This window comes from Streptomyces sp. 1-11 (genome assembly GCF_007176755.1).
In the GTDB taxonomy this organism is placed as follows: domain Bacteria; phylum Actinomycetota; class Actinomycetes; order Streptomycetales; family Streptomycetaceae; genus Streptomyces.
The window spans coordinates 1-56,790 of record NZ_BJTV01000014.1; the positions used below are offsets into that span (position 1 = coordinate 1).

General features: G+C 71.9%; 53 protein-coding genes and 1 pseudogene (1 of these 54 only partly in view). 11 read left to right on the forward strand and 43 right to left on the reverse strand.

The genetic code is table 11. From position 1 onward, the window contains the following. The 3 genes from TNCT1_RS26490 to TNCT1_RS26500 form a co-directional block, all read right to left on the reverse strand. Positions 1-2,705: phosphopantetheine-binding protein (locus TNCT1_RS26490; protein WP_174266464.1), on the reverse strand; the 2,705-nt coding region annotated here is incomplete at its 3' end. 183 nt (positions 2,706-2,888) lie between these two features. Continuing rightward, positions 2,889-3,515 (reverse strand): 4'-phosphopantetheinyl transferase, encoded by a 627-nt coding sequence (locus TNCT1_RS26495; protein ID WP_235902905.1) that lies wholly within the window; start codon positions 3,513-3,515, stop codon positions 2,889-2,891. Positions 3,516-3,594: 79 nt separating this feature from the next. Further along, positions 3,595-4,467, reverse strand: a complete 873-nt coding sequence (locus tag TNCT1_RS26500) for an aspartyl/asparaginyl beta-hydroxylase domain-containing protein (protein ID WP_143636611.1) — start codon at positions 4,465-4,467, stop codon at positions 3,595-3,597. Between the two features lie 644 nt (positions 4,468-5,111). Here TNCT1_RS26500 and TNCT1_RS37000 point away from each other — a divergent pair. Together TNCT1_RS37000 and TNCT1_RS26510 are read left to right on the forward strand one after the other, a co-directional pair. Next, positions 5,112-5,291 (forward strand): hypothetical protein, encoded by a 180-nt coding sequence (locus TNCT1_RS37000; RefSeq protein ID WP_235902907.1) that lies wholly within the window; start codon positions 5,112-5,114, stop codon positions 5,289-5,291. A 219-nt stretch (positions 5,292-5,510) separates the two neighbouring features. After that, a complete protein-coding gene (locus tag TNCT1_RS26510; protein ID WP_143636615.1) occupies positions 5,511-6,011 on the forward strand; it encodes a MarR family winged helix-turn-helix transcriptional regulator in 501 nt (166 codons plus the stop codon). A 2-nt stretch (positions 6,012-6,013) separates the two neighbouring features. Here TNCT1_RS26510 and TNCT1_RS26515 read toward each other — a convergent pair whose 3' ends face one another. The 7 genes from TNCT1_RS26515 to TNCT1_RS26545 form a co-directional block, all read right to left on the reverse strand. After that, on the reverse strand, positions 6,014-7,213 hold the full coding sequence (locus tag TNCT1_RS26515) for a PP2C family protein-serine/threonine phosphatase (protein WP_143636617.1): 1,200 nt from the start codon (positions 7,211-7,213) through the stop codon (positions 6,014-6,016). Between the two features lie 64 nt (positions 7,214-7,277). Beyond that, positions 7,278-8,690: a PP2C family protein-serine/threonine phosphatase gene (locus TNCT1_RS26520; RefSeq protein ID WP_235902909.1), complete on the reverse strand. Its 1,413-nt coding sequence runs from the start codon at positions 8,688-8,690 to the stop codon at positions 7,278-7,280. Beyond that, complete coding sequence (locus TNCT1_RS36430; RefSeq protein WP_143636619.1) at positions 8,687-9,052, reverse strand: anti-sigma regulatory factor; 366 nt, start codon at positions 9,050-9,052, stop codon at positions 8,687-8,689. The genes TNCT1_RS26520 and TNCT1_RS36430 overlap by 4 nt, the downstream gene beginning before the upstream one ends. Beyond that, the gene (locus TNCT1_RS26530) at positions 9,049-9,504 is read right to left on the reverse strand and encodes an ATP-binding protein (protein WP_373920506.1); all 456 of its coding nucleotides are present in this window, start codon (positions 9,502-9,504) and stop codon (positions 9,049-9,051) included. Before TNCT1_RS26530 ends, TNCT1_RS36430 begins: the two co-directional genes overlap by 4 nt. Then, entirely contained in the window at positions 9,495-9,914 is a 420-nt protein-coding gene (locus TNCT1_RS26535; protein WP_143636623.1) for an STAS domain-containing protein, read from the reverse strand. The genes TNCT1_RS26530 and TNCT1_RS26535 overlap by 10 nt, the downstream gene beginning before the upstream one ends. After that, on the reverse strand, positions 9,911-10,804 hold the full coding sequence (locus TNCT1_RS26540; RefSeq protein WP_143636625.1) for an STAS domain-containing protein: 894 nt from the start codon (positions 10,802-10,804) through the stop codon (positions 9,911-9,913). Before TNCT1_RS26540 ends, TNCT1_RS26535 begins: the two co-directional genes overlap by 4 nt. A 205-nt stretch (positions 10,805-11,009) precedes the next feature. Continuing rightward, positions 11,010-12,188 (reverse strand): PP2C family protein-serine/threonine phosphatase, encoded by a 1,179-nt coding sequence (locus tag TNCT1_RS26545; protein ID WP_143636627.1) that lies wholly within the window; start codon positions 12,186-12,188, stop codon positions 11,010-11,012. 167 nt (positions 12,189-12,355) lie between these two features. Between TNCT1_RS26545 and TNCT1_RS26550 the strand changes: the two genes are divergently transcribed. Then, positions 12,356-12,790 carry a MarR family winged helix-turn-helix transcriptional regulator gene (locus TNCT1_RS26550; protein ID WP_143636629.1) on the forward strand — a complete coding sequence of 145 codons (435 nt, stop codon included), beginning with the start codon at positions 12,356-12,358 and terminating at the stop codon, positions 12,788-12,790. 289 nt (positions 12,791-13,079) lie between these two features. On the opposite strand, the gene TNCT1_RS26555 is transcribed toward TNCT1_RS26550, so the two are convergent. The 5 genes from TNCT1_RS26555 to TNCT1_RS26575 form a co-directional block, all read right to left on the reverse strand. Further along, a complete protein-coding gene (locus TNCT1_RS26555) occupies positions 13,080-13,922 on the reverse strand; it encodes an RNA polymerase sigma factor SigF (RefSeq protein WP_143636631.1) in 843 nt (280 codons plus the stop codon). Positions 13,923-14,108: 186 nt separating this feature from the next. Beyond that, entirely contained in the window at positions 14,109-15,185 is a 1,077-nt protein-coding gene (locus TNCT1_RS26560; protein WP_143636633.1) for a MerR family transcriptional regulator, read from the reverse strand. Further along, entirely contained in the window at positions 15,179-15,907 is a 729-nt protein-coding gene (locus tag TNCT1_RS26565) for a HEAT repeat domain-containing protein (RefSeq protein ID WP_373920507.1), read from the reverse strand. Before TNCT1_RS26565 ends, TNCT1_RS26560 begins: the two co-directional genes overlap by 7 nt. A gap of 43 nt (positions 15,908-15,950) precedes the next feature. Further along, positions 15,951-16,967, reverse strand: coding sequence for a zinc-dependent alcohol dehydrogenase family protein (locus tag TNCT1_RS26570; RefSeq protein ID WP_143636635.1), 1,017 nt, complete (start codon positions 16,965-16,967; stop codon positions 15,951-15,953). A 358-nt stretch (positions 16,968-17,325) separates the two neighbouring features. After that, complete coding sequence (locus TNCT1_RS26575) at positions 17,326-18,753, reverse strand: non-reducing end alpha-L-arabinofuranosidase family hydrolase (RefSeq protein WP_143636637.1); 1,428 nt, start codon at positions 18,751-18,753, stop codon at positions 17,326-17,328. A gap of 588 nt (positions 18,754-19,341) precedes the next feature. Between TNCT1_RS26575 and TNCT1_RS26580 the strand changes: the two genes are divergently transcribed. Continuing rightward, complete coding sequence (locus TNCT1_RS26580) at positions 19,342-20,778, forward strand: endo-1,4-beta-xylanase (RefSeq protein ID WP_143636639.1); 1,437 nt, start codon at positions 19,342-19,344, stop codon at positions 20,776-20,778. Positions 20,779-20,866: 88 nt separating this feature from the next. Here the strand turns inward: TNCT1_RS26580 and TNCT1_RS26585 are convergent, their stop codons facing one another. The 10 genes and pseudogenes from TNCT1_RS26585 to TNCT1_RS26630 form a co-directional block, all read right to left on the reverse strand. Next, positions 20,867-21,613: a hypothetical protein gene (locus TNCT1_RS26585; RefSeq protein WP_143636641.1), complete on the reverse strand. Its 747-nt coding sequence runs from the start codon at positions 21,611-21,613 to the stop codon at positions 20,867-20,869. 89 nt (positions 21,614-21,702) lie between these two features. Continuing rightward, positions 21,703-22,461: a hypothetical protein gene (locus tag TNCT1_RS26590; RefSeq protein WP_235902911.1), complete on the reverse strand. Its 759-nt coding sequence runs from the start codon at positions 22,459-22,461 to the stop codon at positions 21,703-21,705. A gap of 1 nt (position 22,462) precedes the next feature. After that, the gene (locus TNCT1_RS26595) at positions 22,463-23,215 is read right to left on the reverse strand and encodes a hypothetical protein (RefSeq protein WP_143637075.1); all 753 of its coding nucleotides are present in this window, start codon (positions 23,213-23,215) and stop codon (positions 22,463-22,465) included. Positions 23,216-23,228: 13 nt separating this feature from the next. Beyond that, positions 23,229-27,991, reverse strand: a pseudogene (locus tag TNCT1_RS26600) (putative T7SS-secreted protein). 2 nt (positions 27,992-27,993) lie between these two features. Continuing rightward, positions 27,994-28,647 (reverse strand): hypothetical protein, encoded by a 654-nt coding sequence (locus TNCT1_RS26605; RefSeq protein WP_143636643.1) that lies wholly within the window; start codon positions 28,645-28,647, stop codon positions 27,994-27,996. Beyond that, positions 28,644-29,057: a hypothetical protein gene (locus TNCT1_RS26610; protein ID WP_174266465.1), complete on the reverse strand. Its 414-nt coding sequence runs from the start codon at positions 29,055-29,057 to the stop codon at positions 28,644-28,646. Before TNCT1_RS26610 ends, TNCT1_RS26605 begins: the two co-directional genes overlap by 4 nt. 255 nt (positions 29,058-29,312) lie before the next feature. Beyond that, on the reverse strand, positions 29,313-30,647 hold the full coding sequence (locus TNCT1_RS26615) for a M64 family metallopeptidase (RefSeq protein WP_143636645.1): 1,335 nt from the start codon (positions 30,645-30,647) through the stop codon (positions 29,313-29,315). Between the two features lie 791 nt (positions 30,648-31,438). Next, a complete protein-coding gene (locus TNCT1_RS26620) occupies positions 31,439-32,068 on the reverse strand; it encodes a TetR/AcrR family transcriptional regulator (protein WP_143636647.1) in 630 nt (209 codons plus the stop codon). Between the two features lie 142 nt (positions 32,069-32,210). After that, on the reverse strand, positions 32,211-33,602 hold the full coding sequence (locus tag TNCT1_RS26625; RefSeq protein ID WP_143636650.1) for an amidase: 1,392 nt from the start codon (positions 33,600-33,602) through the stop codon (positions 32,211-32,213). Next, the gene (locus tag TNCT1_RS26630; protein ID WP_143636652.1) at positions 33,589-33,795 is read right to left on the reverse strand and encodes a hypothetical protein; all 207 of its coding nucleotides are present in this window, start codon (positions 33,793-33,795) and stop codon (positions 33,589-33,591) included. The genes TNCT1_RS26625 and TNCT1_RS26630 overlap by 14 nt, the downstream gene beginning before the upstream one ends. Positions 33,796-33,946: 151 nt before the next feature. On the opposite strand from TNCT1_RS26630, the gene TNCT1_RS26635 reads away from it, so the two are divergent. Beyond that, the gene (locus TNCT1_RS26635) at positions 33,947-35,272 is read left to right on the forward strand and encodes an MFS transporter (RefSeq protein WP_143636654.1); all 1,326 of its coding nucleotides are present in this window, start codon (positions 33,947-33,949) and stop codon (positions 35,270-35,272) included. Positions 35,273-35,283: 11 nt separating this feature from the next. Continuing rightward, entirely contained in the window at positions 35,284-36,219 is a 936-nt protein-coding gene (locus TNCT1_RS26640; protein WP_235902913.1) for an MBL fold metallo-hydrolase, read from the forward strand. 469 nt (positions 36,220-36,688) lie between these two features. Here the strand turns inward: TNCT1_RS26640 and TNCT1_RS26645 are convergent, their stop codons facing one another. The 4 genes from TNCT1_RS26645 to TNCT1_RS26660 form a co-directional block, all read right to left on the reverse strand. Beyond that, positions 36,689-37,081: a type II toxin-antitoxin system death-on-curing family toxin gene (locus TNCT1_RS26645; RefSeq protein WP_143636656.1), complete on the reverse strand. Its 393-nt coding sequence runs from the start codon at positions 37,079-37,081 to the stop codon at positions 36,689-36,691. Beyond that, on the reverse strand, positions 37,078-37,272 hold the full coding sequence (locus tag TNCT1_RS26650; RefSeq protein ID WP_037672007.1) for a ribbon-helix-helix protein, CopG family: 195 nt from the start codon (positions 37,270-37,272) through the stop codon (positions 37,078-37,080). The genes TNCT1_RS26645 and TNCT1_RS26650 overlap by 4 nt, the downstream gene beginning before the upstream one ends. Before the next feature lie 277 nt (positions 37,273-37,549). Continuing rightward, positions 37,550-38,878: a class I SAM-dependent RNA methyltransferase gene (locus TNCT1_RS26655; RefSeq protein WP_143636658.1), complete on the reverse strand. Its 1,329-nt coding sequence runs from the start codon at positions 38,876-38,878 to the stop codon at positions 37,550-37,552. A 96-nt stretch (positions 38,879-38,974) separates the two neighbouring features. Next, positions 38,975-41,023 (reverse strand): APC family permease, encoded by a 2,049-nt coding sequence (locus TNCT1_RS26660; RefSeq protein ID WP_143636660.1) that lies wholly within the window; start codon positions 41,021-41,023, stop codon positions 38,975-38,977. Between the two features lie 161 nt (positions 41,024-41,184). On the opposite strand from TNCT1_RS26660, the gene TNCT1_RS36720 reads away from it, so the two are divergent. The 3 genes from TNCT1_RS36720 (at position 41,185) to TNCT1_RS26670 (ending at position 42,775) form a co-directional block, all read left to right on the forward strand. Beyond that, positions 41,185-41,307 carry a hypothetical protein gene (locus TNCT1_RS36720; protein WP_268894184.1) on the forward strand — a complete coding sequence of 41 codons (123 nt, stop codon included), beginning with the start codon at positions 41,185-41,187 and terminating at the stop codon, positions 41,305-41,307. A gap of 128 nt (positions 41,308-41,435) precedes the next feature. Beyond that, positions 41,436-42,107 (forward strand): TrkA family potassium uptake protein, encoded by a 672-nt coding sequence (locus TNCT1_RS26665; protein ID WP_143637084.1) that lies wholly within the window; start codon positions 41,436-41,438, stop codon positions 42,105-42,107. Then, positions 42,107-42,775 (forward strand): TrkA family potassium uptake protein, encoded by a 669-nt coding sequence (locus TNCT1_RS26670; protein WP_143636662.1) that lies wholly within the window; start codon positions 42,107-42,109, stop codon positions 42,773-42,775. Before TNCT1_RS26665 ends, TNCT1_RS26670 begins: the two co-directional genes overlap by 1 nt. 101 nt (positions 42,776-42,876) lie before the next feature. On the opposite strand, the gene TNCT1_RS26675 is transcribed toward TNCT1_RS26670, so the two are convergent. The 9 genes from TNCT1_RS26675 to TNCT1_RS26715 form a co-directional block, all read right to left on the reverse strand. Further along, a complete protein-coding gene (locus tag TNCT1_RS26675; RefSeq protein ID WP_143636664.1) occupies positions 42,877-43,644 on the reverse strand; it encodes a DUF3159 domain-containing protein in 768 nt (255 codons plus the stop codon). A gap of 3 nt (positions 43,645-43,647) precedes the next feature. Continuing rightward, positions 43,648-44,046 carry an OB-fold nucleic acid binding domain-containing protein gene (locus TNCT1_RS26680; protein WP_143636666.1) on the reverse strand — a complete coding sequence of 133 codons (399 nt, stop codon included), beginning with the start codon at positions 44,044-44,046 and terminating at the stop codon, positions 43,648-43,650. Between the two features lie 43 nt (positions 44,047-44,089). Next, positions 44,090-44,779 carry a response regulator gene (locus TNCT1_RS26685; RefSeq protein WP_143636668.1) on the reverse strand — a complete coding sequence of 230 codons (690 nt, stop codon included), beginning with the start codon at positions 44,777-44,779 and terminating at the stop codon, positions 44,090-44,092. Next, the gene (locus tag TNCT1_RS26690) at positions 44,776-47,322 is read right to left on the reverse strand and encodes a sensor histidine kinase KdpD (protein WP_143636670.1); all 2,547 of its coding nucleotides are present in this window, start codon (positions 47,320-47,322) and stop codon (positions 44,776-44,778) included. The genes TNCT1_RS26685 and TNCT1_RS26690 overlap by 4 nt, the downstream gene beginning before the upstream one ends. 139 nt (positions 47,323-47,461) lie before the next feature. After that, on the reverse strand, positions 47,462-48,154 hold the full coding sequence (locus TNCT1_RS26695) for an ABC transporter ATP-binding protein (protein ID WP_143636672.1): 693 nt from the start codon (positions 48,152-48,154) through the stop codon (positions 47,462-47,464). Positions 48,155-48,233: 79 nt separating this feature from the next. Continuing rightward, complete coding sequence (locus tag TNCT1_RS26700; protein WP_143636674.1) at positions 48,234-49,403, reverse strand: alginate lyase family protein; 1,170 nt, start codon at positions 49,401-49,403, stop codon at positions 48,234-48,236. 154 nt (positions 49,404-49,557) lie between these two features. Then, positions 49,558-50,319 (reverse strand): DUF3710 domain-containing protein, encoded by a 762-nt coding sequence (locus tag TNCT1_RS26705; protein ID WP_143636676.1) that lies wholly within the window; start codon positions 50,317-50,319, stop codon positions 49,558-49,560. Position 50,320: 1 nt separating this feature from the next. After that, the gene (gene dut, locus TNCT1_RS26710; protein WP_235902915.1) at positions 50,321-50,872 is read right to left on the reverse strand and encodes a dUTP diphosphatase; all 552 of its coding nucleotides are present in this window, start codon (positions 50,870-50,872) and stop codon (positions 50,321-50,323) included. Further along, positions 50,869-51,453: a PaaI family thioesterase gene (locus tag TNCT1_RS26715; protein WP_143636678.1), complete on the reverse strand. Its 585-nt coding sequence runs from the start codon at positions 51,451-51,453 to the stop codon at positions 50,869-50,871. Before TNCT1_RS26715 ends, dut begins: the two co-directional genes overlap by 4 nt. A gap of 57 nt (positions 51,454-51,510) precedes the next feature. On the opposite strand from TNCT1_RS26715, the gene TNCT1_RS26720 reads away from it, so the two are divergent. Further along, positions 51,511-51,972 carry a DUF3093 domain-containing protein gene (locus tag TNCT1_RS26720; RefSeq protein ID WP_143636680.1) on the forward strand — a complete coding sequence of 154 codons (462 nt, stop codon included), beginning with the start codon at positions 51,511-51,513 and terminating at the stop codon, positions 51,970-51,972. Between the two features lie 4 nt (positions 51,973-51,976). Here TNCT1_RS26720 and TNCT1_RS26725 read toward each other — a convergent pair whose 3' ends face one another. From TNCT1_RS26725 to TNCT1_RS26740, 4 genes are all read right to left on the reverse strand, one after another. Beyond that, on the reverse strand, positions 51,977-52,900 hold the full coding sequence (locus tag TNCT1_RS26725) for a hypothetical protein (protein WP_143636682.1): 924 nt from the start codon (positions 52,898-52,900) through the stop codon (positions 51,977-51,979). A gap of 13 nt (positions 52,901-52,913) precedes the next feature. Next, positions 52,914-53,210 carry a DUF4193 domain-containing protein gene (locus TNCT1_RS26730; protein WP_005481602.1) on the reverse strand — a complete coding sequence of 99 codons (297 nt, stop codon included), beginning with the start codon at positions 53,208-53,210 and terminating at the stop codon, positions 52,914-52,916. A gap of 392 nt (positions 53,211-53,602) precedes the next feature. After that, entirely contained in the window at positions 53,603-54,847 is a 1,245-nt protein-coding gene (locus TNCT1_RS26735; RefSeq protein WP_143636685.1) for a HAMP domain-containing sensor histidine kinase, read from the reverse strand. A gap of 6 nt (positions 54,848-54,853) precedes the next feature. Next, positions 54,854-55,507: a response regulator transcription factor gene (locus TNCT1_RS26740; protein ID WP_003993508.1), complete on the reverse strand. Its 654-nt coding sequence runs from the start codon at positions 55,505-55,507 to the stop codon at positions 54,854-54,856. Positions 55,508-55,926: 419 nt separating this feature from the next. On the opposite strand from TNCT1_RS26740, the gene TNCT1_RS35915 reads away from it, so the two are divergent. Next, complete coding sequence (locus TNCT1_RS35915) at positions 55,927-56,091, forward strand: hypothetical protein (protein WP_174266466.1); 165 nt, start codon at positions 55,927-55,929, stop codon at positions 56,089-56,091. A gap of 107 nt (positions 56,092-56,198) precedes the next feature. On the opposite strand, the gene TNCT1_RS26745 is transcribed toward TNCT1_RS35915, so the two are convergent. Next, positions 56,199-56,790 carry the 3' portion of an inositol monophosphatase family protein gene (locus TNCT1_RS26745; RefSeq protein ID WP_143636687.1) on the reverse strand. Its footprint extends 224 nt past the window's final position, so only the last 592 of its 816 coding nucleotides appear in the window; its start codon lies beyond the right edge, outside the window; it ends in the stop codon at positions 56,199-56,201.

A 56,790-nucleotide genomic window follows, 5' to 3' on the forward strand; every position in this document is an offset into this window, starting at 1 on the left:
GCGACGCCGAGAGGCTCCGCCTCGGGCGGCAGGCGCAGTTCGGCCAGGACTTGGGGGCGTCCGTCGGGGTCGGTGCCGGTGCGCAGCCCGGTCACGGAACGCTGGGAGGGGCCGTAGACCATGCCCATGCGGTCGTACAGGCCGTACAGGTCCTCGGCCGGGTGGAAGGTGCCGGCGCAGTCCGCGCGCAGCCGGTCGAGGAGCGGCGTCCGCCCGGCGCCGGTGCCGTCCGGGCCGAGGGCCGCGCGACCCTGGCCGCAGAGCGTGGTCTCGCCGTGGTCGCCGACGCTCTCGATCTCGTAGGCGCAGCCGCCCGCCGCGGAGGTCCGCACGCGGACCCGCATGGTCAGGCCGCCGGGGCCGCAGACGGCGGGCCGCAGCCACACCACGTCCGTCAGCCGGACGGCGGCCGCGTCGTGCTGTCCCAGCGCGCGGGCGACCGCGACGCGCGCCATCTCCAGATGGGCGACGCCGGGCAGGATCCGGTCGCCGTGCACCCGGTGGTCCCGCAGGAACGGTTCGTCGCCGCTGAAGCGGGTCTCGTACGTCGTGGTGTCCCCGGCGTCCGCACCGACGCTGCCGTGGAGGAGCGCGTGCGGCGCCGAAGCCGCCTCGGGCGGGGTGCGGTGCTCGCCGGCCAGGTGCGCCGCGAGGGCGTTCAGGGTGCGGTGCTCGCGCAGGGCCCCCGGGGCGAGGGCCAGTCCCAGTCGCGCGCCGACCCGGTCGGCCAGGCGGGCGAGCCCGGTGACGTCCAGCCCGAACTCGGCCAGCTCGGCGTCGGCGTGCACGTCGGCGGCGTCGACGCCGAGGAGGGCGGCCACTTCGCCGGTGAGGGCGGCACGAACACCGTCGAGCGCGTCGGGGCCCGCGGCGCCGCCGGACGCCACGACACCGGTGACCGGGGCGGACGGCAGCCCGTGACCGGCCGGTGCGACCGACCGGGCGGGGGTGGGTGCCTCTGGCGCCGGGGCCGGCGCAGCGGGAGCCGCGGCGAAGGGGGTGGCCGTGCCGGGCGCCGCGAGAACGGAAGCGGCGGGGGCCGGCGCCTCAGGAATGGAAGCGGCCGTGACGGGCACCGCCGGGACGGAAGCGGCAGCCGCCGCGGGCACCGCCGGAACGGAGGCCGCCGGGGGCACGACCGGAACGGAGACCCCCGCCGGCACCGCCGGAACGGAGGCCGCCGCGGGTGCCGGCATGGCGGCCGCGGGCGTCACCGGCGCGGCCACGGCGGGCGCCGACGGCGCGGTCCAGGCGGCCGGGGCGCCCGCGGGGACCTGGGTCTCCAGCCACTGCGCCAGCTCCGCGATCGTCCGGTACTCGAACATCACCGTCGGCGACAACTCCACCGACAGCCGCTCCTCCAACTCCGCCACCAACGACAGCAGATCCGCCGAAGCCAACCCCAACTCGTAATAACCCGAACCCACATCGACCCCGTCGGCGGCCACCCCCAACCGCGCCGCCACCGCACCCCGCACCACATCAACCACACCCACACCACCACCCGGCGAGCCGACCGACGGCACGACCGGGGCCGGGACCACCGCCGATGCGGGGGCGCCCGCCGGGACCTGGGTCTCCAGCCACTGCGCCAGCTCCGCGATCGTCCGGTACTCGAACATCACCGTCGGCGACAACTCCACCGACAGCCGCTCCTCCAACTCCGCCACCAACGACAGCAGATCCGCCGAAGCCAACCCCAACTCGTAATAACCCGAACCCACATCCACCCCGTCGGCGGCCACCCCCAACCGCGCCGCCACCGCACCCCGCACCACATCAACCACACCCACACCACCACCCGGCGAGCCGGCCGACGGCACAGCCGGGGCCGGTGCCACCGCCGGGGCGGGGGCGTCCCCGCGCACGTCGAGGGAGGCCGCGGCATGGATCCGCTTGGCGACGAACCGGCCGACCTCGGCCACCTTGGCGCCGCCGGCGTCGTAGAACTCCACGACCATCCGGATCAGTTCCTCGTCCCGGCGCACCGAGTCGGCGGGGACGCGGACGTAGCAGCGGCCGCCGAGCGGTCCGGCGGCGCGGAACCGCTCGAACATCAGCGGCAGGTACAGGCCGGGGCCGTCGTTGTCGCCGTGCAGCATGCCGAGGGCGACGCCGCCGCCCAGCAGACCGGCCTCGAAGAGCGCGGGGTGGAAGAGGAACCCGGCGGCGGAACCCTGGTGCTCCGGGGCGAGTTCGACCTCGGCGACCCAGTCGCCGGTGCGGTGGTGAACCACTCCCCCGAGCTTCATCAGGCCCGAGTGGTGCAGGTCGTACTCACGGCACCAGGTGTAGATCTCGTCGAGCGTGGTGCGCCGGGTGGCGCCCTCGACGGGCAGCGCCAGCCGTTCGCCGAAGGCGACGCGGGGCCGGCGGCGCACGTTCGCGACGGCGTGCAGGACCTCGGCGGTGTCCTCCGGGCGGCGGCTGCGCACCTCGACCCGCCAGCCGCCGTTCGCCCCGGGCCGTCCCGCCACCGTGGTCAGCACCCGTTCCCCGGGCCCGGCGACCAGCGGGGCGAGGATGGCGAGATCGCGCAGCTCCACTTCCGGCATGGGGTGCCCCTGCCGGGCCAGGACCTGCAGGACCAGATCCACGTAGCCGACGCCGGGCAGCAGGCTGCGGCCGTACACGACGTGCCCGTGCAGCAGCGGGTTGTCGGCGGTGACGGTGAGGGTCTCGGTGAAGGTGGTCGTCTCGATCATCGGTGTCCGTCCAGAAGGAGCGTCAGGCCGGCGGGGCGGCCCGGCGGGGCCCCGCCGTCGCGGGGCGACCGGAGTGGGCACGAGCAGGGGTGTCCGAGTGCCGTCGCCGGCAGACCGGGGTGCGGCCGGAGGCGTGCCGGGACACGTGGTCCCGGTGCCCTCCCGGCATCCGTGCCGGTGCGCTCAGCACAGGGCGACGGCGGTCAGCAGCAGCCCGTCGCGGCGCAGCCACCGCCCCGTCACCCGGGGGACGGCCCGGCCGCCGGCCACCGGCGGGGGCACCAGGAACCGTGCGCCGAACCGGCCGCCGGCCGCGATGTCCACCCGTACCGCGTCGAATCCGAGCATGCGCCGGGCGAGCGGGGAGGAGACCTTGTACACGGCCTCCTTGCAGCTGAACAGCAACCGGTCCCAGGCCGGAGCGGACCGCCGCGCGCCGAGCCGGTCGATCATCGCCCGCTCCTCGGGCAGTCCGATCATCTCCAGAACGCCTTCCGGCAGTGGCTCGTCCCGTTCGGCGTCGATGCCCACGGAGTGCACGCGGCTGGCCCGGGCGACGGCCGCGGCGCGGTATCCGGCGCAGTGCGTCATGCTGCCCACGACTCCGGCCGGCCAGCGCGGAGCGCGCTGTGTTCCGGGCGGCAGGGGAAAAGGCGGGATGCCGAGGTCACCGAGGGCGGCGCGGGCACAGTGCCGCACCGTGGTGAATTCACGGCGCCGGGCCGGAACGGCCCCCATCACGGCCGCCCGCTCCTCATTGAAGAGGTGATTTCCCCGGTCGTCGTCCTCGAACGCTTCCGCGGAAGCCACTTCCCGCGGAAGTATCTCCTCGATCACTTTCTCCCCCAGTTTTTCTGCCCACCCGGCACATCGCGCCCGAGCCCTCACGTCACCAGGTGGTCAGCGAGAACCGCTCTCCCAGATCGCGGGCGCCGATCGCGAAATCCCTGATCCGCTCGGCCTTCTCGACCATCTTGCCGTCGCCGGCCTTCTTCGAGATGTCGATGAGCCATTCGTAAGTCTCGCTGGGGTGCACGTCGTAGGTGAAGTGAACTTTGGCGAGCAGAAAGAGAATGTCCCGGAAATTCTCCCGCTCGATGACGTCGGCGAGCGAGCGGATCCGTTCCGCGCGTTCCGCGGTGAACGGCTTGCGGTCCGGGAGTTCGGGGGTCGCGCCGGGGGCGTAGACGGAGGCGTCGGCGAACACCTCCTTCTCGTCGAAGGAGCCGTTGAAGGCGAGGTCGACGCAGAGGGCCTGCCGGCTGATGTCGGAGAAGTTGACGGCGGAGTGGACGGCCGCGGCGTCCAGGAACCAGATCTCGCCGGGCCGCATGTGGATCACGGTGTCGTCGTCCGAGTGGAAGGCCAGCGGGCTGTCCTCCAGGACCATGAAGGTGCGGAAGTACAGGTCGAGCTCCCGGTCGAGCTCGACGAAGTCGCGGTGCGGGATGACGACCGCGTTCTTCAGGTTGCGGGTGCGGGCCATCTGCACCCGCTGCTGGTCGTAGACCGTGGTGATGATCTCGTCGAGGTACGGGACCTGCTCCGCGTGCCGGGTGGGCCGGACGGCCGCGCCATCGAGGTCCCGGTAGAGCAGGTCCTCGCTGCCGCCGCTGGCGTTGTACAACGGGATGTTCTTCCAGAACCCGTTGCTGAACTCGTCGTACTCCTCCTCCACAGTGGGGACCGCGGCGAGGTAGTCGAGGTCCTTTCTCAGCCGCTCCTGATCGAGTTCGATGCGGCCGAGTATGTGGGAGCGCATGCGTCGTCCTCCGTCGTGGCAAGGTAACCGTGCGGACCGGCTCAAGCGTGCTGGGGCAGGGGAAATGACGAATCCATCCGCTTCCGATGAACGGGCAGGCGGAAGCAGACACCCTGGCTTTCCTGCTCGGCAACCAACGCCAGGTGTCAGAAGTTGAATGGTGAGTTAATACGGCGCGATGACGCGCCTCGCCTAAGTCGCTCTTGCGCCCACGAAATCCCCCGTTTGCCCCTGCCATCACGGTCGATTCACTCAGGAGAGGATCGGAACCGTGATCGAATTGAGTTCGAGCTTAGAGCAGCCGCTTCTGAGCCGTCAACCGTTCCTTGACCAGCAAAGAAGCGTCCGACCGCCCCCTCTACAACACGGAAAGAAGTCGCCGTCGAATTCACGCCATCACGCGCACGACCGGCGGCCGCACGCTCCGGCCCCCGGCGGGAGCTGGACCACCGCCCCCGGCACCCCGACGACCAGCCGGCTCGGCACCGGCGCGGTGTCCGGTACTCGACCGCCTCCACCGGCCGGACCACCGTCCACCTGCACCGGACCACCGTCCACCTGCGCCGGGCGCCCGCCGGCGGGAACCGGACCACGCCTCCGGCACCGGCACGGAACCCGCCTGCGCGGGCCGGACGGAGAGGACCATGGCCCCCGGTACCGTCACCACCTGCCAGGCGACGGTCGGCGACGGCAACGGTGTACGGGCCAACGACAATGGCGCGAATTATCAGTCGGCCAGGGGCGGTTCACGGGCCGGGGACCGCACCGTCACGGCGATCCCCCCCGACCCCTGCGCGGCCGCCGAACCCGGCACGGCCACCTGAGTGGACGGCTGCGCGCCGGTCGCGCCCGGCAAGATGGGGTACGGACGACCCTTACCTTGAGTAGCCACCGCCCCGGCGGCGCCGTGGACGCGCTGCACTGCCGGTGTCCGCCCGGCCGGGAAGGCCGGGTGAACACCGGTTGCGAAGCGGTTCCCCGGGTACAGCGATGGAATATGGGTTGTCCCCACACCACCCGTACCTTACTGAAAGTGATGTGTCGTGACTCTTCCCGGCGGCGACGGCGACCGCGTCAGGGGCTCGGGTGACGATCCGAGCGCCGACGCGCGGGGGATCGCCGATGCCGTGGAGCGTCTGGCGGAACTGTGGTCCGTCGCCGCCCAGGAGGCTGCCGTACGGCTGTCCGCGCACCAGTTGCGGGCGCTCAGAGCGCTGGAGACGGCGCCTGAGGTGAATCTCACCGGCCTGGCGGACCGGCTGGACATAGGGCTGCCCACCGCCAGCCGGCTCTGCGACCGGCTGGAGGCGGCCGGTCTGCTGGAGCGCGAACTGCACCCGCACCGGCGCCGCGAGGTGCAGCTCAGGCTCACCGTGCAGGGGCGGCGGGTGCTGTGGGAGGTGGCCCGCCGGCGCACCGAGGCCCTGGCCCGCGTACTGGCCGCCATGGCGCCCGCGGAGCGGTCGCTGCTGGTCCGCGGTATGCGGGCGTTCCTCTCCACCCGGGCCGACCGGTCCCCCGGGCCGCCGCCGCAGGGGCCGTAGCGTCAGCGGCCGGTCCGCGCCTCGCCGGCCGGGCGTCCCCGCCAGTCGAGGCAGACGACGGCGGCGTCAGCGAGCAGACCCTCGCCGCCCACGTGCTCGATCAGTCCGGCGACGACCGACCGTGCCGCCTCATGGGGCTGGGTCTGCCGGGTCGCGCCCAGGATCTGGCGCAGCACGGTCTCCCCGAACAGCTCTCCGTCGGCCGACCGGGTGCGGTGCACGCCGCTGCTGATGACGACCAGGCGGTCGCCGGGCTCGACCTGGAAGGTCTGCTCCTCGTAGTTGGTCTCCTCGAACATCCCGAGCGGGAGCTGGGCCTCCAGCTCGACGCGCTCGACGGTGGTCCCGCGCTGGCGGTAGAGCTGGGGGGACCCGGCGTCCACGGCGCGGACCGTGCCGGTGTCGAGGTCGAACCGCAGCAGCAGGGTGGAGGCGTACGACTTGCCCCCGTACTGGGAGTACAGGGCCTGGTCGGCGAGGCAGGCCTGGTCCGCGAGACCGATGCCGGCGCGGCGGGCGTTGCGCAGCGCGCCCACCGCGAGGCCGGTGAGCAGGGAGGCCTCGATGCCCTGGCCCATGCCGTCGGTGACGGTGAGCGTGAGGTGGTCGGCGCTGGTTGACCAGTCGAAGTTGTCGCCGCCGATGGCGTAGGCCGGTTCCAGGTGGGCGCCGATGACGTACTCGTCGCGGGCGCAGCCGCGGCCCGGCAGGAGCTGCCACTGCATCTCGGCGGCGAGGGTGAGCCGGCGGGTCCGGCGTGCCTGGAGGTACAGGTCGGTGTCCCGGCCCGCCGTGGCGACCTCGTGGCCGAGGCCGGTGGCGAAGTCGCAGAGCCGCAGCACCGTGCCGGGGTCGGCGCCGGAGCCGGGGACCCGGACGGAGAGCACGCCGAGGCGGTCGCCGCGCACGGTGATGGGCAGGTGGACCAGTTGCGTGGCGGGGTCGGCGGTGATCTCCACCACCGGGTTCTGGCTGGTGAAGGCGGTGCCGGCCGGGCCGTCGTGGGCGGAGACCGGTTCGCCCGTGTGCGGCAGGTGGGTGACGGGCTGAAGGACGCTCAGGCCGTAGTCGGCGAGCAGGAGCGTCATGTCGAGGGCGCCGAAGCGCTCGGCCAGCAGCCGGCCGGCGGTGGCCACCAGGGCGTGCGGCGGGGCCGCGCGCAGTAGGGCTTCCGCGGACGGGACCGGTTCGGCGGTGTTCACGGCGTCTCCATCCTCTTCCCCAGGACGTCCACGCTATCGCCCCGCGGGGCGGTACGGCCCCCGGTCAGGCGGGAGAGGTACGGCACAGCAGGATGCAGACGTCGTCGTCGCGTTCGCACTCGTGCACGAGGGGCTTGAGCAGCGACTCGGCGCACCCGTCCAGGTCCGCGAGGGCGGACTCGTCCAGTGCGGCCAGGGTCCGGCCGAGCAGTCCGATGCCCGGGTCGATGCCCCGGCCCCGCCGCTCCACCAGGCCGTCGGTGTACAGGACGAGCGTCGAGCCGGCCGGCAGCGGCGCGGTGTGGTCCTCGTACTCGAACGGTACGGGCACTCCCAGCATGACGCCGGGCCTGGCGTCCAGCACGCGCACGGCGCCGCCGGGAGCGCGGACCAGGGCCGGCGGGTGTCCCGCGGCGGCCCACACGACGTGGGGATCGCCGGGCCGGAACCGGACGACCACGGCGGTCGCGTACAGGTTCGGCTGCTGGTGGCACAGCATGCGGTGCAGGCGGGTCAGGATACGGGCGGGGCTGTCGTCCTCCAGGGCGTAGGCCCGCAGGGCGGTGCGGAGCTGGCCCATGATGACGGCGGCGCGCAGCCCGTGTCCGGTGACGTCCCCGACCACGGCCAGCAGGCTGCCGTCGGGGTGCGGGAAGGCGTCGTACCAGTCGCCGCCGATGTTCAGTCCCCGGGTGGCGGGGAGGTAGCGGGCCGCCAGCTGCAGCCCCTCGGTGGCGGGCAGTTCGGTGAGCTGGGCGCGTTGCAGGGCCTCGGCGGTGTCCCGGTGCTGTTCGTAACGGCGGGCGTTGTCCAGGGCGATGGCGGTGCGGCGGGCCAGTTCGACCAGCATCAGGCTGGTGTGCGCGTCGAAGCGGTCGCCGGGCGCGGTGAGGGTGAGCACGCCCGAGGTGTGGCGCACGGTGAGGGGGATGCTCAACAGCGGCCGGTCCGGGGACAGCGCGGAGGGCGGCAGGTCGTCGACGCCGGGCAGGCCCCCGGGGTGCGGTCCGGCGTGCTGGGGACGGTCGTGCCGGGCGGCCGCGACCGCCGCCGCGGAGTGCGCCTCGCTCCGGCCCGCCGGCTGGTCGAAGAGCCATACCTCGACCTGGCTCGCGTACTCGGGGACGAGCAGCTCGGGCAGGCACCGCAGTATGTCCTCCTGGTCCAGGGAGGCGGTCACGGCCGCGCTGGCGTCGGCGAGGAAGGTGAACAGCCGCCGTGCCTTCTCCGCCTCGTCGCGGGCGGCCCGTTCCGCGTCGAGCAGCGCCCGCTGGGTTCGCGCGGCGGCGTCCAGTTCGGCGTGCAGGGCCAGCACGCCCTGGTTGGTCTGGTGCAGTTCCTCGCGGTGCAGGCGGAGCTGGCGCTCCGTCTCGTCCAGCCGGCGCAGGGCCTCCGCGGTCCGCGCGTCCGCCGCCAGGAGGGCTTCCGTCTGCCGGCCGTCGTCCGGTTCGGCCGGCCGGGCGTCCCGCGCGGTCACGGGTGCCCGGCCGGGCGGTCGCAGGCCAGAACGGCCACGCAGGTGTCGTCGCGCACGGGGCCGGCGGCGCTGCCGGCGTCCCGCAGGACGGTCGCCGCGACGACGGCCGGGGCGTGGCCGGGGAGGGCGGGGTCCTCGGGCGGGCTCCACCGGCCGGGCCGTCCGTCGCTGTGCAGGCCGACCAGCACCGTGCCGCCGCCGGCGTGCTTGAGCGGGTTGGTCGCCGGTTCGGTGGCCACCGGGGCCGCGACGGCGGTGCGGTGGGCGTCGAGGCGGGCGCGGGCGCCGGCCTCCTCGGCCGCCACCCGGGCGTCCCGTACGCGGGTGGAGTCGTGCACCGGGACGGTCCAGAGGCGTGTCATCCGGCCACCGGCCGGGCGGCGGGCACGCCGGTGACCCAGGCGACGAGGGTGACGACGGTGCCCTCGCCGGGGGCGGTCTCGATGGTGAACTCGTCCACCAGCCGCCTGGCCCCGCCGAGGCCGAGCCCGAGGCCGCCGCCGGTGGTGTAGCCGTCGGTGGTCGCCAGTTCGACGTCGTGGATCCCGGGGCCGGAGTCGCTGAAGGACAGCCGCAGGCCGCGCGCCGAGGCGTTGGCCACCGGGGTGAGCGTCGCCTCGCCGCCGCCGCCGTGGACCAGGGTGTTGCGGGCCAGCTCGCTGGCCGCGGTGACGAGTTTGGTCTGCTGCACGAGCCCGAACCCGAGTCCGGCCGCGACCCGCCGCACCTGCTGGCGGACCCACGCGAGGTCCGCGTCCGAGCCGATCGGCAGGCTCGTGGCGGTGGCGGGGTCGGGGGCCGTTGTCACGTGCACCCCGCTCCTCCGCCCGGGACGGCCGCGAGGGCGTCCTGCCGGAGCAGCTCGAAGGCGCGCTCGACGTCGAGGGCGGTCAGCACGCCGGGCAGGGTCAGGCCGAACTCGACCAGGGTGATCGCTACGGCTGGGCCCATCCCGCACAGCACGGTGCGGCCGGCCAGCAGCCGGGTGTGGGCGGCGATCTCGGCGATGACCCGGCCGAGGAACGAGTCGACGGCGTCGACGCCGGAGACGTCGATGACCACACCGGTCGCCGCGCTGCGCGCGACCCGGTGGGCGATGTCCTGCTGGAGCTGTTCGGCCGTGCGGTCGTGCAGCTCCCCCTGGAGGGAGACCAGCAGGGTGTCCCCCAGCGCCAGGACCGGCACGGCGGCCGGGCTGCCGGCGAGGGGGGTGGGTGCGGTCATCGCTGGTTCACACCGGCCGTTCGGCCGGAGACCTCGACGCCCTGCCGGTCGAGCGCGTAGCCGAGGGCGTCGGCCAGGGAGCTGCGGGTGACGACCGTGCCCAGGTCGATGCCGAGGTGCACGATGGTCTGGGCGATGGCCGGCCGGATGCCGGAGACGACGCACTCGGCGCCCATCAGGCGGGCCGCGGCGACCGTCTTCATCAGGTGCTGGGCGACGAGCGAGTCGACCGTGGGCACCCCGGTGATGTCGAGGATCGCGTACCGGGCCCGCCGCTCCACGACGGCTTCGAGCAGCGACTCCATGACCACCTGGCTGCGGGCGCTGTCCAGGGTGCCGATCAGGGGCACCGCGACGACGCCGTCCCACAGGCTGATCACGGGCGTGGCCACTTCGAGCAGTTGCTGCCGCTGCCGGGCGATGAGCTCCTCGCCCGCGCTGATCGTCGTCTCCATGATCACCAGGCGCAGGGTGCCCATGAGGACGGTGAGGGCCAGCAGGACGTCCGGGGTACCGGGGCGGGCCGGGTCCTGGGGCTCGCCGCGCAGCACCGCGGCGGCCGCCGTGCCCAGACCGGCCGTCTCGTTCGCTGTCTGGGCGGGGCTGTGGCCGCTGCGGGCCCGCGCGGCGGCCATCCGCCCGAGCTGCTCGCGGGCCGAGCCGAAGCCGGGGGCCGCGACGTCCTCCAGCCGGCCGGCCGAGGCCACGTCCGCCAGGGCGTCCACCACGGTCTTGCAGGCCTCCACGGCCTCGTCACGGGAGACCGTGAAGACCGTCCGGAAGAACGGCTCGTCCGCCCACCGCTGCGCGATCTGCTCGCGCCGGCGCTCCAGGAACGCTCCCAGCTCCCGTGCCGCCGAACCGGCCGGCGACTGCTCCGGCACCCGCATCGTCCTCCTTCGGAACAGGCGGTCGCGCCGGGCCCGGCACAACTCAGCCAATTATTGCCACATGACAAGCATCAACGCCGCACGTGCCCCGGAAACGACACAGCATCGACACATTCCCGGCACGCGTTCCCGGGGACGCTTCCCCGCCGCGCGCGGGGCCCGGGCGCGGGGCGCGCGTCCGCGGCGGCTCGGCGACCGCGGCGGCTCAGCGTCCGCGCCAGTCCAGGCAGACGACCAGGGCGTCGTCGTCGGGGGCGGGCTGGCCCCGGTGGCCGGTCAGTTCCCGCAGGATGGCACGCGGCACCTCGGCGGCCGGCAGCAGCCGGGTGGACATGACCGCCCGGGCGAGCGCGGCGTCGCCGTACGCCTCCCCCTTCGGCGAGGCGACCGCGTAGACGCCGTCGCTGACGAAGACCAGCCGGTCGCCCGGCTCCACCTGGAACCGCTGCGCCGTGTAGTCGGTCTCCTCGAACATACCGAGCGGGAGCTGCGCCTCGAAGGTGACGCGCTCGACCACGCCGTCCCGCAGCCGCAGCAGTTGCGGGGAGCCGGCGTCCACCACCGTCGCCCGGCCGGTGGCGAGCTCGAAGTCGAACATCAGCACCGAGAGGTAGCAGCGCCCCTGGTAGTGGGCGTACACCGCCTGGTCGGCGAGCGCGGCCTGGTCGGCCAGGGCGATGCCGGCCCGCCGGGCGTTGCGCAGGGCGTTGATGGCGAGGTTCGTCAGCAGGGAGGCCTCTATGCCCTCCCCCATGCCGTTGGTGACGTACAGCATGAGGTGGTCCGCCGTGGCGGACCAGTCGAAGTTGTCCCCGTAGATGGCGTAGGCCGGCTCCAGCTGCGCGCCGAGTTCGAACTCGCGCCGGGCGCAGGAGCGGCCGGGCAGGAGCTGCCACTGCATCTCGGCGGCCAGGGTCAGCCGGTCCTTGCGCCTCGCCTGCAGGTACACGTCCGTGTCGCGTTCGGCCACGACCACCTCGTGCCCGAGCACCTCGGCGATGTCCGCGAGTTCGGCCAGCACGCCGGGCACGGCGTCCCCGTCCGGCAGCGCGACCGACAGCACGCCCAGCCGGTCGCCGCGCACGGTGACCGGCAGGTGCACGCGCGCCGCCCCGCCCGGGGCGCTCTCCACGAACGCCTCCTGGGCGCCGAAGGCACGGCCGACGGTGCTGTTGTGCAGCGACACCGGCTCCGTGGTGTACGGCAGTTCCGACACGGGCTGCAGGACGGTGAGACCGTAGTCGGCCAGGAACAGCTCGACGGACTCCGCCGCGTACTCCTCGGCCAGCACCCGGCGCACGGCGTCGAGCAACTCGTCCGGGGCCGCCGTGCGCAGCGCACGCTCGGCGGTCACAAATCTGTTCACGATCTTAGATACACCCATCCGTAGGCGGACACACACGGATCCCACCGGGGCCGGGCCGCCCCGGCCGTCCGAACCATCTGTTGCCAATTCGGGCACCTAGTACGCTGGCAACCGTCCCAGGTCCCTGCGAGAGTGTGACGGTGACTGTCTTCCGCCCCCGCCCAGAGCCTGTCGAGGTCGCCCACGTGACCTTGACGGCCGTGGAGTTGCTGGAAGTCCTGTGGGGGCGGGCCTCGACCGCGCCGGCCTCCCCGTCCCAGATGCGCGTGCTGCTGATGCTCGAGCACCAGGACGGCATCAACCTGCGCACCCTCGCCGATTCTCTCGCCTCGACGCCTCCGTCCACCAGCCGGCTATGCGACCGGCTGGTGGCCGCCGGCTTCGTCGAGCGCGCGGTCAGTCCCGCCGACCGGCGCGAGGTGCGGCTGCATCTCAGCAACCGCGGCCGCGCCTTCCTCGACGATCTGCGCGCCCGCCGGGAGAAGGAACTGCAGGCGGTGCTGGAGCGGATGCCCGCCGCCAAGCGGACCGCCCTCCTGGAAGGACTTGAGGCGTTCTGCGACGCCGCGGCGTCGCAGATACACCACGACGCCCCACGCGCCGGCGACCGGACGGCCTGAGCCCGGCACCGGTCCGCCGGTCGCTCCGGCACGACGGGGCTCGGGCGGCCGGCACACGGAGTGTTCTCCGCCCACCGGAACATGACTGAACCCCTCCCCGCGCGGTGCGACTGGGCTACTTTGTTGCCTCACGGCCATAGTTGTCAAACGGCAACTGTTGGGGAGTGCGGAGCCGTCGGCCCGTGACGGTGGTGGGGGCGTTCGCAGCGCGGCGACGGAGGGTGGTGCGCGAGCGCGCGGAGCGCGGTGACGGGACCCGCCGGCCGGGCGGCCGGCGGGTGCGGGAACGTCAGACGGTGCTGAGCATGCCTTCGCGCAGCCGGCCCAGGAGCCGGGAGATCAGCCGGGAGACGTGCATCTGGGAGACACCGAGACGCTCGCCGATCTGGGCCTGGGTGAGTTCCTCGACGAAGCGCCAGTGGATGATCTTGCGGTCGCGCTCGTCGAGCTCGGCGATGAGCGGGGCGAGGGCGTGGAAGTCCTCGATCAGACCGAGGGCGGCGTCCTCGTCGCCGATGAAGTCCGCGAGCGCGCCCTCGCCGTCCTCGCTGCCGCTGATGGTCGCGTCCAGGGAGGCCGAGGTGTAGCCGTTGGAGGCGAGCTGCGCCTCGACGACCTCGCTCTCCGGCAGGCTCATCAGCTCGGACAGCTCCTTGGTCGTCGGCGTCCGGCCCAGGCGGCTGCGCAGCTCCTCGTTGGCGCGGGCGAGCTGGACACGGGCCTCCTGGAGCCGGCGCGGGACGTGCACGGCCCAGGACGTGTCGCGGAAGAACCGCTTGATCTCGCCCACGATGTAGGGGACGGCGAAGGAGGTGAACTCGACCTCGCGGGACAGCTCGAACCGGTCGATGGCCTTGATCAGACCGATCATGCCGACCTGGACGATGTCCTCCATCTCGTCCTGCCCGCGGCTGCGGAACCGGCCGGCCGCGTAGCGGACGAGGGACATGTTCATCTCTATCAGCGTGTTGCGCGCGTACTGGTACTCGGGTGTCCCCTCCGCCAGCACCGCCAGCTGGTCGAAGAACAGCTTCGACAACTCACGCGCGTCCTTCGGTGCGACCTTGGAAGGGTCCGCGATCTCCGGAACGTCCACCGCCTGTCCAGTGGTCCGCACGGCCGTCGTCACCATCCTGCGCCCCTCCCTGTAGATCATGCTCGTGCCGAGGCCGTATGCCCCGGCAAGCAGGCGCATACCCCGGCGACCGACGGGCATTCCTCGAACTTTCCTCAATTCTCGCCCGGGTCTCCACCATTCTCACACCTCCCTTCACGCGGGCCGCACACGCCTCTCGGCCGGCGCCGTCCCGGGCGCCGGTCACCGCGCGGCACCGGGCCGGCCGCGCGACGGCTCCTCCCGGAGGGGCTCGTCCTGACGGTCCCCGGGAGTGCGCTCGTCGAGCACGGCGGCGAAGGCGGCGGCCACGCGGGCGACGGCACGGTCGTCGTCGTGGGCCAGCTCGCGCAGGACGTCGTGCGCGGCGGTACCCGGCAGCTCGACCAGCGCCTGGGTCAGGCGCAGCCGCCCCGCGGAGTCCGCCCCGGGCGCGGCCAGCTCACCGGCCAGCGCGGTCAGGACCCGGGCTCCGCACCCGTGATCCCGGGACAGGGCGCCCAGCACCTCCGCCGCTTCGACGTCGTGGACGCCCGTCACCACCATGCCGACGAGCACCGGCACGGCCGCGGTCGCCCCGCGCCTGCCCAGCGCCAGGGCGGCGTGCCCGCGCACCGCCGGGTCCGGGTCCCCGAGCGCGTCCGCGAGCACCGCGGCCGCCCCGGGGGCCCCGGGCATCCCGGCGATCGCCAGCACCGCGCGCCGCCGGACGCCGGCGTCCTGCGCCTGCGCGCCGGCGGCCAGCGCGGCCATGCCGTCGCCGCCCGACCGGGCGAGCGCCCAGCGCAGCGCGCCCGCGACATGGGGATCGGACTCGGCGAGCGCCGCCCGGGCCAGCAGCCCGGCGGGAACCGGCGTGTCCTCCGGCCGGGCCAGGACGGCCTGCTGCCGGCGCGCGGCGCTGTCCGAACCGAGCCCTTGCATGAGTTCGACGATGCGCAGGACGTCCTGCCAGCCGGTTGGCTCCGACGCGTCGACGGCGCGGAGCCGCTCCAGCAGCTCCCGTTCCCGCGCCAGCCGGTCCTCCGTCCACCGGATCAGGTCGCCGACCAGGGCGGACGGCGTGAACGCCGGGTCCTCCAGCGCGCGCCCGATCTGCTTGAGCGAGAGCCCGAGGGACCGCAGGCTCTCCACGTGGAAGATCCTGCGGACGTCCTCGGCCGAGTACTCCCGGTAGCCGCCGACGGTGCGCCCGGTGGGCCGCACCAGCCCCAGGGCGTCGTAGTGCCGGAGCATGCGGGTGCTCACCCCCGAGCGCCGGGCGACCTCGCCGATCAGCATTCCGCGGTGTCCGCGCCGCCGTCGCGGGCCCCCGTGGCGGCGGCTCGTCCGGGGCCCAGTGCGACGGCCCGCTTCGCCTCCTCGACGGCCGCGTCGAAGCCCGTCTGCGGGTCCCGCCGGAGCAGTTCGGTGGCGCGGGCGTGCGCGGCGACCTCCGGGTCGGGGTGCGCGGCGGCCTTCTCCAGGGCGGGCGCGGTCACCTCTCCCAGGTCGACGAGGGCCCGGCTCAGGCTCAGCCGCACCTCGCGGCCGCCGCGGCCGAGCAGCGTCACCAGCTCCTCGGCCAGGTCCCCGCGCTCCTCCTCGGGCACGAGGAGGACCGCGGCGCGCCACGCGGTCCGCGCGACCTCGTCGTCGGCGTCGCGCAGCAGGTCACGCGTGATCCAGGCCCACGCCCTCGTGTCACGCGTCTTGGACAGCGTGTGCAGCGCCTGGGCACGGGCCTGAGGGCGGCCGGAACCGAGTTCCCGGCGGATCCGGGGCAGGGTGACCTCCACCGGAAGGCGGGTCAGCGCCCAGGAAAGCATGTCCCGCACGAAGAAGTCGGGCTCCACGGCACACCGCTCGACGAGCGTCTCCAGCAGGCCGCCGTCCGGGTGCGTGCCGGCCGCCAGGGCCGCCTGCAGCCGGACCGACGCGTCCTCGGCGCTCAGGGCGCCGGCCACCCGGGCACTTCTCGGAATGTTGTCGGTCGCGTTGATCGGGACCACCTCCAGGGCCAAGGGGACACCTTGTCACCGTGGGAAGGTCAAGCCGATCGAGCGGTCAGGGCTTGAGGAGGGCCTTGATCGCGCGGCGCTCGTCCATGGCCCGGTAGCCCTCGGCGACCTGCTCCAGCGGCAGGGTGAGGTCGAAGACCTTGCCGGGGTCGATCCGCCCGGACAGCACGCGGCCGATCAGGTCGGGCAGGTAGCGGCGCACGGGAGCGGGGCCGCCGCGCAGCCCGACGTGCGAGAAGAACAGCTCCTGACCGTCGACGGCCACCTCGTGCGGGACGCCGACGAAGCCGACGCCGCCGCCGGGACGCGCGGAGCGCAGGGCCTGCCGCATGGCCTGGGCGGTGCCGACGCACTCCAGGACCGAGTCGGCGCCGATGCCGCCGGTCATCTCCTTGATCCGGGCGACGCCCTCGTCGCCGCGCTCGGTGACGATGTCGGTGGCGCCGAACTCCCGGGCGAGCTTCTGGCGGGGCTCGTGGCGGCTCATGGCGATGATCCGCTCGGCGCCCATCTCCTTCGCCGCGATCACCGCGCACAGGCCGACCGCGCCGTCGCCGACGACCACGGCGGTGGAACCGGGCCGCACCTCGGCGGCCTCGGCGGCCCACCAGCCGGTGCCCATCACGTCGGAGACGGCCAGCAGACCGGGCCAGAACTCCTCGCCCGGCACCTCGTCGGTGGCGACCAGGGTGCCCTGGGCGTTGGGAATGCGCACGTACTCGGCCTGGCAGGTGCTCATGAACTCGCGGTCCAGGCAGTTGGACTGGAAGCCGTTGCGGCAGTTGGCGCAGGTGTTGTCCGAGGTCGCGAACGAGCCGACGACGAACTGGCCGGGCCGCACCGCGGTGACCCCGCTGCCCACCTCCTCGACGAAGCCGACGTACTCGTGACCCATCGGGTGGGCCTCTTCGGTGGCGTCCAGGCCGCGCCAGGGCCACAGGTCGGAGCCGCACACACAGGTGACGGCCGTGCGGATGACCGCATCCGTCGGCTGCAGGATCTTCGGGTCGTCCAGAGTCTCGAAGCGCACATCGCCGGGGGCGTGAATCACTGCTCCGCGCATGGGGGGAAGTCCTTACTGACGTTCGTCGGAGGGGCGGGGCCGGGGGGTCGGCCCGTGGATGCCCGTCGGGGCGGCGGTGCCGCTCGGGCATCGCCTCTCCTCCAGGTAACCGCTCGATCCGGCGGCGGGCGAGTCACCGGTGAGAGGTGTACCGGCAGTACATCTCTCCCGCCCCCTCCCTCCCACCCCGTGCGGGCCTCGCGCCGGACCCGCACCGACGTGAGCCGGCCCTTCGAGGAGACGGCCGCCTCGCCGGACCCCGTAGGCCGCGCGGTGAGCGGGGCCCGCCACCGCTGCCGCGGGGCGGGCGGCCGCCCGGTCTCGGGGCGGCCGACCGCCGGCGGGTGCGCGGACCGGTTCAGCGTTGCAGGGTGAGGACGCCCGGCCGCCAGGGCAGCTGGTCGTAGGGGCCGCTCGCGGAGGGGGACTTGCCCTGGTAGAGGAACTGCAGGTTGCAGGGGTCGACGGTCATGGTCTGGTCGGGGTTGCTGCGGACGAGGTCACCGTGGCTGATGTCGTTGGTCCAGGTGGCACCGCTGTTGGCCTTGCCCGCGAAGGGGTTGCTCTCGGTGGTGGCCTGCGGGGTCCACGAACCGCTGAGACTGGAGGCCGTGAAGGAGCGGAAGTAGCGTCCGTTGGCGCCCATCGCCTCGACGATCATGAGGTACTGGTTCTGGCCCTGGACCTTGTAGACCTGTACCGCCTCGAACAGGTTGTTCGTCGAATCGCTCATGACCGTGGTGTACGAGGAGCCGAAGCTGCCCGGGAAGTTCCCGATCGGCATGCTCGCCCGGTAGATCTTGCCGTTGTCGCCGGCGAAGAACAGGTACATGTTCTGGCCGTCACCGATCAGGGTCTGGTCGATCGGGCCGGTGCCGGAGCCGGAGATGCTGCCGGTGAACAGCGGCTGCGGCGAGGACCAGCCGTTGGGATTGGTGGGGTCGCTCGACGTGCGGTAGACGAAGGGCCAGGCACCCCACTGGTACGCCAGCACCCAGATGTTCTTGGGCGCGAAGTAGAACAGCGTGGGCGCCACCGCGGCCTGGCTCATGCCGGTCTGGCCGGCCGACGCCATGTCCGACCAGTTCGTGAAGGGACCGAACATCATCGAGCCGTACGACGACCCCGAGACGTTCGACGCGTAGACCAGGTGCTTGCCGTTGTACACGACGTCGGTGAAGTCCTTCAGTGAGGCCCACCCGTTCGCCGGCTGCGCCAGCGCACCCGTCGAGGTCCACCGGTACGTCGACGGAAGAGAGCACGTGCCGCCCGGCGGGGCCGGGGTCCCGGACAGGCCGGTCCACTTCTGGTTGCCGCCGCCGTCGCACGTCCAGATCCGCACCGCCGTGCCGTTGGCCGTGCCGGAGCCCGCGGCCTCCAGGCACAGCCCGGACTCCACGCCGACGATCGTGCCGTCGGAGTTCACCCGCCACTGCTGGTTCGCCCCGCCGGAACAGCCCCAGATCTGCACCCGGGTACCGGCGGTGGTGGCGTGGCCCGGAACATCCAGGCACTTGTTGCCGAACACGGTGAGCTGACCGCTGTCCGTCGACGTCCACTGCTGGTTGGTCCCGCCCCAGCAGTCGTAGAGCTGCAGATACGTGCCGTCGGTCTGGCTGGCGCCCGGCACGTCGAGGCACCGGCCGGAGCCGACACCGCGCAGGGCGCCGCTGGAAGCCGCCTGAGCCGGGGCGGCGACCAGCATCGCCGCCAGCGCGGCCAGGGCCGCGGCCACGGCCGCGAGCGCCACAGACGGATGCCTGTGGCTGAGATGTCCTCTGCGCATGGATACACGTCCTCAACCTCGAGTAGCGGTTCCGGTCGGCCTCGTCGGGGACCGGCCGGACCTATTGGCAGGGCCATGACATGAGAAGCTTGACACGATGTTCGTGATGTCGAACAAGGGTCGAACGGTCGAGCAACCCGAATGATAGGGAACCGGTGAACGGCGTCAATACATCTCGCATGTATCGCCGATGACTTCGAAACATTCGGGCCGCCCATACGTCACACAAGCGCACATCGCGCCATCGCGCGACTGGCTCATAAGTGACGTCCAGAATTCCCCGCCTACCACCGGCTGCGATAGCGGGGATTGCCGTCCGCTTATCGGTGTTTCGAAACTTTCGAATTCCGATCGGAAATTTCTTCGCCGCAATGTATTGACGATGCACGGTCAGCACCTCAATCATCCGTGTCTGAGAAACCGGCTCTGCCCGACGGATCCGCGCACCACGTCACCTGCGCCACCCCGTTTCGTTCCGGTGCGGCCCGTGCCGGTGGGGATCGTCCTGTCCGGTGATGTCGAACGGGACGCACGACGCCGATCCCCTGCACTCCAGTCCATCCGTGATTCAACTTCGGAGGCACAGTCATGGGCTCGTACGCCCTTCCAGGACCCGCTATCCGCCGGAAGATCCGCGGCCTGCTACTGGCGCTGATCGTCGGCGTCCTCTGCATGGTCACCGCACTGGTCTCGCCGCCGACCGCACACGCCGCCGAGAGCACGCTCGGCGCCGCGGCGGCACAGGGCGGCCGCTACTTCGGCACCGCCATCGCCTCGGGCAAGCTGGGCGACTCGGCGTACACGTCGATCGCGAGCCGTGAGTTCAACATGGTGACGGCCGAGAACGAGATGAAGATCGACGCCACCGAGCCGCAGCGGGGCCAGTTCAACTTCACCGCCGGCGACCGCGTCTACAACTGGGCGGTGCAGAACGGCAAGCGGGTGCGCGGCCACACCCTGGCCTGGCACTCCCAGCAGCCCGGCTGGATGCAGAGCCTCAGCGGCAGCACACTGCGCCAGGCGATGATCGACCACATCAACGGTGTGATGGGCCACTACAAGGGCAAGATCGCCCAGTGGGACGTCGTGAACGAGGCCTTCTCCGACGACGGTTCGGGCGGCCGGCGGGACTCCAACCTGCAGCGCACGGGCAACGACTGGATCGAGGTCGCCTTCCGCACCGCGCGCGCCGCCGATCCCGCGGCCAAGCTCTGCTACAACGACTACAACATCGAGAACTGGACCTGGGCCAAGACCCAGGGCGTCTACAACATGGTCCGCGACTTCAAGCAGCGTGGCGTGCCGATCGACTGCGTCGGGTTCCAGTCGCACTTCAACAGCGGCAGCCCCTACAACAGCAACTTCCGCACCACCCTGCAGAGTTTCGCCGCCCTCGGGGTCGACGTGGCCATCACCGAACTCGACATCCAGGGCGCCTCGGCCTCGACCTACGCCAACGTGACCAACGACTGCCTGGCCGTCTCGCGCTGCCTCGGCATCACCGTCTGGGGTGTGCGCGACACCGACTCCTGGCGATCGGGAGACACACCGCTGCTGTTCAACGGCGACGGCAGCAAGAAGCCCGCCTACACCGCCGTCCTCAACGCGCTCAACGGCGGCTCCACCACCACCCCTCCGCCCACCGGAGGCGGACAGATCAAGGGCGTCGGCTCGGGACGCTGCCTGGACGTGCCCAACGCCTCCACCACCGACGGCACCCAGGTCCAGCTGTACGACTGCAACGGCGCCACCAACCAGCAGTGGACGCTCAGCGACGCCGGTGAACTCAAGGTCTACGGCAACAAGTGCCTGGACGCCGGCGGCACGGGCAACGGCACCAAGGTGCAGATCTACAGCTGCTGGGGCGGCGACAACCAGAAATGGCGCCTCAACTCCGACGGTTCCATCGTCGGCGTCCAGTCCGGGCTCTGCCTCGACGCCGTCGGAGCCGGCACCGCCAACGGCACCCTGATCCAGCTCTACTCCTGCTCGAACGGCAGCAACCAGCGCTGGACCCGCACCTGACGTAACCGCCGCGCCGACTGCCCCACCGGCCGCTGCCGGCACCCGGCCCAGGTGCCGGCAGCGGCCGGGTCGCCTTCGTGCTCCCAGCTCACTGGTTTCCGTAGTCCTCCATCAGCGTGCCGATGAGCGAGAGGAGGGCGTCGGCGCGGCGCCGGTCCTCGCGCTGGGCGCGCAAAGCCTCGTCGGCTGCCCGCAGCCGGGTCACGGCGGCCGGGTCGCCGTCCACCAGGTCGTCGACCACCGGCGCGGTCAGCAGGTCCAGGCACTCCGTCAGCAGCCGTCGGGTCGCGGGCGACGGCGGGTTCGGGTCGGGGTCGGCGTACGCGGTGACCAGATACCGTGCGGGATCGGTGAGGCTCCAGCCGACGACGGCGGAGTCCTGGACCAGGAGCGCCAGGTCCGGAGCGATGCCGACACAGGCCTCCACGGGCTCGTCGAGGACGTCGAGGTCGCGCAGGCAGGCCAGCACGGTGTCCCCGGGAACACGGCACAGCACCGAGCACATCTCGTGCCGGAAGTCCCGGACCTCGTCCGCCCGGAGCCCGCCCGGACGCACCGGCGGCAGGACCGGAACACGGACGGACGTCTCGCCGGAGGCGTACGGCATCCGGAACTCGGCCCCGGCCAGTCCCCGGCTGTCCGGGTCGAAGCGCAGCACGTCGGGTGCGTCCCACAAGTGGTCTTGGCTGCCGAAGGTGTTCGCGAGGAACCGCTCATGCTCCTTGACGTCCGCGTACCGCACAACGTCCACGGAGTCGCCCGTGAAACGGGGGGTGATGCGCAGCGGGTCGTCGGTGACCGTCGCGCGCCAGCCGCCGTCGAAAGACAGTTTCATCTTGGTTCGTGCCTCATCCGATCTGCTTCGCTCGCGCCAAACGTTCTTCCCCGGCCAGGAAGGCTGGGGGCACCGTCACGGTTCTTGGGTCACCGATTCGCGTAGTCCTCCACCAGGTTGCCGATGAGCGAGAGCAGGGCGTCGGCGCGGCGCCGGTCCTCGCGCTGGGCGCGCAGGGCCTCGTCGGCCGCCCGCAGGAGGGCCACGGCGGCCGGGTCCCGAGCCTGCACCTCGTCGAGCAGCGGCCGGGTGACCAGGTCCAGACACTCGGAGAACAGCGACCGGACGGCAGGGGACGGCGAGGCGGGGTCGGGAGCGGCGAATCCGGTGGTCAGGTACCGGACGGGGTCGGTGAGGCTCCAGCCGACGACGGTTTTGTGCTGGACGAGGAGCGCCACGTCCGGGGCGATGCCGATGCGGGCCTCCAGCGGCTCGTCGAGGACATCGACGTCGCGCAGGCAGGTCAGTTCGGTGTCTCCGGTCGCACGGCAGAGTTCCGTGGCCACGTCCAGCCGGAAGTCCCGGGCCTCGTCCGCGCGAAGGCCGCCCGGACGGACGGCGGGCGTGACCGGGACGCGGGCCGAGTCCTCGGCGGCAGCGCACTCATAGGGCAGCCGGAAGCCGGCGCCGACCAGTTCCCGGCCGGCCCGGTCGAACCGGAGTTCGTCGGGAGCGTCCCACAGCCACTCCTGGCTGCCGAAGGTCTCCCCGAGGAACCTCTGCCACGCCTCCACGTCGGCGTACTCCGCGATGCGCACACATTGCCCCGGGAAGTCGAAGCGCGGGATGGAGCGCAGCGGTTCGTCCGTCGTCGTCACGGTCCAGTCACCGTCGAGGGTGAGTCTCACGTCACCGGTTCCCGTAGTCCTCAACCAGGGTGCCGATGAGCGAGAGGAGGGCGTCGGCGCGGCGCCGGTCCTCGCGCTGGGCGCGCAGGGCCTCGTCGGCTGCCCGCAGGCGGGCCAAGGCGGCCGGGTCCTCGTCTTCCACGTCGTAGATCACCGGCTCAGTGACCAGATCCAGGCACTCGGTGAACAGCCGTCGGGTGGCGTCGGACGGCGCATCGGGATCGGGCATGGCGAACGAGCTGGTCAGGTAGCGCGCCGGATCAGTGAGGCTCCACCCGATGACTGCGCCGTGCTGGACGATCAGCGCCACGTCCTGGGCGATGCCGATGCGGGCCTCCAGCGGCTCGTCCAGCACGTCGAGGTCGCGCAGGCAGGTCAGCACGGTATCCCCGGGAGCGCGGCACAACACCGTGCACATCTCGTGCCGGAAGTCCCGGACCTGGTCCGCGCGGAGCCCACCTGGGCGTACTGCGGGCCTGAGAGGAAGGCGCGCGGAGTCCTCGGCAGAGGCGACCGCCTCAGGCATCCTGAACTCGGCCCCGACCAGTTGTCGGCCGGCCCGATCGAACCGGAGGACGTCGGGAGCGTCCCACAGCCAGTCCTGGCTACCGAACGTGTCCGCGAGGAATCTCTCCCGTTCCACCACGTCCGCGTACTGTGCGACACGCACGGAGGTGCCCGTCAGACGGGGGGTGATGTGCAGCGGTTCGTCCGTCACGGTCGCACACCAGTCGCCATCGAGAGTCAGTTTCATCGTCACTGCTGCCTCATCTGATCTGCACCGCTGGGGGCTGATAGCCATCCTTGGTGGGAATCCTGCCGTTCACGATGTCCTCGTGTGTCACCGGCGCACCGGGGTCGGTGGCTTTGCCGCCGAGTGCCTGCGCCCCGGATTCGCCCCTGATGCCTGATGGTCCGTAGGCCGTGATGGCCTGACCCTGGGCGTTGCCGGGCCCGTCGACCACGACGATGTCCTCGCCCTGCCGGAAGGTGAGTCTTCGGCCCGTGCCCGTCGAGTGGTACACCGCGTCCGGGTTCTTCAGGATCTCCAAAACCCGTTCGTCGCTGAAGCCGTGCCTGGTGTCCCCGTGGTAATCGAGGTACTTCTTGAACTGGCCGTTCTGCGCCCTGTCGACGACCTCATTCACGACCTTGTCGATCCGCTTCCTTGTTCGCTCCTCCTTCGTGTACTTGGGCATCAGCCCCAGCGGGTCGCATCCGCTGTACGGGTTGTCCACGTAGCCGAGGGGGCTGGGCGCGGGGGCGAGGCCCAGCGGGTCCGGGGAGGTGTAGCGGCCGGTCTCTGGGTCGTAGTGGCGGAAGAGGTTGTAGTGAAGGCCGGTCTCGGGGTCGTAGTACTGGCCGGGGAAGCGCAGCGGGGTGTAGGCGTCGCTGTCCCTGGCCCAGGCGGTGGCGCCCCAGAGGGTGCTGCGGCTGCGCCAGGCGATGGCGCCCGTGTCGTCGACGAGCTCGGTGGGGGTGCCGACCAGGTCGGTGGCGATGGCGAAGAACCGCCGGTCGATCTCCTGCTGCCGGCTGTCGGCCGTCAGGATGCGCTCGGTCTGGGCGAGGGGGACGACGTCCCGGTGGTCCCAGCTGAGGGCGACCGTGTGCGGGAGGTCCGGGCGGTGGCTGGTCTGCTCGCAGAGGGTGAGTCCGTCCCAGGTGAAGCGGACCTCCTCGGCCACGCTCTCGCCGTCGGCCGCGAGGCGCTGCTTCGCCGTGCGGCGGCCCAGCGGGTCGTAGCGGTAGCGCCACCGGGTGCCGTCCGGGGTGGTGACGGAGGTGAGGCGGTTCTCCGTGTCCCACGCGTAGCGCCAGGTGTCGGGCCGGCGGGACAGCCGGGTCTTCTGGCGCAGGGTGACGCGGCCGAGGGCGTCGTGCTCGAAGCGGACGTCTCCGGCCCGGGTGACCCGGGTGCCGTCGTACGAGCGGGGGCCGGCCGCCTCGCTGCCGGGGTGGCGGCCGGGCCAGGAGGCGGACGTCTGGTTGCCGGCCTCGTCGTACGCGTACCGCTCCGTCCAGCCCGGGGCGTGGACGGCGGTGACCCGGCCCAGCGGGTCCAGGTCGAAGGTGCGGGTCCCGGAGAGCCGGTCCGTGACGGAGAGCAGGTGACCGTCGGCGCGGTAGGCGTAGGCACGGCTGCCGACGGCGTGGGCGCCCGCGGTGATGTGCCGCGCGGCGAGCCGGCCTGCCTCGTCCCAGGCCGACGTCACGGTGAGCGCGTCACCGAAGGCGCGGGCCAGTTCGCGGCCGGCGGCGTCGTGGGTGAAGTCGACCGGGCGGCCGCCGGTGGTCAGCCGCGCGGGGAGCCCGTCGGCGTCGTAGGCGTAGGTGGTGACGTGGCCGGTGGGGGTGGTCCGGCGGATCCGCCGCCCCAGGTCGTCGTAGGAGTAGAGCATCGGGCGGCCGTCCACCAGTTCCGCTTTGACGCGCCCGTTGCGGTCGTACTGGTAGCGCAGTTCGCCGTCCGGTCCGACGGCCTCCGTCAGGCGGCCGGCCCGGTCGTACGCGTACCTCGTCACCCGGCCGTCGACGGTCTTGGCGAGCACCTGGCCGAGCTGGTCGCGCTCGAAGGAGACGGTGCCGCCGAGGGCGTCGGTCCGGGCAGTGAGGCGGCCGGCGGCGTCCACGCGGTAGGTCAGGGTGCGCCCGTCGAAGTCGGTCTCGGAGACGGTGTTGCCGACCGCGTCGTACTCGTACGTCCAGCTCAGGCCCTGCGGGCCGGTGACCCGGGTGAGGCGCAGGTCGGCGTCGTGCTCGAACTCGTACCGGGCGCCGTCGGGACGGGTCGTGGCGAGCGGGAGGTCGAAGTGGGTGTACTCGTGGCGCGTGACAGCGCCGGCGGCGTCGGTGTGGGCCGTGCGGTTGCCCTCGCCGTCGTAGGTCCATGACTCGCTCGCGCCGTCCGGTCCGGTGCGGCGGGCGAGCAGGCCGTCCGCGTTCCACTCCAGGCGGGTGACGCCGCCCACCGGGTCGGTCACCCGGACCGGGCGGCCCAGTCCGTCCCGCTCGGTGCGGGTGGTGGCGCCGGACGGGCCGGTCACCGCCACGGTCCGCCCCGCCGCGTCGCAGGTCACGTGGGTGGTGTTGCCGAGGGCGTCGGTGACCGAGGTGGGGCGGCCCGCGTCGTCGTAGGTGACGCGGGTGGTGCGGCCGGCCGGGTCGGTGTACGCCGTACGGTTGCCGCGCTCGTCGTAGGTGTACGTGGTGCGGGCGCCGTCCGGCCCGACGACCTCGGTCGGCAGTCCGAACGGGCCGCGTACGACGCGCAGTTCGGCACCGTCCGGGCGGACGGCCGAGATCAGCCGGCCCTCGTCGTCGTAGCCGAAGGCGTGCGTGGCGCCGAGCGGGTCGGTGCGCGACAGCAGGTTGCCGTGCCCGTCGTGGCGGAAGCGGGTGGTGTGGCCGAGCGCGTCCGTGGTGGCCAGGATCCGGCACCCCGGGCCGATCAGGTGCCGGGTGGCCCGGCCGTCGGCGGTGGTGAGCGTGGTGGTGCGGTGGCCGGTCCCGGGGTCGGGTCCGGTGTACGTCAGGGTGATCTGGACGTGGCCCGCCTCGCCGCCCTCGGCGACGACCCGGTCGCGGTCGTCGTAGACGTAGTCGTAGCGGCGGCCGTTGGAGTCGGTCCAGGCCGTGACGCGGTGGCGTTCGTCGTAGTCGAAGGTGGTCACGGCTCCGGACGGGCGGGTGACGGTGGTGAGGTCGCCGTTGTCGTAGCCGTAGCCCATCAGCGGCAGGTCCGCGCCGTTCTCCCCGGCGCCCGCGAGGAGGAGCGCGGTCACCCGGCCGTCGGCGGTGGCCAGGGACAGCCGGTGGCCCGCGGAGTGGACGAGGGCCAGGGGCAGTCCGTCGTCCGCCCGGTCGACGGTGACGGTGTGGCCGCCCCGTTCGCCGATGCCGGACAGCCATGCGGTGCCGTCGCCTCCCGGTTCGGCGCCCGCCGGGGCCGTGAAGCGGCGGACCACCCCCGAGTCGGGGTCGGTCAGCGTGTAGTCGCCGTCGGCGTCGCGAGCGAGCAGCACGCGCGTCGAGGCCGTGCCCGCCTGCGGCCGGGTGGGGTCGCCGGGGACCGGGTGCGGGTAGGTGACCAGGAGCCCGTCGGCGGTGACGTGGACGACTCCGACGGCGTCGATCTCCAGCCGCTCGTCCACCGTGGACGTCCACGACGGCCCGAGGAAGCGGCCGGCCGTCACACCGGACTCGGTGCGCCGGGTGAACACCAGCGGCAGGATCCCGGGGATCTCCACATCGGTCTGCGGCAGGAACATCCGGCCCGTGGCGAGGTCCACCGGGTCGGAGCCGTCGATGAGGCGTTCCCCGTCCGGGCGCCCGTGGGTGCCCTCCGGGACGTCGTCGACCAGCCTGCGCAGCCTGGCGGCCTCGGAGGCGTCCTCGGCGACGCGCACGCCCTTGACCGCGGCGCCGCCGCCGTCGGTGGCCACGGTCAGCACGATGTCGGGGATCAGCCGGCCGAAGCCCTCGGCCGGGTCCTTCATGAAGTCCTTGACCATCTGGACGCCGGTGCCGGCCGGGTCGTTGGCGGCCACGACGAGGCCGGCGGCCAGGCTGTTGAGGGACGTGGCGTACTCGGCCGGGTGGGTGAGGTTGTACGGGTCCATGGGGTCGACGCTGCGGACGAAGTTCACGATCCCGGCGGTGCCCTTGATCAGGCCCCCGGCCACGTGGTCCTGCATGATCTGCAGTTCGCCGAGGCCGTCGCGCAACTGCTCGGCGTAGGAGGGCTTGTTCGGGGCCATGTCGCGGGCGGCGCGCACCGCGGAGCGCGCGGTCTCCGCGGCCGAGTTCCGCTGTGCGCGGGCGTCGGCCAGGATGTCCTGGGCGTCCTGCATCAGCTTCCTGCCGGGGTCCTCGAACGTCTCGGCGGGAGCGAGGACGGGTCCCGCTCGTCGGCGGGCCGGGCGTTGTAGCGGTCGACGGCCTTGTTGTAGGCGTCGACCTTCGCGCGGTGGGCGTCGGCGGCGTCCTCGGAGGCCTTGACGCCCGCCTTCCATTTGTCGATCGCCGTCTGCGCCTGGCCCTGGGCCCAGGTGACCGTGTCGGCGAACGACTCCAGCGCGCCCATCGCCTTGACGCAGGCCTCACCCGCCGTGTACCACCGGTGCGGCTGCTTGCCGACGGCGGTGCGCAGCGCGTCCGCCGCCTCGCCCTTGAACCGCGAGGTGTCGAGGCCCCTAAGGCCGTCGCCGGTCTCGTTGAAGGACGACTCGAAGGCGCGGAGCTTCGCCGCTACGGCGTTGATCTTGCCGGGACTGCCGTAGATCAGCTTGGTCTTGTCCTCGGTCTGCCCGAGGTCCATCTCGTCGACCTCGGCGCCCAGCCGGTTGGCGACCGAACGGGACTGCTGGCGCACCCAGTCGGCGCCGGAGTCCCAGCCGACATCCTGCAGCCGGTCGGCGGTCCAGTTGCCCGCGTCCTCGACCCGGTCGCCCACCCACTCGACGCCGTGCTCGATCTTGTCCTCGACCGAGTCGGGCGTGATGTCACTGATGAAGTCACCGATACCCACCGTCAGTTCCCCCCGGACCCGTCCTGCTGTCGCTGCTGCGCGCGCTCCTCGGGCGACGGTCCGAAGGTGTCGTCCAGCGCCTGGTCCCACTGATCGTCGGATATGCCGAGCGCCTTGTTGAGCAGTTCCGACTGCCTCCCGCCCTGTCCTTCGGTGAGCACGGAGCGGCCGGTGTCCTTCCAGGTCTGCGCCATGTCGTCACCGGCCTTGTCGAACGACTCGGCGCTGTAGTCGGGGTGCAGGTAGTCCGGGGTGAAGATGTCGCCCCAGCCCTGCTTGGCGATCTCCTCCTCACTGGCGTGCGGGTTGCCGCCGAACAGGGAGTTGGCGCCCACCTTCAGCGAGCCCGCGACGTACTGGTCCTCCTCCCAGAGGGTGCCGGCCGCCAGGCCGAGCCGGTTCGCGATCTCGCTCGCGTCCCGGACCAGGGCGCGCACGCCCCACTCCCAGGACTCGCAGAAGTCCTCGAAGTCGGTCGAGAGACCGTGGTGCCCGGCCTCCATCCCCGTCATCGCCAGCTCCGAGAAGCCCTTCCCCATGACGGAACCGGTGGCGCCGCCGAGGTCGCCGAGCTGGTCGATGGTCGTCCCCAGGCCCTGCGTGAACCTGGCGACGGACTCCTTGTCCAGCTGGAGGTCCTTGCCGTCGTCGCTCATGCCCGCCCCTCCCCCACGCGGCCGGTGTCGACGGCGACCGCGTCCGGGACGATGCCGGCGACCGGCGGGAAGAACATCGCCCCGTCCTCGGTGGCGATGTCGACGGCGAGACCGGCGGGCTCGCCCAGCGCCGGCACGATCTCGTCGACGATGCGCGCGCCCAGCAGGGCCGCGTGGTCCACCGGCTGCCCACCGGGCGCGTGGTGGCGGGCGAACCGGGCCAGAGCGGTCTCGTCGGTGAACCCGCAGACCCACCGCACCCCGCCCGCCCGCACCGACCACAACCCGCCGCCGGCCACCGGCACCAGCAGCACCGAGCGGCGCATCTCGCCGACCAGGGCCCGGGGGTCGCCGTCCGCCCGTCTCCGCTCGGCGATGCGCTCGGCGAGCGCCGTCCTCGGCTGCTCCACGGTTCCTCCCCTGTCCTGGACGACTCGTCGCACCGTAGGGAAGGACACGCGCGAACGGCCAGACGGTTCTTCGGAGTTCCTGTGAAACGGCGGAAGCAACCGGCGACGGTGCGCGCGGCGACGGGAGCCGCTCCTCAGGCCGACGGTGGCACGCCCTCACGCGGCGCGCGGCGCACGGCCCGCCGGCATGGACGGACGCGCCCGGGGGCGGACGCGGTTGTGCTCCGCGGGCGTGGGCGGTGCGAGGGGCCCGCGTCAGCGCCTGACGGTCCAAGTGGCGGAGTTGGAGGTGAGGTCACGGACGGCGGGGCTGCGGACGGCGGAGGTGGTGTCGACCACGGTGGCGGTCACCTTGTGGGCGCGCTTGTCGGCCGGGACGCCGAGAGCGGCCGGGAGGACGGAGGTCTTGCCGCGGGCCTGCCCGGCCTCCCGGCCGTCGACGTACCAGCGCAGCCGCGGGCGGGAGAGGCCCGGGCCCAGGTCCGCGAGTCCGACGGCGAGGCGGGTGAACCGGGAGGCGGTGGCGGAGGTGTCCACCAGCGGGGTGAGGGCGTTGGCGGAACGGTAGAAGCCGGCGATCATCGCCTCGCGGCCGGGCAGGTTGAACCGGTCCGTGTTCAGCGCCCGCATGATGGAGTTCTCGGTGGGACGGTGGACCCCGTGCTCGTAGTAGTCGGCGCCCTCGAAGGCGCCGACGACACCGCCGCTGGGGTCGGGCTCGCCGAGCCACGACGCCCACTTAGTGTGCTTCGCCGCCATCTCGCCCGCCGTCAGTGTCGAGGCGTTGGGGTAGGCGGGCTCGGGGTAGGGGTAGTCGCCGTAGCCCGCGTACTGGTACTCGTCGGCCAGCAGTCCCACGGAGTGGGCCATCTCGTGGGCGGCGATCAGGGTCGACCGGTCGTTGTCGGAGGAGAGCGTGGAAACCCCGTCGTAGCCGTAGTCCGCCGCCAGACCGGAGTAGCCGGCGCCGCCGTACTTGGTGGAGTTGGAGATCACGATCACCAGGTCGGTCGCGGGGGCCTTGTCCGCGTAGGTCTTCGTCCTGTCGAGGTCGACGCAGATCAGGCGCTCCGTGTCGCCGCACCAGAAGTACGAGCCGAGCGCGGTGTTCCTGACGGCGTCCCGGCTCGGGTCACCGGTGACACCGGAGTCCTGGGAGACGGCCTTCACGGCCCAGACGTTGAAGAGGCCCGCGTAGCTCTTGTACGGGTCGATGTCCGTGACCTCGTCCCACTTGGTGCGGGCGTCCTCGATGAAGTCGTCCTGCTCGGCGGCGGTGTAGCCGTCGCCGATGATCGTGACGTCCAGGCGGTCGGCGGTCGGGCCGGTCTCGGCGAGCGGGACGACCTCGCCGTCCTTCGAGGGGGCGGCGGTGCGCCGCCGGGCGTCCGCCGCCGGCTGGGTGTGCGGGCTGTCGGCGGGGACGCTCGTGCGTGCCCCCTCGCCGGCCGTATCGGGGAAGTACTCGACGCCGACGTGCGAGGCGGCGCCGGACGTCGGTACACCGGCTCCGGCGGCACCGGCGGCGGGCAGGACGACGGAGCAGGCGAGCGCGGTCGCCACCGCGGATCTGCGTATGCCTATGTGCACGGAGTTCTCCCTGATCGATTGGAGTGACGTGGCCCGAATAAGCGTGCGGCGAGGCCCTGTTGAGACTGCGGCGCGCTGCACGGGGCGGCTGCGAGCGGGACCGGCGGCGAGGCGAGCACGGCGCTGGGCGCGGCGGTGCCTGGGGACGGACGTCTGCGCACGGTACGCGCCCCCCTGGCGATGAAGCCGAAATGCTCGATCGATGTAAGCAGAGACTTAAGTCTGTTTAGGTCGCCGCTTAACTTAGGGATCTACGGCAGCCCTGACAAGGGCAGTTGAGGAACGAAATGCGGTGACGGACCGACAAGGGACGTACTCAGAGAACAATCTGACTTAGCATCAGGTAATCGAGTCCTGGTAGACCGCGGCCCGGACACGGACGCCGTCAGATCCGGACTTGTGGACGTAGCGGCGCCTCCAGGTCATCCGCAGGCGTAGGCAGGCCCGAGAGGCTCGACCCGGTGCCTACCACCCACCAGGTCGAGCCCCACCGGCGTCACATAGGACGGCGGTTCAGCGGCCCTTCTCCGCCGGCTCCAGAATCGCCACGCACTCCACGTGATGCGTCATCGGAAAACTGTCCCACCAGGATAGATCTCACGGAACACCGGGTCAGGGGCCGTTTTCTGCTCCGCCGAAGGGCCCTTCGTGCGCACGGAGCGTCAAACGGGCGTCACGCCCAAGGGCTACGTCCTGGTCGGTCATTGCTGGGAATTTCAAGACCCCTGCCATTACAGCCAGCCGCTCGGCCTCCACGGCCCAGTGGCCAGACCGCCCGATGAGCGAAGTGGTCAGGTGTCGGGCTCCTCCTTCGAGCGCCGAGGGGCGGCGGCATGGGTGGGGCGAGCGTCGGCGTCGATCGGCTGGGCGTGCACGGCGTTCGTCACGAGCTCGCGCGCGTATGCGGCGTCCAGTCGGCCAGGGCGGAAGAGGATGCGGTACATGATCGGCGCCACGACACGGTCGATCAGCAGTTCCGTCTCGGGCACCGGCTCCCCCCGCTGTACCGCACGGGCCAACACGGCGTCGATCTGCTCTGCGGCATACGCCGAACACTGACCGGCATTGGTTCCGCCGGGGTCGCCGAGCAGGGCGTCCCGGATGTAGGCGCGCCCGGGCGGCGAGGCCATCTCGTCGAGGAACTGTTCCGCCCACGCGTCGAGATCGGCCCGCAGGCTTCCGAGATCGGCCGGATGTGTGTCCGGGCGCAGTCGTTCGACGGCCACGTCGGACAGGAGTTCCTGCAGGTCGCCCCAACGACGGTAGATCGTGGAGGGGGTCACGCCCGCCCGAGTGGCCACCAGCGGGACCGTGAGCGCGTCGCGGCCCACCTCCCCCACGAGTTCACGTACCGCCGCATGGACGGACTCCTGTACGCGTGCGCTGCGCCCGCCGGGGCGAGCCATGGGCCTGGGACTCATGCGATCCACCTTAATGCGATTTTGTTGCTTCTAGGCGGTGGCCGGCGTCGGCGACCCGCGGGGCTACGCATCCGGGCGCCCGAGCACGGCGGACGCCCCTGCAGCGACACGACCGCATGCCGGCTGGAACGTCCGCCTTCCCTCAGGCAGCGAGGGGAGCAAGCCGCCCCGCGCCGGCCACCGACTCCTCGTAGATACGGCCCACCCGGAGCACCGTCGCGTCGTGGAAGGGGCGCGCCATCAGCTGCATACCGATCGGCAGTCCGGCGCGGTCGTGACCGACCGGCAGGGTGAGGGCCGGGACGCCGGTGATGTTGGCCGGGGCACAGAGGCGGACGTAGCTGTCCGACACGGCCTCGGTCGTGCCATCGGCCCACTCGACGACTTCCTGCCCCGCCTCGGCGGCGGTCATCGGCACCGTCGGCGCGGCGAGGACGTCGATTCCGTCGAACATGCGAGCCCACGCGTCTCGCATCATGGTGCGAGCCCGCTGGGCGCGGAGGTAGTCGCCCGCAGAGGTGAGTTCGCCGGCCTCCAGCAGGATGCGGACGTCCGCCGCGTACAGGTCGGGGGTGGCCCGCAGCGACCGCTCATGGTAGGCGGTGGCCTCGGGAACCATCAGCCCCCACTGTACGGCCTGGATGTAACGCGCCATCGGGATCTCGACATCGACGAGCTCCGCCCCCAGCTCCGCCAGCCGCTCGATCGCGCGGCGTACGGACTCCTCGACCTCGGGCGTGACCCGGTCGAAGTAGTGGTTCCGCGGTACGCCGACCTTCAGTCCTCGCAGGTCGCCTCCCGGGAAGCGGTCCAGCATCGGGCCGGACACGCTCGCCGTGTCGCGCGGGTCGTGGCCGGCGGTCGCCGACAGCACCAGCGCGACGTCCTGGACGGTGCGGGTGAGAGGGCCCACGTGGTCCAGGGACCAGGACAGCGAGGTCACGCCTGTGCGTGGGACCAGGCCGTAGGTCGGCTTGAGGCCCACCACGCCGTTCAGGGCCGCGGGGACCCGGATGGAACCGCCCGTGTCCGTGCCCATGGCGAACGTCGCTCCCCCGGCGGCGACAGCTACCGCCGAGCCGCCGCTCGACCCGCCCGCAACCCGGCTGTGGTCCCAGGCGTTGTTCGTCTGCGGAGTGGTCAGGCCGTAGGCGAACTCGTGCGTGTGCGTCTTGCCCAGGAGGACGGCCCCGGCGGCGCCGAGCCGTTCGGCCACCCGGCTGTCGCGTTCCGCCACGTGCCCTGCCCGGACGTGCGAGCTCGCCGTGGTGGGTATCCCCTCTGCGCCGATCAGATCCTTGAGCGCCATGGGGATCCCGTGCAGCGGCCCGCGCGGTCCGCTTCCGGAGATCTCCCGTTCGGCGCGGACCGCTACGGCCAGAGCCGCGTCGGCGGTGACGGTGACGTAGGCGCCCAGCCGTCCTTCGACGGCGGCAATACGGGCGAGCACCGATTCGGTGAGTTCGACGGGGGACAGCTCCCGTGAGCGCACCGCACGGGAGGCTTCGGTCAGCGACAGCTCAAACGGTTGCATCGGCGTTCCCCTGTCCGGCTCGGTAGGAGGACGCGGGAGGGGTCTCGCCGAATTCGAGCTCGCGCAACGTGCTGATCACGGAGTGGATGTAGTTGGCCGTCATGGCCACTTCTTCGTGTCGGCCGTCCCCGAGCGGGAGCCCCGCCCGCAGCGCCCCTCGGGCTGCCTCTTGGGGGGTGAGTTCGCTGGTCATGGCTGCCTTCCGGATCTGCGCGGCGCGACGGGCCGGGGCTGGTACGGGACCCCCGACCATCACCCTAAAAGCGAATGGTTTGCTTTAGTCGATCGTAGGACCTACGGTGTCTTAAAGCAAACCAATCGCTTTTAGCACGGGAAGGACCCTCATGCAGAGCGTCCCCGCGGGCCTCGCGCCTCCCCGCACCTCCCCATCCGGACGCCTGCCGTTCGCATTGCACGCCTCGATCCTGATCGCGTTGCTCGCCGCATCCAGCGCGCCGACCCCGCTGTACCCCCACTACCAGGCTCAGTGGCAGTTGTCGTCCCTCGACATCACCGTGGTCTTCAGCGCCTACGCTCTGGCGCTCCTGATCGCACTGCTGACGACCGGAACCCTTTCCGACCATGTCGGACGCCGCCCCGTGCTCCTGGGCGCGCTCGCGGTCCAGGTCGCCTCCATGGCACTGTTCGCGACGGTCGACGGCCTGACCACCCTGATCGGCGCCCGCGTGCTGCAGGGCATCGCGACTGGCGCGGCGACCAGCGCAGCAGGTGCGGCTCTCCTCGACCTGGAAGATCCCGCCCGGCCGGGTCGCCCTGCCCTGGCCAACAGCATCGCGCCGGTGGCGGGCATGGCGGCCGGCGTCCTGGCAGCCACCCTCATGGTGCGCTTCGCCCCCGTTCCGACGATCACGGTGTACGCGGCCCTGATCGCCGTGTTCGCCGCGCAGGCCATCGCCCTCGTCTCGACGTCCGAGACCGTCCGCCGCCGTCCCGGAGCACTGCGCTCGACGCGGCCCCACCTGGCGCTGCCGTCGGCGGCCGCCCACGCTCTCCTGCTCAACAGCGCCGGCGTCGTCGCCGTCTGGGCACTCGGCGGCTTCTACTCGTCCCTGGGACCAGGCTTCACACGGCTCATCTCCCCCGGTGGACCCGAATACGCCGGCGGCCTGGTCTTCTTCACGCTGACGGCCGTCGCCGCCCCGACGGTGTACTTCACGCGCAGGATGCGTGCCGACGTCTCCGCTCTCCTCGGGAGCTGCGCGGTGATCCCAGCGGCCGTCCTGACCCTGGGTGCCCTCTATCTCGCCGGCCCCGTACTTCTCCTCGCCGGGGCGGCGCTGGCCGGGTTCGGCTTCGGAGCCGTCTCCCAGGGTGCGCTGCGCGCGGTCGTCGACTCGGTCCCGGCCCGGGAGAAGGGCGGCACGCTCGCCTCCTATTACGTACTCAGCTACCTGGCGATGAGTCTGCCCGCCATCGGCGCCGGAGCCCTCACCGCCGGCTTCGGGCTGCGTGCGGCAGCACTGGCCTATGCCGGCTGCGTGGCCGTACTGGCGACCGTCGCGGTCGCGACGCTGACCGCGTCGCTGCGCAGTCGGCGCCGGACACCGTCCCCGGACGCCCACTCCCGCTCCGCAACGAGCAACTACACATCCGCCTCACCCGACACCCCCGCTCCAGAAATCTCCGTCCTCGCGACCCATAACAGGTAAGGAAGGTCGCCGTGTTCACCTCATCGCGAACGACCAAGTCCACTACTCCCCCCGCCCCTACCTGGGCGGTGGGCAACCACACCGTACGACGCATCGACGAAGTGGTCCTGCCCGCCCAGACCGGTCCGTGGCTGCTGCCCGGGGCAACCACCGACCTCGTGAGCCGGACTCCCTGGCTGAGCCCCGAGTTCGCCGACGAACAAGGCGTCCTGCGCCTGGCGAGTCACAGCTTCGCCGTCGAGGCGGACGGCATGCGGGTGCTGGTGGACACCGGCATCGGAAACGGGAAGCGGCGCGCCAACCCCGCCTGGCACAACCTGAACAGCGACTACGAAGCACGGCTACGGGCGGCGGGCTTCGCGCCGGAGAGCGTTGACGTCGTGGTCCTGACCCACCTCCACGCCGACCACGTGGGGTGGAACACGCGTGCCGAGGGCGACGCCTGGGTGCCTACCTTCCCTAACGCGCGCTATCTCACCTCACGCACCGAGTGGGACTACTGGGCGGGTGTCGACATGGAGGAGGCGCGTCGGCAGATGTTCCAGGACTCGGTCCATCCCGTCCGGGAAGCAGGTCTGTTCGACCTCATCGATGTCGCGGACGAGGGCACGGAGGTCGCGCCGGGCATCCGTCTGCTGCCCACCCCCGGCCACACACCGGGGCAGGTAGCGGTGGAACTGAGCAGCCGTGGCGAGACCGCACTGATCACCGGCGACAGCATCCACCACCCGGTCCAGATGGCGCATCCGCAGCTCTGCAGCTGTGTGGACGTCGCTCCCGAACTCGCGGCCAGGACCCGGAACCAGGTGCTCGGCTCACTGGCCGGTACGTCGACTCTTCTGCTTGGGAGCCACTTCCCGCCGCCGACCGCCGGACACGTGCTGCCCGAGGACGGCGGGTACCGACTGGTCCCGGCTCCCTCGGGGGTCACGCCCATCGGCGGCTGAAGCGGATCGGAGCACCCGGGACGTGCCGCGTACCGAGTCGCACCGAGTCCGTGCGGCTTCGTCACCGAACACTCCGCAGCCCACACCTGCCATCGGGACGTCCTGCTGCTCGTCGACCGTGACGCTCGTTTGACGCTCCAGGCGCCCACACGCAGGACGCCGAAGTCAGCGTCCGTAAAGGCCGCAAAATCCACGGTGCCGGGGCGCATCAACTCCAGCCACATCCCTTCGCCGATGGCCGTGCCGGCAAACGCACCGACTCCGGCCAGCGCGCCAACCAGACAGGTCGGCGGCGGGCGCGGCACGTCACAGATCCATCGCCGCCCGCACCCGTACCCGCCCGGCCGCAACCCCTTGGGCCAGCCGGCGACCCGCTCCGCAGTCCTGCACCAAGTGCCTGTACAGCCCGAAGCCGACTTGGCCTGAGCAGGGCCGGACCGCGCGTGCCCTGCCCTCACGTCGTCGAACGTCAGGAAACGGGGAACCAGGCCGCCAGGCGCTTGGCGATGACCGCTACATCGACGTTGTCCTGCGCGACTTCCTCGACGAACGGGCCGGCAATGGAGACGGGCGGTGGGACGATACCGGCACTGACACCGTTGAACCGCAGGAAGACGCGCATGGCCAGCCAGGCAGTGCGCTTGTTGCCGTCGATGAGTGCGTGATTACGGGCGACGGAGTGCAGCAATGCCGCAGCCTTCTCGTGCAGCGTGGGATACAGCTCGGCTCCGAACACGTTCGTCCGGGGCCGCTCGATCGCTGACACCAGAAGGCCCATGTCACGCACACTGTGCTCCGTACCGTTGACCGTACGGGCGATGGCCAGGATTTCGTCGAGCTGGACGTGGCGCACGTCGGTCACTTCAGGTAGTCCAGAATCTCCGCATCACTGTCCATGAGCTCGGCCAGAACGTCATCGACCTTCAGCTCGGCCCGGTTCTGGGCGTCACGGATGGCCTCGATGGCGAGTTCCTGCTTGCTGCGGCCCTCCCGCCGAGCCCGCTCGGTGAGCTTCGCGTCAAGGTCGTCGGGGAGTCGAAGTGTCATCGCCATGCGACAATGATACCAGGTCGGTATCAACGGCCCTCGTGCTCCGTGAGCGCGGCACCAAGCGGTCGCTGGCACAACGTGAAGGCGCGGCAGAGACGCCGTTATGAGCGTCGTCCGAGCGTCAGGATTCCCCGAAGAGACATCTGAAGGCGTCGCCCTGGTGCAGCGCATTCCTCACGAACTCGCAGCTCAGAAAGCTCCCAAGGATCGATCCGTCCGCTCGACCCGCCGCACGGAGGGAAACCGGTCGAGCATCCCACCAGAGCAACAAAACCGCAGGTCAGGCACCCTTTGCGACCGGCTCCAGAATCGCCACGCACTCCACGTGATGCGTCATCGGGAACAGGTCGAACGCCCGCAGCGTCCGCACCCGGTAGCCGCCGTCGCGGAAGTAGCCCAGGTCGCGGGCGAGGGCCGCGGGGTCGCAGGCCACGTAGGCGATGCGGCGGGCGGCGAGGGAGGTGAGGTGGGCGACCGTCTTGCGGCCGGCGCCGGCGCGGGGCGGGTCGAGGACGATGAGGTCGACCTCCGTGATGCCGGTGCGCGGGAGGACCGACTCGACCTTGCCCTGTTCGACGCGGACCCGCGGGAAGTCGGCCACGTTGTGCCGGGCGTCCTCCACCGCGCGCTTGCCGGACTCGATGCCGAGGACCGCGCCCTTCTCGCCGAGGCGGTCGGCCAGCGCGCCGGCGAACAGGCCCACGCCGCAGTACAGGTCCAGGGCCATCTCGCCCTTGCGCGGCAGCAGGCCCTGCATGACGGCCTTGACGAGGGTGTCGGCGGCCTTCGGGTGGACCTGCCAGAAGCCGCCGCTGCCGACACGGTAGGTGCGGTCGTCGGCGCGCTCGCGCACGAACGCGCGGCCGTGGACCCGGTGGATGCCGCCGTCCTTCTCGTCCACGCGCATCACGGAGACGGGGCGGTCGAGCTCGACCAGGGGCAGCCGGGCGCCGGGCCGCGGCTCCAGGATGACCATGCGGTCCTGCGAACCGGTCGCGGCGATCGCCTCGACGGAGGCCATGCCCGCCCAGTCACGCTCCTCGATGCCGAGCTCGCTGACGCCCTGTGCGGCGATCATGCAGTGGTCGATCGGCTCGACCTCGTGGGAGCGGTGGCGGCGCAGTCCGGCGTTGCCGTCGGCGTCCACCGCGTACTGGACGCGCGTGCGCCACTGCGGCACCTGGCCGGCGGGCAGCTTGTCGCCCTCGGCCGGTACCACCGTGCCGTCCCAGCCGGCCTCCTCCGGGGTGAGGCCCGCGAGCCGCTGGAGCTGCTCGGCGATCACCTCGCCCTTCAGGCGGCGCTGGGCGCCCGGCTTGGCGTGCTGCCAGTCGCAGCCGCCGCAGCGGCCGGGGCCGGCGAAGGGGCAGGGCGCCTCGATGCGGTCCTTGGACGCGTCCAGGATCTCGACGGCGTCCGCGCGCAGGAAGCGGGCGCCCTCCTCGCCCTCGGTCACCCGGGCCACCACCAGCTCGCCCGGCAGCGCGTGCCGGACGAACAGCACCTGGCCCTCGGCGGTACGGGCGATGCAGTGGCCGCCGTGGGCGACGGGGCCGATCTCGACCTCGTACTCCTCGCCCACCAGAGACTTCGTCGGTTCTGCCTGCATGGTGGGGTGACTCCAGATCGCAAAAGGGGAGAGGCCGCAGCCGGTGGGCCTGACAACAGCCCACCAGTCTACGGCCTCCCTCGGGCGGCCCCGCGCCTACTCCTTGGCGGCCGGCTCCTTGGTGCGCTCGACCGCCGGTCCGCGCCTGACCGCACCGGGCGCGTTCCAGTCCTGCCGCCTGCGGGCCCGCAGCTTCGCGGCCTCGGAGGAGGCGAGCTGGTAGGGCACGGAGGTCACCATCACGCCGGGCGTGAACAGCAGCCGGCCCTTCAGGCGCAGCGCGCTCTGGTTGTGCAGCAGGTGCTCGTACCAGTGGCCGACCACGTACTCGGGGATGATCACCGAGACCGCGTCGCGCGGGGACTCCTTGCGCAGGCTCTTGACGTACTCGATGATCGGCCGCGTGATCTCGCGGTACGGCGAGTCCAGGACCTTCAGCGGTACGTCGATGCCGCGCCGCTCCCACTCCTCGCGCAGCGCCTTGGTCTCCGCCGGGTCGACGTTGACGGTGAGCGCCTCCAGGGTGTCCGAGCGCATCAGCTTGGCGTAGGCCAGGGCGCGCAGGGTGGGGCGGTGGATCTTGGAGATCAGGACGACCGAGCGCACCCGGGAGGGGCGGACGCTGTCGTCGCTCGGGCCCTCGGGGGCGGCGATCTCGTCGGCCACGCGGTCGTAGTGCTTACGGATCGCGGTCATCGTCGCGTAGAAGATGCACATGCCCAGCAGGGCGACCCAGGCGCCGTGCGTGAACTTGGTGACCAGGACGACGACCAGCACCAGGCCGGTGAAGAAGGCGCCGAAGGCGTTGATCGCGCGGGAGCGGACCATGTGGCTGCGGGCCGCCGGGTCGCGCTCGGCCGCCAGGTGGCGGTTCCAGTGCCGGACCATGCCGATCTGGCTGAGCGTGAAGGACACGAACACGCCGACGATGTAGAGCTGGATCAGCCGGGTGGAGTCGGCGCCGTAGATGATCACGAGCAGCGCGGCGGCGCCCGCGAGCAGCACGATGCCGTTGGAGAACGCCAGGCGGTCGCCCCGGGTGTGCAGCTGGCGCGGCAGGTAGCGGTCCTGGGCGAGGATCGAGCCGAGCAGCGGGAAGCCGTTGTAGGCCGTGTTCGCCGCCAGGAACAGCACCAGGGCGGTGGCGGCCGCCAGCAGCACGAACAGGAAGCTGCCCTTGCCGAACACGGCCTCGGCGACCTGGGAGATCACCGGGTTCTGGACGTAGCCGGAGCCGACCGGGCTGCCGTTGTGGATCAGGTCGGTGGCGGGGTGCTCGGCCATGCGGACGTTGGTGGACATGGCGAGCGCGATGATGCCGCAGAACATGGTGACGGCCAGCAGGCCCATCATCGCCAGTGTGGTCGCCGCGTTCTTCGACTTGGGCTTGCGGAACGCCGGGACGCCGTTGGAGATGGCCTCCACACCGGTCAGCGCCGCACAGCCGGAGGAGAAGGCGCGCAGCAGCAGGAAGACGAGCGCGAAGCCCGCGAGGCCCTGGTGCTCGGCCTTGATGTGGTACTCGGCCGTCGGGGCCCGCATGGTGTCGCCGAGGACGAGGCCGCGGAAGGCACCCCACGCGATCATGATGAAGACGCCGCCGACGAACACGTACGTCGGGATCGCGAAGAGCTTGCCCGACTCCTTCACCCCGCGCAGGTTCATCAGCGTCAGCAGGACGATCACGGCGGTCGCGCAGAACACCTTGTGCTCCACGACGAAGGGGATCGCGGAACCCAGGTTCTCGATGCCGGAGGCGATGGAGACGGCGACGGTGAGGACGTAGTCCACGAGCAGGGCGCTGGCGACGGTCAGGCCGGCCTTGGGCCCGAGGTTGGTGGTGGCGACCTCGTAGTCGCCGCCGCCGCTCGGGTAGGCGTGCACATTCTGCCGGTAGGAGGCGACCACGGTGAACATCAGCACGACGACCGCGACGGCGATCCAGGGGCTGAAGTGGTACGCCGACACGCCCGCGATGGACAGGACCAGCAGGACCTCCCCCGGCGCGTAGGCGACGGAGGACAGCGGGTCGGAGGCGAAGACGGGGAGGGCGATGCGCTTCGGCAGGAACGTCTCGCCCAGCCGGTCACTGCGCAGTGCGCGCCCGATCAGGATCCGTTTGGGCACGTCGGTCAGTTTGGACACGACAGAGGATCGTAGGGCTTCGAACAGGCACCCGCCCACCCGGCGTCCCGGTTCTGCCTCATGAGTGAAATCGCACGCGCTCCGAACTGCGGATTCCGTGGCCCGCGCGTCCCCCGTGCCTAGATGGCAAGTCCCGGTCGTCACCGCACCTCGGAGGTCCCATGCCCGCGACCGCAGAGCTGATCGGGGCCACCGTCGCCCTCGTCGGCCTCGGAATCCTGACCCTGTGCAGCGTGCGCAGCATCACTCGCCGCACGGGCGCCGCCGTCGGCCCGCGGCGGTGACGGCGGCACCGGTGGTCCCGGAAACCTCCGCACAGGGGTGCCCACCCCGAAGCGCCCGTGTGTAGCTTTGGACGTCGGTCTGAGACCCTGATGCTGAGCATGAACTTTTGGACACCGGAAGGACGGTCGTGCACATCGTCATCATGGGCTGCGGGCGAGTGGGTTCCGCTCTTGCCCAGACCCTGGAGCAACAGGGCCACACGGTCGCCGTGATCGACCAGGACCCCACCGCCTTCCGCCGGCTGGGCCCCGGGTTCGGGGGCCGCCGGGTCACCGGCGTCGGCTTCGACCAGGACACCCTGCGCGAGGCGGGCATCGAGGAGGCCGGGGCGTTCGCCGCGGTCTCCAGCGGTGACAACTCCAACATCATCTCCGCGCGCGTGGCCCGTGAGATGTTCGGCGTGGAGAACGTGGCGGCCCGCATCTACGACCCCCGCCGTGCCGAGGTCTACCAGCGTCTGGGCATCCCCACCGTGGCCACGGTCCGCTGGACCGCCGACCAGATGCTGCGCCGGCTGCTGCCCTCGGGCGCCGAGCCGCTGTGGCGCGACCCCACCGGCGGTGTCCAGCTCGCCGAGGTGCACGCCTCCGCCAAGTGGGTCGGCCACAAGATCAGCAGGCTGCAGGAGGAGACGGGCGTCCGGGTGGCGTTCCTGACCCGCCTGGGCGAGGCGGTCCTGCCCACGTCGCAGACGGTGCTGCAGGAGGGCGACCTGGTGCACGTGATGATGCGGACGGACGACGTCGAGAAGGTCGAGGCGGCGTTCGCCGGGGGCCCGGAAGAGGAGAGCGGTCACTGATGAGGGTCGCCATTGCCGGAGCCGGCGCCGTCGGCCGCTCGATCGCGGGCGAACTGCTGGAGAACGGCCACGAGGTCCTGCTCGTCGACAAGGCCCCGACCGCCATCTCGGTGGAGCGGGTGCCGCAGGCGGAGTGGCTGCTGGCCGACGCCTGTGAGATCACCTCCCTGGACGAGGCGGCGCTGCAGCGCTGCAACGTGGTGATCGCCGCGACCGGTGACGACAAGGTCAACCTGGTCGTCTCGCTGCTCGCCAAGACGGAGTACGGCGTTCCGCGCGTCGTCGCCCGGGTGAACAACCCGAAGAACGAGTGGCTGTTCAACGAGTCCTGGGGCGTGGACGTGGCCGTGTCCACCCCGCGCCTGATGTCCGCCCTGGTCGAGGAGGCGGTGAGCGTCGGCGACCTGGTCCGCCTGCTCCGCTTCAGCCACGGCGACGCCAACCTGGTGGAGCTGACCCTGCCCGAGGAGTCGGCGCTGGCCGGCACCCAGGTCGGCGACGTGGAGTGGCCGCAGGACACGTCCCTGGTCACGATCATCCGCGGCACCCGGGTGCTGACGCCGTCCCGGGAGGACTCCCTGGAGCCGGGCGACGAACTCCTCTTCGTGGCGGCGCAGGCCCGCGAGGAGCAGCTCGAGGAACTGCTGTCGGTCCGGCGCGAGGACTGACCCGCGCCGACGAGGAGGGGCGCCCCTGATGCCAGGGGCGCCCCTCCTCGTGCGCGGACTCCGTCGCGTGACGGCGGCCGTACGGCCGTCCGCCGCGTCTGTCACGCCTCCCGGCGGTGCCGGCCGCCGGCGGGCTCGCCGTCCTCGGCGGCCAGGGCGGCCTTGCGCTCCTTCTCGGCCTGCTCCTCGGCCTCCATCTCCGCGAACACGTCGATCGGCGCGGGCGCCTTGGCCAGGAAGACCCAGGTCAGATACACCGCGAGCAGGAACGGCGGGATCTTCAGGATGACCAGCACCCAGCCGAGCTGCGCGGTGTCGGCCCACCAGTACAGCGGGAAGAGGATCGCGCACTTGGCGAGCAGGATCAGGCCCCAGGCCCAACTGGCCTTGGCGTAGGCCTTCTTACGGCCGGGGTTACGGGTACGCCAGGAGAGGTTCTCCTTGAAGACCGGGCCGAGGATGAGGCCGATCAGCGGCACACCGGCGAGGGTGGTGATGATGTACGCCAGCGCCAGACCCAGCGTGTAGAGCATGCCGGGGAGGTAGAAGTCCTTGGCGTTGCCCGTGAACATCGCGAACACCACGCCGAACGCCACGCCGAAGACACCGCTGAAGGCGTGCTTGACGGTGTCCTTGCGGGCGAGCCGGACCACGACCAGCAGCAGCGACACGGCGAGCGCGGCGATCGCGGAGAAGTGCAGGTTCTTGTTGATCGTGAAGATCGTGACGAAGAGGAGACCGGGCAGCACCGTCTCGACCATGCCGCGGACACCGCCGAACGCCTCGAACAGGGCGGCCTCGGTGACCGCGCGTGCGTCGTCCGACTGGGTCTGATCGGTGTCTTCGGTCGGCTTGTCGAGGGACGTCACCGGCTACTCCCGTCCAAGGGGTCGCAGTTCGTACTTCGGATTGAACAGCACCCGGCGGCCCCGGCTCATCGAGATCCGGCCGGATGCGATCAGCTTGCGTCCGGGTTCTATCCCCACGATGGAGCGCCTGCCGAGCCACACCACGTCCAGGGCGGCGGAGCCGTCGAACAGCTCGGCCTCCAGGGCCGGGACTCCCGCGCGCGGCCGCAGGGTGACCGTGCGCAAGGTACCAGTTACGGTGACGATCTGCCGGTCATGGCAGTCACCGATCCGGGTGCAGCCCGCCGTCTCGGCGTCCTCGCGCAGCTCCTCCGACTCCAGGTCCTCCTGGGAGGTGGAGAGCCGGTCGAGCATGCGCCGGAACCGGCCGGCCGGCTTCTGGGGACGGGGAACAGCACTCATGTCTGAAGCGTACCGGGGCACGCACACACCGCCGTAGCGCAGCTCACTTCTCGAACCGGTACCCCATTCCGGGCTCCGTGATGAAGTGCTCCGGGTGCGAGGGGTCCGTCTCCAGTTTGCGCCGGAGCTGCGCCATGTACACCCGGAGGTAGTTGGACTCCGTGCCGTACGACGGCCCCCACACCTCCTGCAGGAGCTGCTTCTGGCTGACCAGGCGGCCGGTGTTGCGGACCAGGACCTCCAGCAGGTGCCACTCGGTCGGGGTGAGCCGGACGTCCTTGCCGGCCCGGTTGACCTTCTTCGCGGTCAGGTCGACGGTGAAGTTCCCGGTCTCCACGGTGGTCACGTCGTCCTCGCCGGGCCCGACCGGCTCGGCCCGGCGCACCGCGGCGCGCAGCCGGGCCAGCAGTTCGTCCATGCCGAAGGGCTTGGTGACGTAGTCGTCGGCGCCGGCGTCCAGCGCCTGCACCTTCTCGTCGGAGGAGTGGCGGGCGGACAGCACCAGGATCGGCACCCGGGTCCAGCCGCGCAGCCCCCGGATCACCTCGACGCCGTCCATGTCGGGCAGGCCCAGGTCCAGCACGACCACGTCGGGGTGGCGGGAGGCGGCGACCTCCAGCGCGGTCCGGCCGTCGGGGGCGGCGTCGACCTCGTACTGGCGTGCCTTGAGGTTGATCACGAGGGCGCGCACGATCTGCGGCTCGTCGTCGACCACGAGCACCCGGGTCGTCATAGGGCCTGCCTTTCCGGTTCTGCGGTGTCCTTCGGTGAGCGGAGGGGTTCGGGGGCCGCGCGGAGGCTCAGCACCATGGTGAGCCCGCCGCCCGGTGTGTCCTCGGCGTTCAGGGTGCCGCCCATGGCCTCGGCGAAGCCGCGGGCGACCGCGAGGCCGAGGCCGACCCCGGCGCCGCGCGGGGCGTCCCCGTAGCGCTGGAAGGGTTCGAATATGCGGTCCTTCGCGTCGTCCGGCACCCCGGGCCCGCGGTCCACCACCCGCACCTCGACCCGGTCGGCGATGGCGCTCGCGGACACCAGCACGCGCCGTCCGGAGGGGCTGTACTTGACGGCGTTCTCGACCAGGTTGGCCACCGAGCGCTCCAGCAGGCCGGGGTCGACGGCGACCATGGGCAGCGTCTCGGGGACGTCGAGCTCCACGCTGTCCTCGGGCACGCCGCCCAGGGCCATCGGGACCACCTCGTCCACGTCGATCTCCCGGATGAGCGGGGCCACGGTGCCGGTCTGCAGCCGGGACATGTCGAGCAGGTTGCCCACGAGGTGGTCGAGCCGGTCGGCGCCCTTCTCGATGCCCTGGAGCAGTTCCGCCCGGTCCTCCTCGGACCAGTCCACGTCCTCGGAGCGCAGGGAGGAGACCGCGGCCTTGATCCCGGCCAGCGGGGTGCGCAGGTCGTGGCTGACGGCGGCGAGCAGGGCGGTGCGGATGCGGTTGCCCTCGGCGAGCGCCCGGGCCCGGTCGGCCTCCTCCTGGAGCCGGCTGCGGTCCAGCACTACGGCGGCCTGGGCGGCGAAGGCGGCGAGCACCCGGCGGTCCTCGGCGGGCAGCACCCGGCCGGTGAGCGCGAGGGCCATGTGGTCGCCGACCGGCACGTCGACGTCGGCGTCCTCGGGCCGTTCCAGCCGCGGTCCCGGTCCGGCGCGCCCCGCGCAGGTCCACGGCTCGACGTCGCCGGCCCGCTCCAGCAGGGCGGCCGACTCCATGGCGAAGGTCTCGCGGACCCGTTCCAGCAGCTCCTCGAGGCCGGTCTCGCCGCGCAGCACGTTGCCCGCCAGGAAGGACAGGATCTCGGACTCGGCGCGCAGCCGGGCGGCCTGATGGGTGCGCCGGGCGGCGAGGTCGACCACGGAGGCGACCGACATGCCGACCCCGAAGAAGATCACGATGGCGACGATGTTCTTGGGGTCGGCGACGGTCAGCCGGTGCAGGGGCGGGGTGTAGAAGTAGTTCAGCAGCAGGGAGCCGAGGGCCGCCGAGGCCAGCGCGGGCAGCAGGCCGCCGAGCAGCGCCGCCGCGACCGTGACGGCGAGGAACAGCAGCATGTCGTTGGCGAGGCCGAGGTCGACGGTGTTCAGCAGCACCGCGAGGACGGCGGGTCCGCCCAGGCCCACCAGCCAGCCCCAGATGATGCGGGCCCGGCCGAGCCGGGCGCCCCGGGCGACGGGCAGTCCGCGGCCCTTGGCGACCTCCTCGTGGGTGACGATGTGGACGTCGAGGTCGGGCCCCGACTCGCGGGCGACCGTGGCGCCGACGCCGGGCCCGAAGACGTACTGCCAGGCCTTGCGGCGCGAGGAGCCGAGCACGATCTGGGTGGCGTTGACGCCGCGCGCGAAGTCCAGCAGGGCGGCGGGTATGTCGTCGCCGACGACGTGGTGGAAGGTGCCGCCGAGGTCCTCCACCAGGGTGCGCTGGACGGCCAGCTCCTTCGGGGAGGCGGCGGTCAGGCCGTCGCTGCGGGCGATGTAGACGGCCATCACCTCGCCGCCGGCGCCCTTCTCCGCGAGCCGGGCCGCCCGCCGGATGAGGGTGCGCCCCTCGGGGCCGCCGGTCAGCCCGACCACGATCCGCTCCCGGGAGCCCCAGATCCGGGAGACCCGGTGCTCGCTGCGGTACTCGTTCAGGTGCTCGTCGACCCGGTCGGCCACCCACAGCAGGGCCAGCTCGCGCAGGGCGGTCAGGTTGCCGGGCCGGAAGTAGTTGGACAGGGCCGCGTCGACCTTGTCCGGCTGGTAGATGTTGCCGTGCGCCATGCGGCGGCGCAGGGCCTGCGGGGACATGTCGACCAGCTCGATCTGGTCGGCCCGCCGCACGATCTCGTCCGGGACCGTCTCCCGCTGCCGCACCCCGGTGATCGACTCGACGACGTCGCCCAGGGACTCCAGGTGCTGGATGTTGACGGTGGTGACCACGTCGACGCCGGCGGCGAGCAGTTCCTCGACGTCCTGCCAGCGCTTGGCGTTGCGGGAGCCGGGGACGTTGGTGTGGGCGAGTTCGTCCACGAGGGCGACGGCGGGGGCCCGGCGCAGCACCGCGTCGACGTCCATCTCCTCGAAGACGGCGCCCCGGTGCTCCAGCCGGGCGCGCGGCACCTGCTCCAGGCCGTGCAGCATCACCTCGGTGCGCGGCCGGTCGTGGTGCTCCGCGAAGGCCACCACGCAGTCGGTGCCCCGCTCGACGCGGCGGTGCGCCTCGGACAGCATGGCGTAGGTCTTGCCCACGCCCGGTGCCGCGCCGAGGTGGATCCGAAGCTTGCCGCGTGCCATGGCCCCATTGTCTTCCGCCGAATGCCGCCTACGCAGCGTCGACCCTACGTCCCACGATGCGGACATATCGGACAAGGGGCCGGTCATGGGGGGTCCTTGACGCAACTCTGACGCCAACCCTGACGGCTGCCGCCGGGGGTCAGTGCTCGGTGATCTCCCCGTCGCGCAGCTCCAGCACCCGGTCGGCGAGGTCGAGCAGGTTCGCGTCGTGCGTGGCGACCAGCGCCGTGGCCGACTCGCTGCGGACGACGGCCCGCAGCAGCTCCATGACGGCGTGCCCGGTCTCGGCGTCGAGCTGGCCGGTCGGCTCGTCGGCGATCAGCAGGGCGGGGCGGTTGGCGAGGGCGCGGGCGATGGCGACCCGCTGCTGCTGGCCGCCGGACAGCTCGCCGGGCCGCTGGGCCGCGTGGTCGGCGAGCCCGACGAGGGAGAGCAGCAGCTCGACGCGCTCCTCACGCTCGCGGGGCTCGGCCCGGCGCAGCCGCAGCGGTACGCCGACGTTCTCGGCGGCGGTCAGGATCGGGATGAGCCCGAAGGACTGGAAGACGAAGCCGATCCGGTCCCGTCGCAGCGCCAGCAGCCCGTTCTCGCCGAGCCCGGCCAGGTCCCGCCCGTCGACCTCGACCCGGCCGCGGTCGGGGCTGTCGAGTCCGCCGACGATGTTCAGCAGGGTGGTCTTCCCCGAGCCCGAGCGCCCCTTGAGGGCGACGAGTTCGCCGCGCGGGACCTCCAGGGAGACCCCGCGCAGGGCGTGCACGGCGGCGGCGCCGCGCCCGTAGGACTTGTGCACGTCCTCGACGCGCACCATGGTCTCGGTGATCACCCGGCTCATGCGGCCTCCCCGTCGCTCCCCCGTGCCCGTGCGGGCCGGGCGCCAGTATCACCGCTGGGCGCCCGGCCGTTCAACGGTCTCAGTTCGGGTTGTCGCCGTGGGTGAGGGTCTCCCAGGCGACGAAGAGGTTGTCGGTGCCGGCCGGGCGGTTGGCCAGGGTCAGCGCCTCGGTGTTGGTCATGGCGACGCCGCGCCGGTTGTGCAGGGCGTTGTAGCCGACCTCCGTGACCGGGCCCAGACCGAGCTTGAGGGAGCCGCCGCACAGCCAGTCGGGGACGGCCGCGCCGAGCTGGTACTTGGCCTGGAAGCCGAGCGCCTGCCGCAGCCGCTCGCCGACGTCGGTGCCGTAGAGGTCCTGGCCCTGGATCCGGCTGGTCTCGGCGATGTGCGAGATCGCGGAGATGCCGTACCCGGTGTGGGTGAGGTCCCGGCAGGTCTCCTGGGTGAGCCCGGTGACGAAGGTGGACTGGCCCTGCCAGTAGGAGACGATCTTGTCGCGGGTGTTCAGGTTCTGGCTGGGCACGGTCTTCGGCAGGTCGCCGTCGGAGGCCAGGTAGACGTAGGCGGCCGCGCGGGTGCGGAACCTCGCCATCGCGGTGTCGTACGACGCCTTGTCCTCGAGGAAGACGGAGATGCCGACGGCGGCCTCCGTCATCGACAGCTCCCAGTTGCCGTTGGAGTTGGACCCCTTGATCACCACGGGCAGGTAGACGTCGCGGAGCATGGCGGCGAAGCGGTTCTGGCCCGCCCAGCCGCCGGGGTAGGTGTACTTGATGATCTCGGCGGCCTTGGGCCAGGAGGAGCCCGCCCAGCCGGTCTGCAGGGGCGCGTTGCTGTTGGTGTGGCTGGTGATGGTGGCCGACCAGGCGTCCATGATCTGGATGGCCTTCTGCGCGTAGCGCGCGTCCCGGGTGATGTACCAGGCGAGGGCGTCCGTGTAGGCGGCGATCGCGTCCTGGCGCTCGTCGGTGCAGCCGTAGTCGGGGTTGGAGTAGGAGCCGCACTCCACGGTGGCGCGCGGCTTGGGCGTGCGGTTCAGGTCGGCGTACTTGCTCGCCGTCATCTGGTCGAACGCGCCCTTCCAGGGCTGGACGCCCGCCAGCACCTTGCCGCGGGCGAGGTCGAGCTGGGCCTGGGAGACGGTGACTCCGGGATGGGCGAAGGCGCTGGGGGCGGAGTGCGCGGCGGGCGCCGCGAGGGCGCCCGTCAGCAGGGAGGCCACGACGGCGAGCAGTGGGGTACGGCGCACGGTGACTCCGTTCTCGTATGTGAACGCGGAGCGCCTTCATGAACAGGCGTTGGCTCGGAGACCGTAGGTACAGACCATTGGGCCGTCAAGGGGTCACGCATGCGAAAGGGCCGTACCCGGAGGGGTACGGCCCTGGTTCGTCCTGTCGTGTCTGTCAGCGGACCTCGGTGATCTCGGGTCCGCGCTGGAGCTGGCCCATGCCGCCGGAGAAGCGCGAGCCCTCCTCCTGCTGGACGCCCTCGGGAACCATCTGGGCGTCGTTCGGCAGCTTCAGGACGATCGGGTCGCGGGGCGCCATCGGGCCCTCGCCGCGGACCACGACCGTGTCCCGGAAGATCTGCTCGAGCAGGCCGGCCGCCTGCGGCTGCACCGCGCCCTGGCCGGAGATCACACCGCGCAGGAACCAGCGCGGTCCGTCCACGCCGACGAACCGGACGACCTGGAAGCCGCCGGTGCCGTCCGGCAGCTGCACCGGTACCTGGGCGCGCAGCTCCCAGCCCAGCGGACCCTCGACCTCGTCGACGATGCCGCCCTGCTGGGTGATGCCGCCCGCGATCTCCTCGCGGACCTCGCCCCAGATGCCCTCACGCTTGGGGGCGGCGAAGGCCTGGAGCTGGACGGCGCTGTCGCGCAGCACGACGGTCGCGGCGACGATCGCGTCACCCGCGACCTCCACCCGCAGCTCCATCCCGTCGACGCCCGGCACGAAAAGACCGCCGAGGTCCACGCGGCCCTCGGCCGGGTCGCGCACCTCGCTGCTGTCCCACGGTCCGTCGGGCCGGGGCTCGGGCTCGAGCCGGACGCGCTCGCGCTCGGCCTCTTCCTCGTCCGCCTCGGTGTCGACGCTGTCGACGACCTGCTCGGCCTCGCCGGCCGCGTCCTCGGCGGCATCCCTCTTCTTGCGACGTCCGAACACGTCACTGTCCTTCCCGGTCGGATACGACCGAAGCGTATCGATTCCCACCCGCCAGGCCACGCACGGCGGCCTGACCGCTTGTGCCGCTCTCGTCGTCCACCGCGGCATGGCCACCGGTGGACCCGAAGCCCCCCTCGGCCCGCGCCGAGCCGGGAAGTTCCGCCACCTCCTGGAAGCGGACCCTCTCGACCTGCTGGACGACCAGTTGGGCAATCCGGTCGAAGCGCTCGAACCGCACCGGCTCGTTCGGGTCGAGATTCACCACGATCACCTTGATCTCCCCACGGTACCCGGCATCAACCGTCCCCGGGGCATTCACGAGGGCGACACCGCAGCGGGCGGCGAGACCGGAACGCGGGTGCACGAAGGCCGCGTACCCCTCCGGGAGAGCGATCGACACACCCGTGGGCAGCACGGCCCGCTCGCCGGGCCCCAGCTCGCACGCCTCGGTGGTGCGCAGATCGGCCCCGGCGTCGCCCGGGTGCTCGTACGCGGGAAGCGGTACGTCCGGGTCGACGCGGCGCAGCAGGACGTCCAGCGGGGGCCGGCTCACGGGTTCACCTCGAAGGCGCGGGCACGCCGGACCTGGTCCGGGTCCTCCATGGCGGCCTGGATCTCCTCCGGGCGGCCGTGGTCGATGAAGTGGTCCACCTTGACCTCGACGAACAGGGCGTCGGCGCGGACGGCGACGGGCCCGTCGGGGCCGCCGATGCGGCCGGTGGCGGTGCAGTAGATCTTCCGTCCGGCGACGGCGGTGACCTCGGCCTGGAGGTGCAGCGTGGTGCCCACCGGCACCGGCCGCACGAAGTCGGTCTCCAGCCGGCCGGTGACCGCGATGGTCCGCAGCAGCCAGTTCAGCGAGCCGAGCGTCTCGTCGAGGGCGGTGGCCAGCACGCCGCCGTGCGCGAGGCCCGGCGCGCCCTGGTGGGCCGGCTGCACGGTGAACTCGGCGGTCAGCGAGACACCCTCGCCGGCGCGCGCCTCCAGGTGCAGGCCGTGCGGTTGCCCGCCGCCACACCCGAAACACTGTTCGTAGTGGGCGCCGAGGAGCTCGCCGGGCGCGGGGGCGTCGGGGTGCCGTACCGGTGTCACCGCGTCGACGGGAGGCTGAAGAGCTGCGGAACTACCACTCACAGGCGCAGACCTTACCCGCGCGTCGGCGTTGTTCCGACACCGTGCCAAGCTTGGCTCATGCAGCTCTCCGCCACCCCCTACGAAGAACGCCTCACCGCCCCTCGTTCGTGGTGGCTGATCAGCTTCCTCGTGGGCGTCTCGTTCGCCCTGATCCTGCTGCCGTTCGGCACCCTGCCGCTGCTCGGCGGCCTGGTCGGCGGCACGGCCGCCGCGGCCGTGGTGGCCAGCGCCTACGGCTCCCCGCGGATCCGCGTGGTGGGCGACTCGCTGATCGCGGGCGAGGCGAGGATCCCGGTGTCGGCGCTCGGCGACGCGGAGGTCCTGGACCCCGAGGCGGCGCGCGCCTGGCGCACCTACAAGGCCGACACCCGCGCCTTCCTGCTGCTGCGCGCCTACATCCCCACGGCCCTGCGCGTGGAGGTCACCGACCCGCAGGACCCGACGCCCTACCTGTACCTGTCGACGCGGGAGCCGGAGCGTCTGGCGGCCGCGATCGAGGCGGCCCGGACGGCCGCGTAGGGCCTCAGTCCTCCGGCTCAGGGGGCAGTTGGCCGAGCCTGACCGGGTGCTCGGGCTCGTCCAGCGGCGGCAGCTCGGGCAGCTCCTCCCAGGGCACCTGGACCTTCCGCAGGTCCGCGCGGATCCGCGCGGCGAGCCTTCTGGTGTCCCGGCGGTTCATGACGGCGCCGACCGCCGCGCCCACCATGAACGGCATGAGGTTCGGCAGGTTCCGGACCATCCGCTTCATGATCTGCTGGCGCAGTTCGCGCTTCATCCGGCCGCCGAGGGCCGCGTCGACGGTCGCCGGCTGGCTCACCTTGATGCCGCGCTCCCCCGTCCAGGAGGACAGGTACACGGTGCTGCGGGCCCGCAGGTTCCCCGGCGGCCGCACCCCGTAGACCTCGTGCAGTTCGGCGATGAGCTTCAGCTCGATCGCGGCGACCCCGGTGATCTCGGTCGCCAGTTCGGTCGGCATGGCCGGCGGCACCGGCAGCATGGCCGCCGCCCCGATTCCGGCCCCGACCGTGGAGGTGCCGGCCGCCGCGCCCGCCACCAGCTTGTCGGCGAGCTCCTCGGGCCCGAGGCCGGGGAACTGCCTGCGCAGTGCGGCGAGGTCGCGTACGGGCACACGCGGGGCGATGTCGAGGATGCGGTCCGCGATGTACGCCAGCCCCGCGCGGGCGCGGCTGCCGCCCTTTCGGGCCCCTTCCAGGGCCAGGTCCCGGGCCTTGCCGCGAACGACCGCGGCCCGTCGCCTGGCGACGGGCGCGGGCTGCGACTCCGGCGCCGTCGGGTGGTCCTCCCGGCCGGACGCCGGTTCGAGCGAGGCTCCCGCCGGGAATGAGCCCCGCTCGTCGTCACGCGCACCGTGCGGGCCGCCGTGCGGCCCCTTGTCCGCTCCCCGCATGGGGAAGCGGCGCTTCCGCGGAGGGGTCGAGCCAGTCACGGCCGACCCGTCCTCAGTCGCAGTCGCGGCAGATCGGCTGGCCGTTCTTCTCGCGGGCCAGCTGGCTGCGGTGATGCACCAGGAAGCAGCTCATGCAGGTGAACTCGTCCTGCTGCTTGGGCAGCACCCGGACGGCGAGTTCCTCGTTCGAGAGGTCTGCGCCCGGGAGTTCGAGGCCCTCTGCGGCCTCGAACTCGTCGACGTCCACCGCGGAGGTGGACTTGTCGTTCCGGCGGGCCTTCAGCTCTTCAAGGCTGTCCGAGTCGACGTCGTCGTCGGTCTTGCGTGGAGTGTCGTAATCGGTTGCCATGTCGCTCTCCCCCTCTGGGTGTCTGCGGTGTCTTCAGCGCACGTAACGCGTGAGAGGCCGGACTTGTGCCCGACCTGAGGCGGAGATTTTGCCTCACATCAAGGTCTGTTACTCAATCGACACCCAAGCCGGCCGCTCGTGACCGATCGGCTTGGATGGCGGTGAGGACCGTACACGGTTCGAATGCCGCACCTCAAAGGCGCCTCACCGTGTACTTCCCGTGATCTCGAGCCCTGAAAACTGGGATTTTCCCGGCTTTCCGCCCCGTGTCATGATCACGCGGAGTACATGGCCGGAATTCCGTCCATGTGATCGATCACACAGGATCAACCGCCGACAGGGGCGGAAAAATTCCGCGCGAAGCGAACACCCCCGCGTGTGTCGTATCCCGGTCACAGCGGCAGGGTGACCCGCATCACCAGACCTCCGCCCTCGCGCGGCGTCGCCACGATGTGGCCGCCGTGCGCGCGGGCCACGGACCGGACGATGGACAGGCCGAGGCCCACCCCCTTGTCGCTGCCCGTGCGCTCCGTGCGCAGCCGTCTGAACGGCTCGAAGAGGTTGTCGATCTCGTACGCCGGCACCACCGGCCCGGTGTTGGAGACGGTCAGCACCGCCTGTCCGTGCTGCACGTCGGTGGTCACCTCGACCCAGCCGTCCTCGGCCACGTTGTAGCGCACCGCGTTCTGGACCAGGTTCAGCGCGATCCGCTCCAGCAGCACGCCGTTGCCCTGCACCACCGCGGGCCTGCGCTCGCCGCGCAGGGCGACGCCCTTGGCCTCGGCCTCGGCGTGCACCTGGTCGATGGCCTGGGAGGCCACCTCAGCCAGGTCGACCGGCTTGCGCTCGATGATCTGGTTGTCGCTGCGGGCGAGCAGCAGCAGGCCCTCCACGAGCTGCTCGCTGCGCTCGTTGGTGGCCAGCAGCGTCTTGCCGAGCTGCTGCAGCTCCACCGGCGCCTGCGGGTCGGACAGGTGCACCTCCAGCAGCGTCCGGTTGATCGCCAGCGGGGTGCGCAGCTCGTGCGAGGCGTTGCCGACGAAGCGCTGCTGGGCGGTGAAGGCCCGCTCCAGGCGCTCCAGCATCTCGTCGAAGGTGTCCGCGAGCTCCTTCAGCTCGTCGTCCGGGCCGTCCAGCTCGATCCGCCGGGACAGGTCCGAGCCGGCCACCTGGCGCGCGGTGCGGGTGATCCGGCCGAGCGGGGACAGCACACGGCCCGCCATCGCGTAGCCGAACGCGAAGGCGATCACGGCGAGACCCAGCAGGGCCAGCAGCGAGCGGCTGAGCAGGTTGTCCAGGGCCGCCTGGCGCTGGTGGTCGGCGCACCGGCTGATCGCGTCGTTGAAGTCGGCGAGCGGGACCTGGTTGGTGATCGCGGGGCAGTTGTCGCTGGAGACCTTCAGCTCCTGGAAGCTGACGATCTTGAACAGCGGCGCGTTGCCGTTGGTGATGGCCTGGGCGGCCAGCAGGTAGATGATCGACAGCAGCAGGATGCCGGCGATCAGGAACATGCCGCCGTACAGCAGCGTGAGCCGTATCCGGATGGTCGGGCGCAGCCACGGGAAGGGGGGCTGCGGCCTGCGGGGGTCCCAAGTGGGTTTCGGGGGCGCCTGGGGCGGCGCGGGAGTCGTGGCCACGGCGGATCAGATCCGGTAGCCGGAGCCGGGGACGGTGACGATCACCGGCGGCTCGCCGAGCTTGCGGCGCAGCGTCATGACGGTCACGCGCACGACGTTGGTGAACGGGTCGGTGTTCTCGTCCCAGGCCTTCTCCAGGAGCTGCTCGGCGGAGACCACCGCGCCCTCGCTGCGCATGAGCACCTCCAGCACCGCGAACTCCTTGGGAGCGAGCTGGACCTCCTTGCCGTCGCGGAAGACCTCGCGGCGGTTGGGGTCCAGCTTGATGCCGGCCCGCTCCAGCACCGGCGGCAGGGGCACGCTCGTACGGCGCCCCAGCGCCCGCACGCGCGCGATCAGCTCGCTGAACGCGAACGGCTTGGGGAGATAGTCGTCGGCGCCGATCTCCAGGCCCTCGACGCGGTCGCTGACGTCGCCGGAGGCGGTGAGCATGAGCACGCGCGTGGGCATGCCCAGCTCCACGATCTTGCGGCAGACGTCGTCGCCGTGCACCAGCGGGAGGTCGCGGTCGAGGACGACCACGTCGTAGTCGTTGACGCCGATGCGCTCCAGGGCGGCCGCACCGTCGTACACGACGTCGACGGCCATGGCCTCCCGGCGCAGGCCGGTGGCCACCGCATCGGCGAGCAGTTGCTCGTCCTCGACGACGAGTACGCGCACGTCGCTGTCCTTCCTGTGTCCACCCGCGAAAGCGCGCGATGAGGCGCGCGCGGGCAAGGGGTGTCCGTGGGGTGTGACCTCCATCCTGCCCTTTTCGGCCATAAGTCGGCTGTAAGACGGGGTCCGGGACCGCAGGGACCGGGGCCGCGGCGCGGGAACGCGAGATTTTCTGCGGCGGCGGAGGTTTCCCGGGAGCGGACCGGGGGGAGGACGGCATGTACATCCCGCGATCACGCTCTGCATGTGCCGCAGCACCATGCGGTACATCGCCATCCGCCTCCGCAGAGTGGTCGTGGGTGTCCGGCACCGTCGCCGCCCGGCCGGGCTGCGCTGGGCACCCGCGGCAGACGTGATCGTTCCCTCCCGAACGGCACACCCCCGTGCCACCCGACCCACGACCCAGGACGAGGGGGCGCAGCATGGACGCATTCACCGCAGGACTTCTGCAGCGCATAAAGACGACCGAGTCCGACCTGTCGCGTGCTCGTGACGAGGGCGACGACTTCCTCGTGGAGGTGGAGCTGGCCGAACTCGACGACCTGCGCCGCCTCGCCGCCGAGCACGGTGTGGAGGTCGGCGCGTAACGCGGCCGATCCAGCCCGCGCGGCAGGAACGGGACCCCCGGCGAATCCAGCGCCGGGGGTCCCGTTCGTCCAGCGCCCCGTCCCACGCCTTCCCGCGCGGACGCGGACTAGTCGTGCCAGGCGCCGAAGTCCTCCAGCAGCCGCTGGAGGGGCTCGAAGACGCCCGGGGTGCCCGCCACCGTCAGATCGCCCGTGGGGCGCTCTCCGGGGCGTCCACCGGTCAGGGCGCCCGCCTCCCGGGCGATCAGGTCCCCCGCCGCCACGTCCCAGGCGTGCAAGCCGCGCTCGTAGTAGCCGTCCAGCCGGCCGCAGGCCACGTCGCACAGGTCGACCGCGGCGGAGCCGCCGCGCCTGATGTCCCGCAGCAGCGGGATGAGCCGGGCGGCCACCTCGGCCTGGTGGGCGCGGACCCCGGCGACGTAGTTGAAGCCGGTGGAGACCAGTGCCTGGTCCAGCGGGGGCGCGGGACGGCAGGACAGCGCCCGCTCGCCCTCCCACGCGCCCGTCGCCCACGCCCCGCCGCCGCGGACCGCGTGGTACGTCTCGCCGCGCATCGGCGCCGCGACCACGCCGACGACGGTCTCGCCGTCCTGTTCGGCGGCGACGGACACGGCCCAGGTGGGCAGCCCGTAGAGGTAGTTGACCGTGCCGTCGAGGGGGTCGATCACCCAGCGGACGCCGCTGGTGCCCTGGACGGAG

Coding starts and splice junctions, on each gene's coding strand:
- TNCT1_RS26625 (WP_143636650.1), bottom strand. CDS start 33,602: ATGCAACCGTTTGAGCTGTCGCTGACCGAAGCCTCCCGTGCGGTGCGC.
- TNCT1_RS26585 (WP_143636641.1), bottom strand. CDS start 21,613: ATGAAACTGTCTTTCGACGGCGGCTGGCGCGCGACGGTCACCGACGAC.
- TNCT1_RS26730 (WP_005481602.1), bottom strand. CDS start 53,210: ATGGCAACCGATTACGACACTCCACGCAAGACCGACGACGACGTCGAC.
- TNCT1_RS26690 (WP_143636670.1), bottom strand. CDS start 47,322: ATGGCACGCGGCAAGCTTCGGATCCACCTCGGCGCGGCACCGGGCGTG.
- TNCT1_RS26620 (WP_143636647.1), bottom strand. CDS start 32,068: ATGAGTCCCAGGCCCATGGCTCGCCCCGGCGGGCGCAGCGCACGCGTA.
- TNCT1_RS36720 (WP_268894184.1), top strand. CDS start 41,185: ATGCCCGCGACCGCAGAGCTGATCGGGGCCACCGTCGCCCTCGTCGGC.
- TNCT1_RS26575 (WP_143636637.1), bottom strand. CDS start 18,753: ATGCGCAGAGGACATCTCAGCCACAGGCATCCGTCTGTGGCGCTCGCG.
- TNCT1_RS26570 (WP_143636635.1), bottom strand. CDS start 16,967: ATGCGCGGAGCAGTGATTCACGCCCCCGGCGATGTGCGCTTCGAGACT.
- TNCT1_RS26595 (WP_143637075.1), bottom strand. CDS start 23,215: ATGAAACTGACTCTCGATGGCGACTGGTGTGCGACCGTGACGGACGAA.
- TNCT1_RS26545 (WP_143636627.1), bottom strand. CDS start 12,188: ATGGGTGTATCTAAGATCGTGAACAGATTTGTGACCGCCGAGCGTGCG.
- TNCT1_RS26685 (WP_143636668.1), bottom strand. CDS start 44,779: ATGACGACCCGGGTGCTCGTGGTCGACGACGAGCCGCAGATCGTGCGC.
- TNCT1_RS26560 (WP_143636633.1), bottom strand. CDS start 15,185: ATGCTGATCGGCGAGGTCGCCCGGCGCTCGGGGGTGAGCACCCGCATG.
- TNCT1_RS26650 (WP_037672007.1), bottom strand. CDS start 37,272: ATGGCGATGACACTTCGACTCCCCGACGACCTTGACGCGAAGCTCACC.
- TNCT1_RS26605 (WP_143636643.1), bottom strand. CDS start 28,647: ATGAGCGACGACGGCAAGGACCTCCAGCTGGACAAGGAGTCCGTCGCC.
- TNCT1_RS26535 (WP_143636623.1), bottom strand. CDS start 9,914: ATGACCGCACCCACCCCCCTCGCCGGCAGCCCGGCCGCCGTGCCGGTC.
- TNCT1_RS26580 (WP_143636639.1), top strand. CDS start 19,342: ATGGGCTCGTACGCCCTTCCAGGACCCGCTATCCGCCGGAAGATCCGC.
- TNCT1_RS36430 (WP_143636619.1), bottom strand. CDS start 9,052: ATGACACGCCTCTGGACCGTCCCGGTGCACGACTCCACCCGCGTACGG.
- TNCT1_RS26555 (WP_143636631.1), bottom strand. CDS start 13,922: ATGGTGACGACGGCCGTGCGGACCACTGGACAGGCGGTGGACGTTCCG.
- TNCT1_RS26695 (WP_143636672.1), bottom strand. CDS start 48,154: ATGAGCCGGGTGATCACCGAGACCATGGTGCGCGTCGAGGACGTGCAC.
- TNCT1_RS26635 (WP_143636654.1), top strand. CDS start 33,947: ATGCAGAGCGTCCCCGCGGGCCTCGCGCCTCCCCGCACCTCCCCATCC.
- TNCT1_RS26720 (WP_143636680.1), top strand. CDS start 51,511: ATGCAGCTCTCCGCCACCCCCTACGAAGAACGCCTCACCGCCCCTCGT.
- TNCT1_RS26500 (WP_143636611.1), bottom strand. CDS start 4,467: ATGCGCTCCCACATACTCGGCCGCATCGAACTCGATCAGGAGCGGCTG.
- TNCT1_RS26680 (WP_143636666.1), bottom strand. CDS start 44,046: ATGAGTGCTGTTCCCCGTCCCCAGAAGCCGGCCGGCCGGTTCCGGCGC.
- TNCT1_RS37000 (WP_235902907.1), top strand. CDS start 5,112: ATGGCCCCCGGTACCGTCACCACCTGCCAGGCGACGGTCGGCGACGGC.
- TNCT1_RS35915 (WP_174266466.1), top strand. CDS start 55,927: ATGGACGCATTCACCGCAGGACTTCTGCAGCGCATAAAGACGACCGAG.
- TNCT1_RS26540 (WP_143636625.1), bottom strand. CDS start 10,804: ATGCGGGTGCCGGAGCAGTCGCCGGCCGGTTCGGCGGCACGGGAGCTG.
- TNCT1_RS26670 (WP_143636662.1), top strand. CDS start 42,107: ATGAGGGTCGCCATTGCCGGAGCCGGCGCCGTCGGCCGCTCGATCGCG.
- TNCT1_RS26655 (WP_143636658.1), bottom strand. CDS start 38,878: ATGCAGGCAGAACCGACGAAGTCTCTGGTGGGCGAGGAGTACGAGGTC.
- TNCT1_RS26630 (WP_143636652.1), bottom strand. CDS start 33,795: ATGACCAGCGAACTCACCCCCCAAGAGGCAGCCCGAGGGGCGCTGCGG.